The 56,243-nt window shown below is 73.4% G+C and carries 51 protein-coding genes and 1 riboswitch (1 of these 52 running past the window's edge); of the genes, 35 read left to right on the top strand and 16 right to left on the bottom strand.

Features of this window, described 5'->3' with window-relative positions:
- Positions 1 to 1,484, bottom strand: the 5' portion of a protein-coding gene (locus ACZ7BZ_RS35140; RefSeq protein WP_470361889.1) for an AMP-dependent synthetase/ligase. 310 nt of this gene lie to the left of the window's left edge; the window shows 1,484 of its 1,794 coding nt (coding positions 1-1,484); the start codon lies at positions 1,482 to 1,484; the stop codon falls past the left edge of the window.
- 345 nt (positions 1,485 to 1,829) lie between these two features.
- Between ACZ7BZ_RS35140 and ACZ7BZ_RS35135 the strand changes: the two genes are divergently transcribed.
- The 5 genes from ACZ7BZ_RS35135 (at position 1,830) to ACZ7BZ_RS35115 (ending at position 6,033) form a co-directional block, all read left to right on the top strand.
- Positions 1,830 to 2,264: an SRPBCC family protein gene (locus tag ACZ7BZ_RS35135; RefSeq protein ID WP_380458862.1), complete on the top strand. Its 435-nt coding sequence runs from the start codon at positions 1,830 to 1,832 to the stop codon at positions 2,262 to 2,264.
- 33 nt (positions 2,265 to 2,297) lie between these two features.
- Entirely contained in the window at positions 2,298 to 3,470 is a 1,173-nt protein-coding gene (locus tag ACZ7BZ_RS35130; RefSeq protein ID WP_470361888.1) for an ArsA family ATPase, read from the top strand.
- Between the two features lie 93 nt (positions 3,471 to 3,563).
- On the top strand, positions 3,564 to 3,968 hold the full coding sequence (locus ACZ7BZ_RS35125; RefSeq protein ID WP_470361887.1) for a DUF5304 family protein: 405 nt from the start codon (positions 3,564 to 3,566) through the stop codon (positions 3,966 to 3,968).
- Positions 3,969 to 4,160: 192 nt separating this feature from the next.
- Positions 4,161 to 5,102: an ROK family glucokinase gene (locus ACZ7BZ_RS35120; RefSeq protein WP_465747395.1), complete on the top strand. Its 942-nt coding sequence runs from the start codon at positions 4,161 to 4,163 to the stop codon at positions 5,100 to 5,102.
- A gap of 148 nt (positions 5,103 to 5,250) precedes the next feature.
- Positions 5,251 to 6,033, top strand: coding sequence for an endonuclease/exonuclease/phosphatase family protein (locus ACZ7BZ_RS35115; RefSeq protein ID WP_470361886.1), 783 nt, complete (start codon positions 5,251 to 5,253; stop codon positions 6,031 to 6,033).
- On the opposite strand, the gene ACZ7BZ_RS35110 is transcribed toward ACZ7BZ_RS35115, so the two are convergent.
- Complete coding sequence (locus ACZ7BZ_RS35110; protein ID WP_470361885.1) at positions 6,030 to 6,881, bottom strand: hypothetical protein; 852 nt, start codon at positions 6,879 to 6,881, stop codon at positions 6,030 to 6,032. The genes ACZ7BZ_RS35115 and ACZ7BZ_RS35110 overlap by 4 nt on opposite strands.
- Positions 6,874 to 7,668 carry an alpha/beta hydrolase gene (locus ACZ7BZ_RS35105; RefSeq protein ID WP_380458850.1) on the bottom strand — a complete coding sequence of 265 codons (795 nt, stop codon included), beginning with the start codon at positions 7,666 to 7,668 and terminating at the stop codon, positions 6,874 to 6,876. Before ACZ7BZ_RS35105 ends, ACZ7BZ_RS35110 begins: the two co-directional genes overlap by 8 nt.
- A gap of 175 nt (positions 7,669 to 7,843) precedes the next feature.
- On the opposite strand from ACZ7BZ_RS35105, the gene ACZ7BZ_RS35100 reads away from it, so the two are divergent.
- Genes ACZ7BZ_RS35100 through ACZ7BZ_RS35090 form a run of 3 tightly spaced genes read left to right on the top strand, consistent with a single transcriptional unit; the run spans position 7,844 to position 10,657 of the window.
- A complete protein-coding gene (locus ACZ7BZ_RS35100; protein ID WP_470361884.1) occupies positions 7,844 to 8,686 on the top strand; it encodes a lysophospholipid acyltransferase family protein in 843 nt (280 codons plus the stop codon).
- Positions 8,687 to 8,720: 34 nt separating this feature from the next.
- Entirely contained in the window at positions 8,721 to 9,947 is a 1,227-nt protein-coding gene (gene macS / locus ACZ7BZ_RS35095; RefSeq protein ID WP_470361883.1) for a MacS family sensor histidine kinase, read from the top strand.
- Complete coding sequence (locus tag ACZ7BZ_RS35090; protein ID WP_465747407.1) at positions 9,947 to 10,657, top strand: response regulator; 711 nt, start codon at positions 9,947 to 9,949, stop codon at positions 10,655 to 10,657. The genes macS and ACZ7BZ_RS35090 overlap by 1 nt, the downstream gene beginning before the upstream one ends.
- A 42-nt stretch (positions 10,658 to 10,699) precedes the next feature.
- Here ACZ7BZ_RS35090 and ACZ7BZ_RS35085 read toward each other — a convergent pair whose 3' ends face one another.
- Positions 10,700 to 12,640, bottom strand: a complete 1,941-nt coding sequence (locus ACZ7BZ_RS35085) for an anthranilate synthase family protein (RefSeq protein ID WP_470361882.1) — start codon at positions 12,638 to 12,640, stop codon at positions 10,700 to 10,702.
- Between the two features lie 303 nt (positions 12,641 to 12,943).
- On the opposite strand from ACZ7BZ_RS35085, the gene ACZ7BZ_RS35080 reads away from it, so the two are divergent.
- Positions 12,944 to 14,293, top strand: coding sequence for a class II 3-deoxy-7-phosphoheptulonate synthase (locus ACZ7BZ_RS35080; RefSeq protein WP_470361881.1), 1,350 nt, complete (start codon positions 12,944 to 12,946; stop codon positions 14,291 to 14,293).
- A gap of 223 nt (positions 14,294 to 14,516) precedes the next feature.
- Positions 14,517 to 14,804: a (2Fe-2S)-binding protein gene (locus ACZ7BZ_RS35075; RefSeq protein WP_470361880.1), complete on the top strand. Its 288-nt coding sequence runs from the start codon at positions 14,517 to 14,519 to the stop codon at positions 14,802 to 14,804.
- 16 nt (positions 14,805 to 14,820) lie between these two features.
- On the opposite strand, the gene bfr is transcribed toward ACZ7BZ_RS35075, so the two are convergent.
- Entirely contained in the window at positions 14,821 to 15,300 is a 480-nt protein-coding gene (bfr, locus tag ACZ7BZ_RS35070; protein WP_380458838.1) for a bacterioferritin, read from the bottom strand.
- 230 nt (positions 15,301 to 15,530) lie between these two features.
- Here bfr and ACZ7BZ_RS35065 point away from each other — a divergent pair, with 230 nt between their 5' ends.
- Complete coding sequence (locus tag ACZ7BZ_RS35065; RefSeq protein ID WP_380458836.1) at positions 15,531 to 16,160, top strand: molybdopterin-dependent oxidoreductase; 630 nt, start codon at positions 15,531 to 15,533, stop codon at positions 16,158 to 16,160.
- 13 nt (positions 16,161 to 16,173) lie between these two features.
- Here the strand turns inward: ACZ7BZ_RS35065 and pknB are convergent, their stop codons facing one another.
- From pknB to thiO, 4 genes are all read right to left on the bottom strand, one after another.
- Entirely contained in the window at positions 16,174 to 17,952 is a 1,779-nt protein-coding gene (gene pknB, locus ACZ7BZ_RS35060) for a Stk1 family PASTA domain-containing Ser/Thr kinase (protein ID WP_470361879.1), read from the bottom strand.
- Positions 17,953 to 18,040: 88 nt separating this feature from the next.
- A complete protein-coding gene (locus tag ACZ7BZ_RS35055) occupies positions 18,041 to 18,838 on the bottom strand; it encodes a thiazole synthase (RefSeq protein ID WP_380458834.1) in 798 nt (265 codons plus the stop codon).
- Positions 18,839 to 18,841: 3 nt separating this feature from the next.
- Positions 18,842 to 19,051 carry a sulfur carrier protein ThiS gene (gene thiS / locus ACZ7BZ_RS35050; protein WP_465747419.1) on the bottom strand — a complete coding sequence of 70 codons (210 nt, stop codon included), beginning with the start codon at positions 19,049 to 19,051 and terminating at the stop codon, positions 18,842 to 18,844.
- Positions 19,048 to 20,223 (bottom strand): glycine oxidase ThiO, encoded by a 1,176-nt coding sequence (gene thiO, locus ACZ7BZ_RS35045; protein WP_470361878.1) that lies wholly within the window; start codon positions 20,221 to 20,223, stop codon positions 19,048 to 19,050. The genes thiS and thiO overlap by 4 nt, the downstream gene beginning before the upstream one ends.
- A 3-nt stretch (positions 20,224 to 20,226) precedes the next feature.
- Positions 20,227 to 20,339: riboswitch (TPP riboswitch) on the bottom strand.
- A gap of 91 nt (positions 20,340 to 20,430) precedes the next feature.
- Here thiO and ACZ7BZ_RS35040 point away from each other — a divergent pair.
- From ACZ7BZ_RS35040 to thiE, 3 genes are read left to right on the top strand one after another with little or no spacing between them, the layout of a single operon-like run.
- Positions 20,431 to 21,630, top strand: coding sequence for an NAD(P)/FAD-dependent oxidoreductase (locus tag ACZ7BZ_RS35040; protein WP_470361877.1), 1,200 nt, complete (start codon positions 20,431 to 20,433; stop codon positions 21,628 to 21,630).
- A 42-nt stretch (positions 21,631 to 21,672) separates the two neighbouring features.
- Positions 21,673 to 22,038, top strand: a complete 366-nt coding sequence (locus ACZ7BZ_RS35035; protein WP_375893249.1) for an Rv2175c family DNA-binding protein — start codon at positions 21,673 to 21,675, stop codon at positions 22,036 to 22,038.
- The gene (gene thiE, locus ACZ7BZ_RS35030; RefSeq protein ID WP_380458827.1) at positions 22,038 to 22,691 is read left to right on the top strand and encodes a thiamine phosphate synthase; all 654 of its coding nucleotides are present in this window, start codon (positions 22,038 to 22,040) and stop codon (positions 22,689 to 22,691) included. Before ACZ7BZ_RS35035 ends, thiE begins: the two co-directional genes overlap by 1 nt.
- A 21-nt stretch (positions 22,692 to 22,712) precedes the next feature.
- On the opposite strand, the gene ACZ7BZ_RS35025 is transcribed toward thiE, so the two are convergent.
- Positions 22,713 to 23,819, bottom strand: coding sequence for a polyprenyl synthetase family protein (locus ACZ7BZ_RS35025; protein WP_470361876.1), 1,107 nt, complete (start codon positions 23,817 to 23,819; stop codon positions 22,713 to 22,715).
- 185 nt (positions 23,820 to 24,004) lie between these two features.
- Between ACZ7BZ_RS35025 and metF the strand changes: the two genes are divergently transcribed.
- Together metF and ACZ7BZ_RS35015 are read left to right on the top strand one after the other, a co-directional pair.
- Positions 24,005 to 24,919, top strand: a complete 915-nt coding sequence (gene metF / locus ACZ7BZ_RS35020; RefSeq protein ID WP_470361875.1) for a methylenetetrahydrofolate reductase [NAD(P)H] — start codon at positions 24,005 to 24,007, stop codon at positions 24,917 to 24,919.
- Between the two features lie 165 nt (positions 24,920 to 25,084).
- On the top strand, positions 25,085 to 25,972 hold the full coding sequence (locus ACZ7BZ_RS35015; RefSeq protein ID WP_470361874.1) for a hypothetical protein: 888 nt from the start codon (positions 25,085 to 25,087) through the stop codon (positions 25,970 to 25,972).
- Positions 25,973 to 25,988: 16 nt separating this feature from the next.
- Here the strand turns inward: ACZ7BZ_RS35015 and ACZ7BZ_RS35010 are convergent, their stop codons facing one another.
- Positions 25,989 to 27,482: a phytoene desaturase family protein gene (locus tag ACZ7BZ_RS35010; RefSeq protein WP_470361873.1), complete on the bottom strand. Its 1,494-nt coding sequence runs from the start codon at positions 27,480 to 27,482 to the stop codon at positions 25,989 to 25,991.
- Between the two features lie 11 nt (positions 27,483 to 27,493).
- On the bottom strand, positions 27,494 to 28,108 hold the full coding sequence (locus tag ACZ7BZ_RS35005) for a DUF4126 domain-containing protein (RefSeq protein WP_470361872.1): 615 nt from the start codon (positions 28,106 to 28,108) through the stop codon (positions 27,494 to 27,496).
- Positions 28,109 to 28,690: 582 nt separating this feature from the next.
- On the opposite strand from ACZ7BZ_RS35005, the gene ACZ7BZ_RS35000 reads away from it, so the two are divergent.
- From ACZ7BZ_RS35000 to ACZ7BZ_RS34990, 3 genes are all read left to right on the top strand, one after another.
- Complete coding sequence (locus ACZ7BZ_RS35000) at positions 28,691 to 29,236, top strand: SAV_6107 family HEPN domain-containing protein (RefSeq protein WP_470361871.1); 546 nt, start codon at positions 28,691 to 28,693, stop codon at positions 29,234 to 29,236.
- 205 nt (positions 29,237 to 29,441) lie between these two features.
- Entirely contained in the window at positions 29,442 to 30,194 is a 753-nt protein-coding gene (locus tag ACZ7BZ_RS34995; protein WP_470361870.1) for a methyltransferase domain-containing protein, read from the top strand.
- Positions 30,195 to 30,604: 410 nt separating this feature from the next.
- Positions 30,605 to 30,994, top strand: a complete 390-nt coding sequence (locus ACZ7BZ_RS34990; protein ID WP_380458813.1) for a DUF3040 domain-containing protein — start codon at positions 30,605 to 30,607, stop codon at positions 30,992 to 30,994.
- 90 nt (positions 30,995 to 31,084) lie between these two features.
- Here ACZ7BZ_RS34990 and ACZ7BZ_RS34985 read toward each other — a convergent pair whose 3' ends face one another.
- From ACZ7BZ_RS34985 to ACZ7BZ_RS34970, 4 genes are all read right to left on the bottom strand, one after another.
- Positions 31,085 to 33,523, bottom strand: coding sequence for a transglutaminase TgpA family protein (locus ACZ7BZ_RS34985; protein WP_470361869.1), 2,439 nt, complete (start codon positions 33,521 to 33,523; stop codon positions 31,085 to 31,087).
- On the bottom strand, positions 33,520 to 34,842 hold the full coding sequence (locus ACZ7BZ_RS34980; RefSeq protein ID WP_470361868.1) for a DUF58 domain-containing protein: 1,323 nt from the start codon (positions 34,840 to 34,842) through the stop codon (positions 33,520 to 33,522). Before ACZ7BZ_RS34980 ends, ACZ7BZ_RS34985 begins: the two co-directional genes overlap by 4 nt.
- A gap of 1 nt (position 34,843) precedes the next feature.
- Positions 34,844 to 35,800: an AAA family ATPase gene (locus tag ACZ7BZ_RS34975; protein WP_380462126.1), complete on the bottom strand. Its 957-nt coding sequence runs from the start codon at positions 35,798 to 35,800 to the stop codon at positions 34,844 to 34,846.
- Positions 35,801 to 36,148: 348 nt separating this feature from the next.
- Complete coding sequence (locus ACZ7BZ_RS34970; RefSeq protein ID WP_380462112.1) at positions 36,149 to 36,691, bottom strand: beta-class carbonic anhydrase; 543 nt, start codon at positions 36,689 to 36,691, stop codon at positions 36,149 to 36,151.
- 576 nt (positions 36,692 to 37,267) lie between these two features.
- Here ACZ7BZ_RS34970 and rsmH point away from each other — a divergent pair.
- The 16 genes from rsmH (at position 37,268) to ACZ7BZ_RS34890 (ending at position 55,956) form a co-directional block, all read left to right on the top strand.
- Positions 37,268 to 38,242: a 16S rRNA (cytosine(1402)-N(4))-methyltransferase RsmH gene (gene rsmH, locus ACZ7BZ_RS34965; RefSeq protein WP_470361867.1), complete on the top strand. Its 975-nt coding sequence runs from the start codon at positions 37,268 to 37,270 to the stop codon at positions 38,240 to 38,242.
- Positions 38,243 to 38,374: 132 nt separating this feature from the next.
- Positions 38,375 to 38,902 (top strand): cell division protein FtsL, encoded by a 528-nt coding sequence (gene ftsL / locus ACZ7BZ_RS34960; protein WP_470361866.1) that lies wholly within the window; start codon positions 38,375 to 38,377, stop codon positions 38,900 to 38,902.
- The gene (locus ACZ7BZ_RS34955; RefSeq protein WP_470361865.1) at positions 38,899 to 41,148 is read left to right on the top strand and encodes a peptidoglycan D,D-transpeptidase FtsI family protein; all 2,250 of its coding nucleotides are present in this window, start codon (positions 38,899 to 38,901) and stop codon (positions 41,146 to 41,148) included. Before ftsL ends, ACZ7BZ_RS34955 begins: the two co-directional genes overlap by 4 nt.
- 6 nt (positions 41,149 to 41,154) lie before the next feature.
- Positions 41,155 to 42,807 (top strand): UDP-N-acetylmuramoyl-L-alanyl-D-glutamate--2,6-diaminopimelate ligase, encoded by a 1,653-nt coding sequence (locus ACZ7BZ_RS34950; RefSeq protein ID WP_470361864.1) that lies wholly within the window; start codon positions 41,155 to 41,157, stop codon positions 42,805 to 42,807.
- Positions 42,804 to 44,207 (top strand): UDP-N-acetylmuramoyl-tripeptide--D-alanyl-D-alanine ligase, encoded by a 1,404-nt coding sequence (locus ACZ7BZ_RS34945; RefSeq protein WP_470361863.1) that lies wholly within the window; start codon positions 42,804 to 42,806, stop codon positions 44,205 to 44,207. Before ACZ7BZ_RS34950 ends, ACZ7BZ_RS34945 begins: the two co-directional genes overlap by 4 nt.
- Complete coding sequence (gene mraY / locus ACZ7BZ_RS34940) at positions 44,207 to 45,268, top strand: phospho-N-acetylmuramoyl-pentapeptide-transferase (protein ID WP_188309292.1); 1,062 nt, start codon at positions 44,207 to 44,209, stop codon at positions 45,266 to 45,268. The genes ACZ7BZ_RS34945 and mraY overlap by 1 nt, the downstream gene beginning before the upstream one ends.
- Positions 45,265 to 46,707, top strand: coding sequence for a UDP-N-acetylmuramoyl-L-alanine--D-glutamate ligase (gene murD, locus ACZ7BZ_RS34935; protein WP_470361862.1), 1,443 nt, complete (start codon positions 45,265 to 45,267; stop codon positions 46,705 to 46,707). Before mraY ends, murD begins: the two co-directional genes overlap by 4 nt.
- 154 nt (positions 46,708 to 46,861) lie before the next feature.
- Positions 46,862 to 48,232: a putative lipid II flippase FtsW gene (ftsW, locus tag ACZ7BZ_RS34930; protein WP_470361861.1), complete on the top strand. Its 1,371-nt coding sequence runs from the start codon at positions 46,862 to 46,864 to the stop codon at positions 48,230 to 48,232.
- Between the two features lie 6 nt (positions 48,233 to 48,238).
- Positions 48,239 to 49,345: an undecaprenyldiphospho-muramoylpentapeptide beta-N-acetylglucosaminyltransferase gene (murG, locus tag ACZ7BZ_RS34925; protein WP_380462120.1), complete on the top strand. Its 1,107-nt coding sequence runs from the start codon at positions 48,239 to 48,241 to the stop codon at positions 49,343 to 49,345.
- Complete coding sequence (locus ACZ7BZ_RS34920) at positions 49,338 to 50,111, top strand: cell division protein FtsQ/DivIB (protein WP_380462121.1); 774 nt, start codon at positions 49,338 to 49,340, stop codon at positions 50,109 to 50,111. Before murG ends, ACZ7BZ_RS34920 begins: the two co-directional genes overlap by 8 nt.
- Before the next feature lie 362 nt (positions 50,112 to 50,473).
- Positions 50,474 to 51,706: a cell division protein FtsZ gene (gene ftsZ, locus ACZ7BZ_RS34915; protein WP_380462122.1), complete on the top strand. Its 1,233-nt coding sequence runs from the start codon at positions 50,474 to 50,476 to the stop codon at positions 51,704 to 51,706.
- On the top strand, positions 51,703 to 52,434 hold the full coding sequence (gene pgeF, locus ACZ7BZ_RS34910) for a peptidoglycan editing factor PgeF (protein ID WP_470361860.1): 732 nt from the start codon (positions 51,703 to 51,705) through the stop codon (positions 52,432 to 52,434). Before ftsZ ends, pgeF begins: the two co-directional genes overlap by 4 nt.
- A complete protein-coding gene (locus ACZ7BZ_RS34905; RefSeq protein WP_470361859.1) occupies positions 52,434 to 53,222 on the top strand; it encodes a YggS family pyridoxal phosphate-dependent enzyme in 789 nt (262 codons plus the stop codon). The genes pgeF and ACZ7BZ_RS34905 overlap by 1 nt, the downstream gene beginning before the upstream one ends.
- A gap of 297 nt (positions 53,223 to 53,519) precedes the next feature.
- A complete protein-coding gene (locus tag ACZ7BZ_RS34900) occupies positions 53,520 to 54,128 on the top strand; it encodes a cell division protein SepF (protein WP_030282899.1) in 609 nt (202 codons plus the stop codon).
- 98 nt (positions 54,129 to 54,226) lie between these two features.
- Positions 54,227 to 54,508 (top strand): YggT family protein, encoded by a 282-nt coding sequence (locus ACZ7BZ_RS34895; RefSeq protein WP_030282903.1) that lies wholly within the window; start codon positions 54,227 to 54,229, stop codon positions 54,506 to 54,508.
- Positions 54,509 to 54,567: 59 nt separating this feature from the next.
- Positions 54,568 to 55,956: a DivIVA domain-containing protein gene (locus ACZ7BZ_RS34890; protein WP_470361858.1), complete on the top strand. Its 1,389-nt coding sequence runs from the start codon at positions 54,568 to 54,570 to the stop codon at positions 55,954 to 55,956.
- Positions 55,957 to 56,243: the final 287 nt, after the last annotated feature.

Here is a 56,243-nt window from a genome sequence, read left to right as displayed (position 1 = left end):
CGGTCGCCGACCACCATGACCTCGCCGACCAGGGCGTGGGCCCGGATCCGGTCCTCGATCACGGCCGGGGCGACGTTCTTGCCGCCCGCGGTGACGATGATCTCCTTCTTGCGGCCGGTGATGGTCAGGTAGCCCTCGGAGTCCAGCGAGCCGAGGTCGCCGGTGGCGATCCAGCCGTCCTTGAGGGTGTCGGCGGTGGCCTGCGGGTTGTTCCAGTAGCCGGTGAAGACGTGCGGGCCCTTGAAGTAGACCTCGCCGTCCTCGGCGATCCGGACGGAGGAGCCCGGGACGGGCTGGCCGACCGTACCGATCTTCGGCTTGTCCCACGGGTTGAAGGCGGTGGCCGCACAGGTCTCCGTCAGGCCGTAGCCCTCCAGGACGGTGAAGCCGATGCCCCGGTAGAAGTGGCCGAGGCGCTCGCCGAGCGGGGCGCCGCCGGAGATCGCGTGGGTGGCCCGGCCGCCGAGGGCGGCGCGCAGCTTGCTGTAGACCAGCTTGTCGAAGACAGCGTGCTTGAGCCGCAGGACCAGGCCCGCGCCCCCGGCGTCCAGCGCCCGGCTGTAGGCGATCGCGGTCTCCGCGGCCTTGTCGAAGATCTTGCCCTTGCCGTCGGCCTGGGCCTTGGCGCGGGCGGTGTTGTAGACCTTCTCGAACACTCTGGGCACGCCCAGGATCAGGGTCGGCCTGAAGGAGGCCAGCTCGGCGGTGACGTCCCTGATGTCCGAGACGTGGCCGAGCTTGATCGGGGCCATAGCCGGGGCGATCTCGGCGATCCGGGCGAGCACGTGGGCCAGCGGCAGGAAGAGCAGTACGGAGCTTTCGCCGGTGCGGAACAGCGGGGCCAGGCGCTCGACCACGTTGCCGCACTCGGCGAGGAAGTTGCCGTGGGTCAGCTGGCAGCCCTTGGGGCGGCCGGTGGTGCCCGAGGTGTAGACGATGGTGGCGACGTCGTCGGGGCCGGCGATCGAGCGGCGCTGCCGGACCGTCGCGTCCGGAACGTCCCGGCCGGCCTCGGCCAGCGCGGCGAGCGCGCCGCCGTCGATCTGCCAGGTGTGCTTCAGCTCCGGCAGCCGGTCACGGACGTCGGCGACCACCTTGACGTGCTGGTCGGTCTCGGTGAGGACGGCGACCGCGCCCGAGTCGCCGAGGATCCACTCGACCTGCTCGGCGGAGGAGGTCTCGTAGACCGGCACGGTGATCGCGCCGGCCGTCCAGATCGCGAAGTCCAGCAGCGTCCACTCGTACCGCGTGCGGGACATGACGCCCACCCGGTCGCCGGGCTCGATGCCCGCGGCGATCAGGCCCTTCGCGGCGGCGTGCACCTCGGCGAGGAACTGGACCGAGGTCAGCTCCTGCCAGTGGCCGTCCACCTTCCGGCTGAGCACCGCGACGTCCGGGTGCTCCTCGGCGTTCCGGTGCACAGGGTCGGAGAGGTTACCGCCGCTCGGTACCTGATAGAGGGCCGGAAGGCTGAAGTCGAGCAAGACTGCTCCTCGTTCGCGACGCTGCGGGACGGCAGGACGTTACTGCCCGGTAGGCAGCTTCGACCAGGGGGGTCGGCCCCGGTGTTCGAAGTGTCACACCCGGCCGGATCCGACCAGGCCGTGACCGGGTCGTTCGACTGGCACCCTACGGCAGCCCGCTGGTACCGGCCGGTAGCATGCCCCGCCGCCCGCCCGCCGCCCGCCGCCGCAGGCCCCGCCCGCCGACGCCGGTGCCCGCGCGGCCGAGTCGATCTCCGGTCGCGATAGCCTGCTCCGGGCGGATCGGGTCGAGCGCGCCCCGACCGGACCGGCAGGCGGCAGAGGGACGAGGCGGAGGGCCATTCCATGGCGGAGCACACCAGGTCGAGCATCACCATCGACGCGACCCCGGCCACGGTCATGGCCGTGATCGCCGACTTCGCCGCCTACCCGGCCTGGACCGGCGAGGTCAAGGAGATCGAGGTCCTGGAACCCGGCGAGGACGGCCGCGCCGCCCAGGTCCGGCTGCTGCTCGACGCCGGCGCCATCCGCGACGAGCACACCCTCGCCTACACCTGGGACGGCGACCGCGAGGTCAGCTGGACCCTCGTCCGCAGCCAGATGCTCCGCTCGCTGGACGGCTCCTACACCCTCGCCCCGCTGGCCGGCGGCCGTACCGAGGTCACCTACCAGCTCGCCGTGGACGTCAAGATCCCGATGCTCGGCATGATCAAGCGCAAGGCCGAGAAGGTCATCATCGACCGGGCGCTGGCCGGTCTGAAGAAGCGCGTCGAGGGCTGACGGTACTGGCACGGCGGAACGGGGGATGACGGCATGACGGCGACGCGCACCATCCTGGTCAGCGGCGACGCGGGCGCGCCCGCCGTGGCCGCCGCCACCGCCCTGCACGCCGCCCGGCGCGGCCACCGCACCTGGCTGCTGGCCGCCGACGACCCCCACCGCGCCCTGGACTCCGCGCTCGGCACCCGCCTGGAGCCGGTACCGCTCGGCTACGCGCCGGGCCTGACGGTCTCCCGGATCGACGAGCAGGCCGCCTTCCGCTACGCCGTCGGCGAGCTCACCGGCCGGCTCAAGCCCGCCCTCGACCTGCTCGGCGCCGAACAGCTCGACCCCGAGGAGCTGACCGCCCTCCCCGGCATCGCCCGGCTCGCCCTGCTGCGCGCCCTGCCCGCCGCCGACCAGGACGTCCTGGTGGTGCTCGCCCCGCCACCCGCCGAACTGATCTCCACCCTCGCCCTGCCCGAGCAGCTCGCCCGCTACCTGGAGCGGATCCTCCCCGAGCAGCGGCAGGCCGCCCGGGCGCTGCGCCCGCTGCTGGCCGGGCTGGCCGGCGTCCCGATGCCCGCCGAGTGGCTGTACGAGGGGCGCACCAGGGCCGCCGCGGTCCTGGCCGAGTCCCGCGCCGCGATCGGCGACCCGGGCACCAGCGTGCGCCTGGTCGTCCCGGCCGACGGTCACCCGTACGAGGAACTGCGTCGGATCCGGGCCGGGCTCGCGCTGTACGGGCATCGGCCGGACGCCGTCGTGGTGCACGGCGCGCTGCCGCCCGCCGCCCTCGCCTCGCCCGACCCCTGGCTGGCCGGGCTGGCCCGCCGCCGCCAGGAGGAGCTGGACCGGCTCATCGCCGAAACCGACGCCCCGGTGCTGGTCACCGGCCTGGCCGAGGGCACCCTGGAAGCCGTAGCCGACCGGCTGTACGGGGACGGGCCCGGTCCCGAGCGGCTCGAAGCGCAGCCCTGGACGGTCGAGGACCGGCTCGCCGAGGAGGGCCTGCTGGTCTGGCACCTCGACCTGCCCGGCGCCGACCGCGCCGGACTGGACCTGGTCCGCCGGGGCGACGACCTGGTGGTCGGCCTCGGCGCCCACCGCCGGGTGCTGCCGCTGCCGTCCGCGCTGCGCCGCTGCACGGTCGCCGGGGCGGGGCTGCACGAGGGCGTGCTCTCGGTGCGGTTCGCGCCCGACCCTTCGCTCTGGCCGCAGGGCTGACGGCCTTTCCGGCCTTTCCGGGTGGTACGGCCGGTCGGGTAGCGTCGGGCCGAAGGGCCGCGCGGTGCGGCCACGGCTGAGGAGGCGCCCGCGATGACCAGCACCGACGACCGTACCGAGCCCGGCACCGAGCAGGGGGGCGGACCGTCCCACCCGTTCGGGCCGGAGCTGGGCCCGCTGGTGGACGAGGTGCGCCGGCTCGCCACCGCCGTCGGCGAGAAGGCGCAGGAGACCAGCGCCACCACCCTGATCACCCTCTCCGGGCTGGCCGACCGCCTGCGCACCCAACAGCCGGAGGTCTACGCCCACCTCGCCGCGGCCGGCTCCGGGCTGGCCGCCGCCGGCGCCGAGTTGCTGGCCGCCTACCGTTCCGCGGTGGCCGGGCACGAGCGGCGCTGGACCTCGGGGGAGGGGGCGCCGGTGGAGAAGATCGACCTCGACGCACCCGGCCGGGCCGGGGGCTCCGGCGAGGCTGACGGGCCGTCCGCCAAGCAGTGAATCCGTAACCTCCGCAGCGTGATCGGACTGCTCTCGTACGTCACGAAGATGGAGATTAGATACGACTTTTGAAGCATTGCGGCCCGGCTGTCCCAAAATTGTCTTCGGATAATGTATGCGAGGCTGTGTACGGGGGCTGGGTTGGGCGGTACCGTTCCGTCCAGCGGGAACGAGTGAATAGCTGAGGGACACATGGCTCTGACCATCGGCGTCGATGTCGGCGGAACCAAGATCGCGGCAGGCGTGGTCGACGAAGCGGGTGCGATCCTGGCTCGGACCCGGGTCCCCACCCCGGCCGACCCCCAGTGGGCGGTCGACGCCATCGCGCAGGCCGTGCGCGAGCTCAAGGAGCAGCACCCCGGCGTCACCGCCGTCGGCGTCGGCGCCCCCGGCTTCGTCGACAGCAACCGCTCCACGGTGATCTTCGCGCCCAACATCGACTGGGAGAACGAGCCGCTGCGCGGCCGGATCGAGGAACTCACCGGTCTGACCACGGTCGTCGAGAACGACGCCAACTGCGCCGCCTGGGCCGAGTTCCGCTTCGGCGCGGCCGCCGACCACCAGGACATGGTGCTGATCACCGTCGGCACCGGCATCGGCGGCGGCATCGTGCTCGACGGGCGGCTGCACCGCGGCCGCTTCGGCGTCGCCGGCGAGATCGGCCACCTCAACATGGTCCCGGACGGACTGCAGTGCGGCTGCGGCGGCAAGGGCTGCTGGGAGCAGTACGGCTCCGGGCGCGCGCTGCGCCGCTACGGCCGGGAGAAGGCCGCGGCCGACCCGGTGCGCGGCCGGCGGATGCTGGAGCTCAACGACGGCGTCGCCGAGACCATCCGCGGCATCCACATCACCGAGGCGGCCGAGGCGGGCGACCCGCTCGCCCTGGAGTGCTACGCCGAACTGGCGGACTGGCTGGGCCGCGGCATGGCCGACCTCGCCGCGCTGTTCGACCCGGGCGTGTTCGTCCTCGGCGGCGGCGTCTCCGACTCCGGCCGACTGCTGCTCGACCCGGTCGCCAAGGCCTTCGAGCACTACCTGACCGGCGGGGTGCACCGCCCCCGCGCCGAGGTCGTGCTCGCCTCCATGGGCTCCGCAGCCGGCATCGTCGGCGCGGCGGACCTCGCCCGCACCTGAAGGTGACACCCCCTGCGCCGGTCCTGCGGCCCAGGGGGAGCTGAAGACCCGCCGGCGGCGGTGTGACCGGGCCCCGACCAATCCCGGCCGCGCCGTCGCCGTCGCATTAGCGTCCTCCTTGGTGACACCGCGAAGGGGAGGACCACGGATGACCGCCGCGCCCATCGAACCGCCGCCCGCAGGCCCGCGCCGACTGCGCCTGCTCAGCTACAACATCCGCTCGCTGCGCGACGACCGGCGGGCGCTCGCACGGGTGATCCGGGCCTGCGCGCCCGACCTCGTCTGCATCCAGGAGTCGCCGCGCTACTGGCGCCCCGAGGGCCAGGCCGCCTGGCTGGCCCGGTCCACCGGGACGGTCGTCCTGTCCGGGGGCGGCCGGACCGCCGCCGGACCGCTGCTGCTCGGCCGGCCCGGCGCGGTGGAGGTGCTGGGCGTGCACGACCGGCTGCTGCCCAAGACCCGCGGCTTGCACGCGCGCGGCTTCGCCACCGCCCTGCTGCGGCTGCCCGGCGCCGCGCCGTTCACCGTCACCAGCTGCCACCTCAGCCTGGACCCGGCGGAGCGGTACGGGCAGTTCGAGCTGCTGCTCGACCAGCTGACGATCGCCGAAGAGGGCATCGTGGCAGGGGACTTCAACGAACACCCGGACGGGCCGGGCTGGCAGCTGCTGGCCTCGCGGATGTGGGACGGGTACCCGACCGCGCCCTGGGGCGGCGAGTTCACCTCCGTACCGGAGAACCCCTACCAGCGGATCGACGCCGTGTTCGCCACGCCCGGGATCACCGTCCTCGGCTGCGGGGTGCCGCACGGGCTGCCTGGCGTCACCGAGGGCGACCTGCGGGCCGCGACCGACCACCTGCCGGTGCTGGCCGTGCTGGAGCTGCCGGACACCCCGGAGCGCGTCTGGCAAGACCCGCCGGGCAGGCCCTAGACGACGGCGCCGTGGTCCGGGTCCTCGGGCTCGTCCTCGTCGCGGTCCTTCATCCGGGCGACCAGGGTGACGAAGCCGCCGAGGAAGGCGGTGACCCCGACCCAGGCGGGCCAGCCGGAGATCTCCCGCCACACCACGGCGTCGATCAGCAGCAGGGCCGGGCCGCCGAGCACCGCGAGCCAGGCGAACTTGGCGGTGGTGTCGGCGGGCGGCAGCGGCGGGGGCTCAGGCGGGACGTAGTGGCCCTCGTCGGGGTCCTCGGTCAGCTCGAAGTCACGCGGGCCCGGGCCCGCGGCCGGGAGCACGGGGCCGGCCGCGCGTGGGCGGGGCTGCGGGGCGAGGTCGGCGAGGTCGTCCGGACCGCTCCGGCCGGCCCCGGGGCCGCTGCCGTCCTTGAAGCCGCCCTTGAGCTCGTTCTGCGCCCGGAGGTTCTCGACGTCCGGCCAGTTGGGGTTGGTGAGGTCGACCGGGTCGTCGAACTGGGCGACCAGGGCGGCGAAGATCGCGTCCTGCTCGGCCTGGCTGCGTTCGGGGGTGCTGCGGCGCGGGCGGGGCTCCACGGGGGCCGGGGCGTCCGCCGCGGGGGCGGTCTCGGTGGCCGGCGCGGTCGGCGCGGCGCCGTCGGGCCCCGGGCCGGAGGCCGTCGGGCCGCTCTGGACGGTGCCGTCCCCGTGGACGGTGGCGTTCCCGGGGACGGTCGGTGTCCCCTCGGCGGCGTCCCCCCGGGCGGTGGCGTCCGGCGCCGTCCCGTCCGTCCGTGCCCCGTCGGTCCGCGCGCCGTCCTCACGGGGCTTGTCGTCCCCGCTGCCCGCAGTGCTGCTCTCGTGCACTTCCGGCCCTTCAGCCATGGTGATCGTCGGATTCGGCCCTGTCGGCGCCCGCCGCGTGCGCGGGAGCCAGCCGTCGGATGAAGTCCAGGCTCGCCGCGAATATTTCCGCCGCGTCGTGGTCCAGCGTCGCGACGTGGAAGCTGCGCTGGCACAGCCGCTCCGTCACGTCGGTCGAGGATATCCGGGCCAGCACCAGTTCCGAGTTGGCCGGCGAGACCACGTGGTCCTGCGGGCTGTGGAACAGCAGCACGGGCTGGGTCACCTCGGGCAGCCGTCGCTGGACCTCCTGCCACAGCCGCCCCAGCGACCAGGCGGCGTGCAGCGGCGTCCGGTCGTAGCCGACCTCGTGGGCGCCCGGCTTCCGGATGTCGTTCGCGATCCCGGGGATGCTCGGGACGAGGTGCCGGAGCACCGGGAGCAGCACCCCCGCGGGGTTGTCCGAGCGCACCGACGGGTTGACCAGCACCAGCCCGGACACCGTCGGGCCGTGCAGCGCGGCCAGTCGCAGTGCCAGCGCGCCGCCCATCGACAGCGCGCAGACGAAGACCTGCTCGCACTCCTCGGCGAGGGTCAGCAGTTCGCGTTCGACCTCCGCGTACCAGTCCTCCCAGCGGGTGACCTGCATGTCCTGCCAACGCGTGCCGTGCCCCGGCAGCAACGGGAGCGAGACGGTGAACCCGGCCGCCGCCAGCTCGTCGGCCCACGGGCGCAGCGACTGCGGCGACCCGGTGAAGCCGTGGCACAGCAGCACCCCGACCGGGCCGCCGTGGTGGCGGTACGGTTCGGCACCGGGCAGCAGCGACATGGCGGACTCCTTCGCGGGCGGGTGGCGCTGGGGGAGGGACGCTGGGAGGGGAGCTGCGGGAATCCGCATCGTCCCACGCCCCGCGCCGGGCCGTACACCCCCTACGGCGGGGCCGGGCACAGCCGACGGTCGCGGGGCATTAGGATCGACCGGTCCGCATAACAGGAGGCCCGGGTTGTTCTACCGACTGATGAAGATGATCGTCGCGCCACTGCTTCGGATCTTCTTCCGGCCGTGGATCGAGGGTGAGGAGAACATCCCCACCGAAGGTGCGGCGATCATCGCGAGCAACCACCTTTCCTTCTCGGACTCGTTCTTCTTCCCCGCGCTGATCAAGCGTCGGGTGACCTTCATCGCGAAGGCCGAGTACTTCAACACCCCCGGCCTCAAGGGCCGGTTGACCGCCGCCTTCTTCAAGGGCGTCGGCCAGCTGCCGGTGGACCGCTCGGGCGTGCGCGGTGCCGGCGAGGCCGCGATCCGCAGCGCCATCGCGGTGCTGGACCGCGGCGAGCTGTTCGGCGTCTACCCGGAGGGCACCCGCTCGCCCGACGGCAAGCTGTACCGCGGCAAGGTCGGCGGCCTGGCGCGGGTCGCGCTGGCCACCGGCGCCCCGGTCATCCCGGTGGCCATGATCGACACCGAGAAGGTGCAGCCGCCCGGCCAGGTGGTCCCGAACTTCGGCATCCGCCCCGGCATCCGGATCGGCCGCCCGCTGGACTTCTCCCGCTACCACGGGATGGAGAACGACCGCTTCATCCTCCGTTCGGTGACGGACGAGGTGATGTACGAGATCATGCGGCTCTCCGGCCAGGAGTACGTGGACATCTACGCGACCGCCGCCAAGCGGCAGATCGCCGACGAGAAGAAGAAGGCCGACGCCGAGCGCCGGGCCGCCGCCAAGGCGGAGAAGGCCGAGGCGGAGAAGGCGGCCGAGGCGGAGAAGGCCGACCAGGCCGCGTCGCAGGACGAACAGGACAAGCGGGACCAGCAGGAGCAGAAGGACACCGGGTCGGCCTGACCGACCCGGTCGGGTCCAGGGGAGGGGCCGAGGCATGGCGGAGGGCGCGAGAACGGCCGACACGGCGGTGGGCGGCGCGGTGGCGGCCGGCGGCATGTCCGTCGAGCTCCCGCTGTGGAAGGCCATCTCCTACTTCCGGATGCTGGCGCTCTGCTACGCCCTGCTCCGGTACTTCAACTCGTACCTGCACTTCCTGCACCCGGTCGCGGGCTGGATCTACTTCGGCGCGCTGATCCTCTGGACGCTCGCCAGCACCCGGGCCTTCTCCAACCCGCAGCGCTGCACCTGGTACGTCCTCGGCTTCGACCTGTCGCTGGCCGTGACCGGCATCGTGATGAGCGGGATGACCGACGCCCCGGCCCGGATCAGCCACGGCGCGCCGACCCTGCCGACCATCTGGGCCGCCGGCACGGTGCTCGGTTTCGCCGCCAAGGGCGGCTGGCGCCCGGCGGCGGCGTCCGGCGCGGTGATCGGGGCCGCCAACATCCTCGGCCACGGCGGCCCGACCGGCGACAACGTGCACAACATCGTGCTGCTGCTGGTGGCCGGCTGCGCGATCGGGTACGTGATCGAGCTGGCCCGCGCGAGCGAGGCCACCCTGACCCGGGCGCTGCAGGTCGAGGCCGCCACCCGGGAGCGCGAGCGGCTCTCCCGGGACATCCACGACGGCGTGCTCCAGGTGCTGGCGCTGGTCCAGCGCCGGGGCGCGGAGCTGGGCGGCGGCAGCGGGAACGGTACGGACTTCGCCGAGCTGGGCCGGCTGGCCGGTGAGCAGGAGCGGGCGCTGCGGGCGCTGATGACCGGCGGTCCGCTGCCGGCCCAGCGGCTGCCGGAGGCCGACCGCGCCGAGGAGCCCGACCCCGCCGGGCCGCAGGACCTCACCGCCCTGCTGCGCCCGTACGCCGGCGAGCGGATCACGCTCTCCGCCCCCGGCACCCCGGTGCCGCTGCCCGGTCCGGCGGCCCGCGAACTGGCCGCGGCGGTCGGCGCGGCCGTGGACAACGTCCGCCGGCACGCCGGGGAGTCGGCCCGGGCCTGGATCCTGGTGGAGGACGAGCCGGAGGCCGTCACGGTCAGCATCCGCGACGACGGTCCGGGCTTCGCCCCGGGCCGGCTCGGCGAGGCGGAGCGGGCCGGGCGGCTGGGCGTCTCCCAGTCGATCCGCGGCCGGGTGCTGGACCTCGGCGGCACGGCCGAGCTGTACTCGGCGCCCGGGGAGGGCGTCGAGGTCGAACTGCGCGTTCCGAGGAAGGCCGCCTGATGACCGACCAGCCGATGACCGACCAGCCGATGACCGATCAGTCGGAGACCGACCGGCCGGTGCGGGTGATGGTGGTGGACGATCACCCGATGTGGCGGGACGCCGTCTCCCGCGACCTGGCCGAGGCGGGCCTGGACGTGGTGGCCACGGCGGGCGACGGCGAGGAGGCGGTGCGCCGCGCCCGGGCCTGCACCCCGCAGGTGGTCGTGCTGGACCTCAACTTGCCCGGCCTGTCCGGCGCCGAGGTGTGCCGCCAGGTGGTCGCGGCCGACCCGGCGGTGCGGGTGCTGGTGCTGTCGGCCAGCGGCGAGCACCAGGACGTGCTGGAGGCGGTGAAGTCCGGCGCGACCGGGTACCTGGTGAAGTCGGCCGGGCGGGAGGAACTGCTGGACGCGGTGCGCCGTACGGCCGTCGGCGACGCGGTGTTCACTCCGGGCCTGGCCGGGCTGGTGCTCGGCGAGTTCCGCCGACTGGCCGCCGAGCCGGCCCCGGCGTCGGCGCCGGCCGTTCCGCAGCTGACCACCCGGGAGACCGAGGTGCTGCGGCTGGTGGCCAAGGGCCTGTCGTACCGGCAGATCGCCGACCGGCTGGTGCTGTCGCACCGGACGGTGCAGAACCACGTGCAGAACACCCTGGGCAAGCTGCAGTTGCACAACCGGGTGGAGCTGGTCCGGTACGCGATCGAGCAGGGGCTGGACGAGGAGCTGTGAGCCGGTCCCGGGCGGCAGCGCCCGGGACCGGTCCGACCGCACTCAGCCCCGGACGGCCGTCGCCTCCCGCAGCAGGGCCGCGACGATGTCCACGCCGTCCCGGGTGAGCACCGACTCGGGGTGGAACTGCAGGCCCGCGAAGCCGGGGCCGCGCAGCGCGTGGACGTCGCCGGTGGCGGCGTCCCGGGCGACCTCGACGCCCGCGGCGGCGAGCCGGGCCACGTCGGCGTCCGAGCAGCGGGCGGTGAAGGTGTTGTAGAAACCGACCGTGCGCTTGCGGCCGAACAGGTCGATGCTCTCCTGGGCGCCCTGGTACGGGACGGCCTTGCGGCCCAGGGCGAGCCCGAGTTCGGCGGCGAGCAGCTGGTGGCTGAGGCAGACGGCGAGCAGCGGGGCCGTCCGGGCGCCGGAGCGGACGGAGGCCAGCGCGTCCGCGACGACCGGGCGCAGCACCGCCATCTTGGGGTCGTCGGCGAGCGCCGGGTCGCCCGGGCCGGGGCCGAGCACCAGCGGGCCGCGGTGGGCGGCGACCAGCTCGCGCAGGCCGGGCTCGTCGAAGCGGACCACGGTGACCTGGTGGCCGAGCGAGGTCAGCAGGTGGGAGAGCATCGAGGTGAAGGTGTCCTCGCCGTCCACGACCAGGGTCGGCTCGGGCTCGGTGACCGGGGACGGCGCCTGCATCCGCAGCCAGAACGGGGCGAGGTCGGCCCGGCGGGCGTCCAGCGCGGCCTGTACCCGGTGGTCGTCGGCGAGCCGGGGCCCGCCGGGGTGGGGCAGCCGGGCGGGCGCGGGCCGGGCGCCGATCGCGGTGAGGACCCCGGCGGCCTTGGCGTGGGTCTCGGCGACCTCGGACTCCGGGACGGAGTGGCGCACCAGGGTGGCGCCGACCCGGACGACCAGTCGCCCGGTGGCCGGGTCGATGTCGGCGGTGCGGATGCAGATCGGCGAGTCCAGCAGCTGCCCGCCGCTCGCGGAGCGCCCGATCAGGGCGAGCGCGCCGGAGTAGTAGCCGCGCCCGCCGGGCTCGTAGCGGCGGATCACCCGGGTGGCGTTCTGCACCGGGCTGCCGGTGACGGTGGCGGCGAACATCGTCTCGCGCAGCACCTCGCGGACGTCCATCGAGGTGCGTCCGCGCAGCTCGTACTCGGTGTGGGCGAGGTGGGACATCTCCTTGAGCCGGGGGCCGAGCACTTGGCCGCCGAGGTCGCCGACGGTGCACATCATCTTCAGCTCCTCGTCGACCACCATGGTCAGCTCCTCCAGCTCCTTGGGGTCGTGGAGGAACTGGAGGAGCGAGTCGAGGTCGGAGCCGCCGGCCGGGTAGCGGTAGGTGCCGGAGATCGGGTTCATCACGACGGTGCCGCCGCTCTGCCGGACGTGCACCTCGGGGGAGGCGCCGACCAGCACCCTTTCCCCGGTGTGCACCAGGAAGGTCCAGTACGTGCCGCGCTCCTGCTCCAGCAGTCGGCGGAACAGGGTGAGGGCGAGCGCGGGGGAGCAGTCCTCGAGCGTGGCGTGGAAGTCGCGCCGGATCACGAAGTTGGCGCCCTCGCCGTTGCCGATCTCGTCGTCGATCACCCGGCGGACGATCGCCGCGTACGCCTCGTCGTCCACGTCGAACGCACCGCCGGACAGGGTGACCGGCAACTGGGGCAGGGCGGTGGTGAGTTCGGCCAGCGGCAGCGCGTACTGCTCGGTCACCGCGAGGGCCTGCAGCGGGGTGCCGTCGTCGTGCGCCTCGAAGCCGCGCTCGCGGATCTGCCGGTACGGGACCAGTGCGAGCAGGTCGTGGACCGGCCCGGCGGCCGGGATGCCGGCCCGGACCGGGAGGTCGGCGAGGTGCCGGTAGCTGTCGACGGTGCCGAGCAGCACCTCGACGGTGTCCGGGGCGTGCCGGGGGGTGCGGCGGTGCAGCAGGGCGAAGGCAGGGGCGCCGGGAGCGGTGAGGCGGGCGAGCAGCTCGCTGGAGGCGGGGGTGGTCACGAGTACGGCTTCCTTCCGGGGTGGGTGGCGAGGCGGTGCTGGTTCCGCTCCCGGAGGGGCCGTCTGCTCGGACGCACGACGGCCGCCCCGAGGGGCGGCCGTCGTGTTCGTCTAGGAACGCGCGATCTGTGGGCCACCCAGGGGGGAGGCCCACCACCAGGAGTGGGTGTGGGGCGCGTGCATGGGGTGGAGCCTATCGGATGGGGCCGTGCGGGTGAGGCCGGTCACGTGCAATGTCCGGGACGTGTCTCACCCCTCGGGCAATGGTCACGAATCGCTCGCGCCACCCCGTAGCCTTGCCGTGTGACCGCAACGACTGAGACCACGAGGACTGGCCACTCCTGGCAGTCCCTGCCCGCGGCGCAGCAGCCTGAATGGCCGGACCAAGAGGCTCTGCGCAAGACCCTTGCCGAGCTCGCCTCGTATCCGCCGCTCGTCTTCGCCGGTGAGTGCGACCAGCTGCGCGCCCGGCTCGGCGCCGTGGCGCGGGGGGAGGCCTTCCTCCTCCAGGGCGGCGACTGCGCCGAGGCCTTCGACGGCGTGTCCGCGGAGCACATCCGCAACAAGCTGAAGACCCTGCTGCAGATGGCCGCCGTGCTCACGTACGCGGCCTCGGTGCCGGTCGTGAAGGTCGGCCGCATCGCCGGCCAGTACTCCAAGCCGCGCTCGAAGTCGACCGAGACCCGGGACGGCGTGACCCTGCCGGTCTACCGCGGCGACTCGGTGAACGGCTTCGAGTTCACCCCGGAGTCCCGGATCCCGGACCCGGAGCGCCTGAAGCGGATGTACAACGCGTCCGCCGCGACGCTGAACCTGGTGCGCGCCTTCACCACCGGTGGTTACGCCGACCTGCGCCAGGTGCACGCCTGGAACCAGGACTTCGTGCGCAACTCGCCGGCCGGTCAGCGCTACGAGCAGCTCGCCCGGGAGATCGACAACGCCCTGGCGTTCATGAACGCCTGCGGGGTGGCCCCGGAGGAGTTCAGGACCGTCGAGTTCTTCTCCTCGCACGAGGCGCTGATCCTCGACTACGAGACCGCGCTGACCCGCGTGGACTCGCGCACCGGCGAGCTGTACGACGTCTCCGGCCACATGGTGTGGATCGGTGAGCGCACCCGCCAGCTGGACCACGCGCACATCGAGTTCGCCTCCAAGATCCGCAACCCGATCGGGGTCAAGCTCGGCCCGACCACCTCGGTGGACGAGGCGCTCACCCTGATCGAGAAGCTGGACCCGGAGCGCGAGCCCGGCCGGCTGACCTTCATCACCCGGATGGGCGCGGGCAAGGTCCGCGACCACCTGCCCACCCTGGTGGAGAAGGTGACCGCCTCCGGTGCCAAGCCGGTGTGGATCTGCGACCCGATGCACGGCAACACCTTCGAGGCCTCCAGCGGCCACAAGACCCGCCGCTTCGACGACGTCCTGGACGAGGTCAAGGGCTTCTTCGAGGTGCACCGGGCGCTCGGCACCCACCCGGGCGGCATCCACGTGGAGCTGACCGGCGACGACGTCACCGAGTGCGTCGGCGGTGGCGACGAGGTGCTGGTCGACGACCTGCACCAGCGCTACGAGACGGCCTGCGACCCGCGGCTCAACCGCAGCCAGTCGCTGGACCTGGCGTTCCTGGTGGCGGAGATGTACCGCGGCCAGTGATCCGCCGGCCCTGAGCCACCACCGCCCTTCGGCCCGGAGGTGAGCGGGGGAGTGACTGTGACGAAGGCCCCTCCGGTTTCGGGACTCCCGAAGCCGGAGGGGCTTTTTCGTGCCCGGATCGCCGGGTAAGGTGAGGCTTAGTGAACTAAGGCAAGCCTTAGTCAAGATCCACTCCGCGCTTCACCTGCGCTTCACCCCGGGAGAGACCGCTATGTACGTGTGCATGTGCCATGCGGTCACCGAGGACCAGGTGAAGAAGGCGATCGACGGGGGCGCCAACAGCCCGCGGCAGATAGCCAAGGGCTGCAAGGCCGGTACGGACTGCGGCTCCTGCGTCCGCCGGATCCAGGCGCTGCTCGGCGAGCACGGCGCCCGGCCCTGCCCGACCGCCCGGCTGGCCGCCAAGCTCGGACTCGCCGACCCGGAGGTCCAGGGCGAGCCCGGGTCGGCCGCGCCGAAGCCGACGCCGATGGCGCCGATCGCCCCGGTGGTCCCGCTGCGGGTGGCCTGAGTCGGGGCGCCGGGTCTCAGGACTCCGGCTGCTCGATCAGCTGGGCGAGGTAGAGGGCCTCGCCGAGCTTCTCCAGGAGCTCCAGCTGGGTGTCGAGGTAGTCGATGTGGTGCTCCTCGTCGGCCAGGATGGACTCGAAGATGTTCGCCGAGGTGACGTCGTTCTTGGCCCGCATCACCACGATCCCGCGCTTGAGCCGGTCGATCGCCTCGACCTCGACCTGCCGGTCGGCCTCGAACATCTCCTTGACCGTCTGGCCGATCCGGACGTGGAACAGCCGCTGGTAGTTGGGCAACCCGTCCAGGAACAGGATCCGGTCGGTGAGCGTCTCGGCGTGCTTCATCTCGTCGAACGACTCGTGCCGGGTGTACTTGGCGAGCTTCGTCCAGCCGAAGTTCTCCTGCATCTTGGCGTGCAGGAAGTACTGGTTGATCGCGGTGAGTTCGGCCGTGAGTTGCTCATTGAGGAACTCGATGACCTCCGGGTCGCCCTGCATGGTGCTGCCTCCCTGCGTCACGTCCTGCGGTGAGTACTGCGCTGGGCATCCTGGCACCGTATTGGGAGGAAATTCCAGTAAGTTCACACTCACTAGGACATGTGTCGGAATATCCGATTTGGGTGATAGCCGGGGGTATGCGATCGACCATTGGCCCGTACGGGCGGGGCGTGAACGGGAGCCCAAGGGGCGCGCGCCGTGGCCCGTCCGCCGTCTGTCACCATGGAGCCATGGGTCAGTCCGAACGAGAACCGCTTCCGCCGTCTGACCCGAGCCTCCCCCCGGGTCAGCGCGCGCAGCGCGGCTGGCCCGCCCTGCACTACGGGCCGGTGCCCCGCTTCAAGCCGCTGAGCTGGGACCTCCAGGTGTTCGGCGCCACCGCCTCGGCCGAGAAGCACAGCTGGGACCTCACGGCCTTCGACGCCCTGCCGCGCACCACCGTGGTCGCCGACCTGCACTGCGTCACCAAGTTCTCCCTCCTCGGCAACGAGTGGACGGGCGTGCCCGCGGCCCTCCTGCTCGACCTGGTGCCTCCGGCGCCCGGCGTCACCCACGTCATGGTCTGGGCCGAGTACGGCTACAGCGCCAACCTGCGGCTGGCCGACTTCGCCGACCCCCGCACCCTGCTCGCCACCCACCGCAACGGCGAGGCGCTGACCGCCGAGCACGGCTTCCCGGTGCGGCTGGTGGTTCCCCGGCTGTACGCCTGGAAGGGCCCCAAGTGGGTGCGCGCGGTGGAGTACATGCGGGCCGACCGGCGCGGCTTCTGGGAGGAGCGCGGCTACCACAACCTGGCCGACCCGTGGCGCGAGCAGCGCTACTCCTACCAGGAGGAACCGGGCGACGGGCCGCTCCGCTGAGCCCCGGACCCGCTTAGAACAGCGAGAAGTTGACCGTTACCACGGACTTCTGCGGGCGCCGCTCGCCGGCCGCCGGGGACTGGCTGCTCACCTTGCCCATGCCGAGCGTCCAGTCGGTGGAGGCCTTCATGGTGAAGCCCGCCGCCTGCAGCGCCCGCTGGGCGTCGTCCCGGCCCATCCCGCTGACGTCCGGGACCGGCACCATCCCCTTGCTGACCACCAGCGAGACCGCGGCGTTCTCCTGCAGCATCTGCCCGGCGCCCGGCGAGCTGCTGATCACCGAGCCCTCCGGCACGGAGTCGTTGTAGGTCTGGGTCACCCCGCCCCTGGTCAGCTGGGCGCCGGCCAGCGCGGCGGCCGCGTCGTCCGCGCTCTTGCCGGTCAGGTCCGGCACCGCGATCCGCTTGGGGCCCTTGGAGAGGGTGACCGTCACCGCGTCGCTCTTGCGGGTGCGCGCCCCCACCCCGGGATCGGTGGAGATCACCTGCCCGGCCGGGACGGACTCGCTGAACACCTCGACGAACCTGCCGTGCATGCCCGCCCGGTCCAGCACCCGCTGCGCCTCGGACCGGTCCTTGCCGAGCACGCCCGGCACCGAGCCGTACAGCCCCTCGGAGATCCCGTACGTGACACCGCCCACTGCCAGCACCAGGGCGGTCAGCGCGGCCGTCCAGATCATCGGCTTACGCGGGAGGCGGCGCAGCCGGCTCGGCCGGCGGGGCCGGACCGGGGTCGGCTCGTCGTACGGGCGGGGCTCGACCAGTAGCTGCTCCATCAGCTCCGCCGGGACCTCCAGCACGCTGGTGGGCTCCGGCGCCGGGGCGTCGGCGGGCCGGGGGAGCGGCTGGATCACCGAGGTCGGTTCGCTGGTGGGGTAGCGCGGGCCGGTCCGGGTGGAGGCCGGTGGCTCGGCGTCCAGCTCGGTCGGGGTGAGCGTGCGGCGGACCCGCTGGAGAGCGGCGAGCAGCTCCACCGCGTCGTACGGCCGGGCGTCGGCGGCGCGGGCGCAGGCGCCGGCCACTATGGCGTCCAGCGCCGGGGGGACGGTCGGGGCGGTCAGCGAGGGGGCGGGGACGTCCTCGTGCAGGTGCTTGTACATGACCTGGACGGGGTTGTCGCCGGTGTGCGGGCGGCGGCCGGTGAGCATCTCGTAGAGCAGGATGCCGGCCGCGTAGACGTCGACCCGCTGGTCGGTGGGGGCGTCCGGGAGGATCTGCTCGGGGGCCAGGTAGGAGACCGTGCCCATGACGGTGCCCCCGATGGCGGTGCTGGTCGAGGTGGGCGCGCCGTCGGCGGTGCCGAGGACCCGGACCAGGCCGAAGTCGGCGACCTTGACCAGGCCGCTCTCGGTGATCAGCACGTTCTCCGGCTTGACGTCCCGGTGGACCAGCCCGGCCCGGTGGGCGGCGCCGAGGGCGGCGAGCACCGGCTCCAGCACGTCCAGCGCGGCCCGTACGGAGAGCGCGCCGCGGTCGCGCAGCAGGTCGCGCAGGGTGCGGCCGGGGACGTACTCCATGGCGAGGAAAACGTTTCCGCCGTCCGCGCCCTGGTCGAAGACGTTGACCACGTTGGGGTGGGTGAGCTTGGCGATCGCCTTGGCCTCGCGGATGAAGCGGGCGGTGAAGCCCTCGTCCCCGGCCAGCTGGGGGTGCATCACCTTGAGGGCGACCACCCGGTCCAGCCGGGTGTCGGTGCCCTTGTACACGGTGGACATCCCGCCGGTGGCGATGCGCTGCTCGACCCGGTACCGGTTGTCGAGCAGGGCGCCGATCAGCGGGTCGTGCAATGCCATGTCCACCCGGGGGAGTCTAGTGGGGCGGGCGGAGACCGGTCCCGGCGGACACCGCCACCGGGACCGGCTTGTGACATGCGCGACGGGTTCAGAAGGCCGGCCGCTCCCGGGAGTCCAGGTCGGCCCGGCCGGCCATCGCGGAGGAGGCCTCGGCGTGGAAGCGGCGCGGGATGCGGCCGGCCCGGTGGGCGAGCCGACCCGCCTCGGCGGCGTGCCGCATCGCCTCGGCCATCAGCACCGGGTCCTGAGCCCGGGTCACCGCGGAGGCGAGCATCACCGCCGAGCAGCCCAGCTCCATCGCCAGTGCCACGTCGGAGGCCGTCCCGGCGCCGGCGTCCAGGATCACCGGGACGCCGGCGCCCTCCACGATCAGCTGGAAGTTGTGCGGGTTGCGGATGCCCAGGCCGGAGCCGATCGGCGAGCCCAGCGGCATGATCGCCGCACAGCCGACGTCCTCCAGCTTGCGGGCCAGCACCGGGTCGTCATTGGTGTACGGGAGCACCGTGAAGCCGTCGTCGACGAGCGTCTCGGCGGCGTCCAGCAGCTCGATCGGGTCGGGCAGCAGGGTGCGTTCGTCGGCGATCACCTCCAGCTTCACCCAGTCGGTGCCGAGCGCCTCGCGGGCCAGCCGGGCGGTCAGCACGGCCTCGCCGGCGGTGAAGCAGCCGGCCGTGTTGGGCAGCACCCGGATGCCGTTGCGGGTCAGCACGTCCAGGACGGAGCCCTGGGTGGTGGCGTCCACCCGGCGCATGGCCACGGTGGTCAGCTCGGTGCCGGAGGCGAGCAGGGCGCGCTCCAGGACCTCCAGGCTCGGCGCGCCGCCGGTGCCCATGATCAGCCGGGAGGAGAAGGTCGCCCCGGCGATGGTGAGAAGGTCGTCGGCCATGGCTCAGCCTCCCTGGACGGCGGTGAGGATCTCGACCCGGTCGCCGCTGTCCAGCGTCGTCCCGGACCACGAACTGCGCGGCACCACGGCCTCGTTGAGGGCGGCGGCGACACCGGTGTTGGCGGCGCTGACGGTGGCCACCAGCTCGGCGAGGGTGGTCGTGGCGGGCACCTCGCGGGGCTCGCCGTTGACGGTCAGAGCGATCTCGGTCATGCGGAGGCCTTCATCAGGGGGGATGCGGAGGAGAACCGGGTGGGTGTGAACGGCCTTGCCAGCTCTGGGACTTCGCCGGTCGCCAGGTAGTCGGCGAGCAGGTCGGCGGTGACCGGGGCGAGCAGTACGCCGTTGCGGTAGTGGCCGGTGGCGGCGACCAGTCCGGGCAGCGAGGTCGGGCCCAGCAGCGGGGCGTTGTCCGGCGAGCCCGGGCGCAGCCCGGCGGAGGTCTCCACCAGCGGGAGCTCGGTGATGCCTGGGACCAACTCGTGGGCATCACGCAGGAGTTCGTACACCCCGCCAGCGGTCACCGTGGTGTCGTAGCCCTGTTCCTCGGTGGTCGCGCCGATCACCAGCTCGCCGTTCTCCCGCGGCACCAGGTACAGGTGCTGACCGCGCACCACCGCGCGGACGTTGCGGGACAGGAACGGCCGGTAGGCGTCCGGGACGTGCAGCCGGACGATCTGCCCCTTCACCGGGCGCACCGCGGGCAGCACCCCCTCGGGCAACCCGGGCAGCCGGTGGCTGTGCGGGCCGGCGGCGAGGACGACCTGCTCGGCGTGCAGGGTCTCCCCGGAGCCCAGCCGGGCGCCGACCGCGCGGCCGCCCTCCACCAGCAGCTCGACGGCCTCGCCCCGGTGCAGCCGGACCCCGGCCCGCTCACCGGCGGCGACCAGGGCTGTGAGCAGCCGGCGCGGGTCCACCTGGTGGTCGTCCGCGGCGTGCAGTCCGCCGCGCACGCCGGGCGCGAGCATCGGCTCCAGCCGGCGGGCCTCCCGGCCGGTCAGCCAGCTGGAGTCCAGGCCCAGCCGCTGGTGGAAGGCGTGCAGTTCACGCAGTTCCTCGCGGTCGTCGGAGTCCAGCGCGACGGCGATGGTGCCGCACCGCCGGTAGCCGGTGTCGAGGCCGCCGCTGGCCTCGGTGAGCTCGGCGGCGAAGCCCTCGTACCGCTGGTTGGAGGCCGTCCCGAGGCGCAGCAGCGGCTCCTCGCCGTACTGCACCTCGGTGACCGGGGCGAGCATCCCGGCGGCCACCCCGGCCGCGCCCCCGCCGTGGGCGGGATCGACCACGACCACGTCCCGCAGCCCGCGCTGGGCGGCGCGCCAGGCCACGGCGAGGCCGATGATGCCCCCGCCGATCACCAGCACGTCCGCGCGGCTGCCTGCTGGCAAGCGTGACAAAGCTGCTCTTCTCCCTTCGCCGGTATGACCCGGATCAGGTTCGGACGGTCGCGGGCCGTGCCAGCCCGCCTCTCAGCCCGGTACGCCGGGCTCCCGTGTGGTGCGTCCACCTTAACGCCGGGGGTCGGCCCGGCCGAAGGGCCGTACGAAGGGTGGACGGCCCCGGGCGGCAGTGCGGTGCTGAGTACAGTGACGGGCGTGGCAGAGCTGAGCGGAACGGATCAGGTGGTTGTCGTCGTCGGGGCCGGGCTGGCCGGGGCGCAGTGCGCCCTGAAGCTGCGGGAGGGCGGCTGGCGCGGTCGGATCCTGCTGGTGGGCGAGGAGCCGCACGGGCCGTACGACCGGCCGCCGCTCTCCAAGGACGTGCTGCTCGGCAAGGCCGACGCCACCACCCTGGACATCGACTACGACGGGCTCGGCATCGAGCTGCTCACCGGCCGCCGCGCCACCGGCCTCACCCCGGGCGTGCTGCACACCGACGGCGGTGACCTCCGGTACGACTCGCTGGTGATCGCCACCGGCGCCGTCCCGCGCGCCCTGCCCGGCGCCGAGCGCGCCCACCTGCTGCACACCCTGGACGACGCGCTGGCGCTGCGCGCGCTGCTGCGCCCGGGGCTGCGGCTGGTGCTGGTCGGCGCCGGCTGGATCGGCGCCGAGGTGGCCACCTCGGCCCGGCAGGCCGGCTGCGAGGTCACCGTGGTCGAGGCCGGTCCCGCGCCGGTGCCGGGCGCCCTGCCGACCGAGGTCGGTTCGGCGATGGCCGCCTGGTACGCCGAGGCCGGGGTGGAGCTGCGCTGCGGGGTCGGCGTGGCCGCCGTGGAGCCGGGGGCGGTGCTGCTGGCGGACGGCTCCCACCTGCCCGCCGACGAGGTGGTGGTCGGTGTCGGCGCCCGGCCCGCGACCGGCTGGCTGGCCGGCTCGGACGTCGAGCTGGACGCCTCCGGCGCGGTCGTGGTGGACGGGCGGCTGCGCACCGGTCTGCCCGGGGTGTTCGCGGCCGGGGACTGCGTCAGCTACCCGTCGGCCCGCTCCGGCGCCCGGCTGGTCGTCCAGCACTGGGACCACGCGCTGCAGTCCGGCGGGGCGGCGGCCGCCGCCGTGCTCGGGGCGGAGGAGCCGTACGACCCGGTGCCGTACTTCTGGTCCGAGCAGTTCGGGCGGATGGTCCAGTACGCCGGTCGGCACGCCGGGGGCGACGAACTGCTCTGGCGCGGCGGCCCCCAGGACGCCGGCTGGACGGTGCTGTGGCTGCGCGACGGGGTGCCGAGCGCGCTGCTGGCGGTGGACCGGCCGCGCGACCTCACCCAGGGCCGGAAGCTGATCGAGCGCGGCGCGGTGCTGGACCGCGCCCTCGCCGCGGACCCCTCGGTACCGCTGAAGTCGGCGGTCGCGGGGTAGCGGCTGGTGCGCGGCGGGCCGCGGAGGTGGCAGTCTGGTGGCGTGAGTGAGATCGAAAGCAAGATTGAAGCCCTGGTCACCGAGTGGGTGTACCTGCCCGACATCTCGGAGCAGTGGGGGGTCCGGGTCACCGAAGTGCGTGACCTGGTCAAGAACGGCGGCCTGATCGCCGTCCGGCGCGGCCCGAACAAGTCGCTGCAGGTCCCGGCGGCGTTCATCGACGGCCAGGGGCTGGTCAAGCACCTGTCCGGCACCCTGACCGTCCTGCGGGACTGCGGGTACAACGACGTGGAGATCCTGGAGTGGCTCTTCACCGAGGACCCGTCGCTGCCCGGCAGCCCGATCCAGGCGCTGCGGGAGAACCGCGGCACCGAGGTCAAGCGCCGCGCCCAGGCGATGCTGATCTGATGGCTGCGGACACGCTGCGCGCCCGCCTGGCCGACGCCCGGCTCTACCTGTGCACCGACGCCCGGCGCGAGCAGGGCGACCTGGCCGAGTTCCTGGACGCGGCCCTGGCCGGCGGGGTGGACATCGTCCAGCTCCGCGACAAGGGACTGGAGGCCAAGCAGGAGCTGGCGGCCCTGGAGGTCTTCGCCGACGCCTGCCGCCGCCACGGCAAGCTGCTGGCCGTCAACGACCGCGCCGACGTCGCCCACGCGGCCCGGCCGGACGTACTGCACCTCGGCCAGGACGACCTGCCGGTGCCGGCCGCCCGGGCGATCCTCGGCGAGGACGTGCTGATCGGGCGGTCCTGCCACGCCGAGTCCGAGGTGGACGCGGCGGTCGCCGAGCCGGGCGTGGACTACTTCTGCACCGGCCCGGTCTGGCCGACCCCGACCAAGCCGGGCCGGTACGCGCCGGGCCTGGGCCTGGTCTCCTACGCGGCCGGGCGGGCCACCGACCGGCCGTGGTTCGCGATCGGCGGGATCGACCTCGGCAACCTGGACGAGGTGCTGGCCGCCGGCGCCCGCCGGATCGTCGTGGTCCGGGCCATCACCGCGGCCGAGGACCCGCGGGCGGCCGCCGCCGAGCTCGCCCGCCGGGTGCGCCTGGCAGTGTGACCGCCGGGCCGCCGCCGTCCCTCAGTACTTGCGGACGGTGGCGGCCTCGGCCAGCGCCAGCAGCACCGTACGGGCCCGCTCGTCGGCCAGCGGCGCCGCCGCCAGCGCGGCCAGCGACTGCCCCATCAGCTCCTCGATCCGGGCCTCCACCAGCTCGGGCGCGCCGCTGCGGGCGACCAGCCCGCTCAGCTCGGCGACCTCCTCGGCGGCCAGGTCCGGCGCGCCCAGCCGGGCGTCCAGGTGCCGGGCGTCCGCCTGCGGCAGGGCGCGCATCGCGTGGGCGACCAGCAGGGTGCGCTTGCCCTCGCGCAGGTCGTCCCCGGCGGGCTTGCCGGTGACGGCCGGATCCCCGAAGACGCCGAGCAGGTCGTCCCGCAGCTGGAAGGCCTCGCCCAGCGGCAGTCCGAACGCGCCGAGCGCCTCGACCAGCTCCGGCCCGGCCCCGGCCAGCAGTGCGCCGACCTGCAGCGGCCGCTCGATGGTGTACTTCGCCGACTTGTAGTGCAGGACGGTCCGCGCCCGCTCCAGCGCGCCCTCGTCGGCGGAGTCGCCGGCCACCGGCTCCAGCACGTCCAGGTACTGGCCGAGCATGACCTCGGTGCGCATCAGGTCGAACCTCGGCTTGGCGGCCAGCACGGCGGCCGGGTCCAGGCCCGAGCGCAGGAACAGCTCGTCGCACCAGATCAGCAGCAGGTCGCCGAGCAGCACCGCGGCCGAGGCGCCGTACTGCTCGCGGTCGCCGCGCCAGCCGCTCTCCCGGTGCAGCGCCTCGAAGCGGCGGTGCACCGAGGGCAGGCCGCGGCGGGTGTCGCTGCGGTCCATCAGGTCGTCGTGCACCAGGGCGCTGGCCTGCAGCAGCTCCAGGGCGGCCGCGGCGTTGGCGATCCCCTCGCCGGCGGCGGGCCCGCCCGCGGCGCGCCAGCCCCAGTAGCAGAAGGCCGGGCGCAGCCGCTTGCCGCCGTCCAGCAGGAAGTCGCGCAGGGCGTCGGCGGCGGGCACCAGCTGCGGCGAGATCGTGCCGAGCAGTGCGGACTGGCCGTCCATGAACGCGGCGAGGGCCGCGTTGACGCGGGTGCGGACGTCCTCCACGTCCATGGGGTTGGCCGGCCGGTTGCTGGACGAGGTCACGATGAGGCTCCGCTGGTTCGCTGGGGTGCAGCAAGCGTAGCGGGGCAGCGGGGAACGGCCGTGCGAGCGGGGTGCGGCCGGGGTGCGCGGGGCGGGCGGGAGGGAAGCGGAGGCCCGTCCACTACTTGTCCCGAATCGTGGAATCGAGTTGTCCGGCCCCGTCGGGGCCCCGATAACCTGCCAACATGGCACTCGGCATCGCTTCCACGAGACCGGACCGCGCGCTCACGGTCCGCGAACTCCTGGCGGCCGGAAAGCGCTCCTTCTCCTTCGAGTTCATGCCGCCGCGCACCGAGGCCGGTGAGCAGAAGCTCTGGGACGCCATCCGGCGGCTCGAACCGCTGGACCCGAACTTCGTCTGCATGACGTACGGCGCCGGTGGCTCCTCGCGCGAGCGCACCGTCAACATCGTCGGTCGGATCGCCACCGAGACCACGCTCACCCCGGTCGCCCACCTGACCGCGGTGGACCACTCGATCGCCGAACTGCGCAACATCATCGGCCAGTACGCCGACCAGGGCGTGCGCAACGTCCTCGCCGTCCGGGGCGACCCGCCCGGCGACCCGATGGGCGAGTGGGTCCGTCACCCGGACGGCGTCACCTACGCGTACGAGCTGGTGGAGCTGATCAAGGGCATCGGCGACTTCTGCGTCGGCGTGGCGGCCTCGCCGAACATGCACCCGCGCTCGACCGACTGGGACGAGGACATCCGGCACTTCATCGCCAAGGTGCGCTCCGGCGCCGACTACGCGATCACCCAGATGTTCTTCGAGGTGGACGACTACCTGCGGTTCCGCGACCGGGTCACCGCCGCGGGCTGCGAGACGCCGATCATCCCGGAGATCATGCCGGTCACCAACGCCAAGCAGCTGGAGCGCTTCCCCCAGCTCAGCGGCTCGGCCTTCCCGGTCGACCTGGAGGACCGGCTGCGGGCGGTCATCGACGACCCGGCGGCACTGCGCGCGGTCGGCATGGAGCACGCCACCGCGATGGCCGAGCGGCTGCTCGCCGAGGGCGCGCCCGGCCTGCACTTCATCACGCTCAACCACTCGACGGCGACCCTGGAGATCTACCAGAACCTGGGGCTGCACCAGCGCTGACCACAGCTGTTCAGGAGCCCGTCACCCGTCCCCGGTGGCGGGCCCGGTCGTGTGCGGCCGGTGCCGTCGACGGCGGGAACGCGATGCGGTACCCCGGCCGTTGAACCGGTACAGTCGCCGCACACGCGCGGCGCGCGCGGGCACGCGACTGGAGGTAGCGGGCGGATGGGCATCGGATACCTGCTGCTGTACGTCGCGTTGGCGGTGGTGGCGCTCTGGCTGGTCGCCGAGGTGCTGCTGCAGAACCGGGCGCCGGTGCACTGGCGGGCGCTGGCCCTGGCCGGATTCCTCGGCGTGGCCGTCGGGATGAGCCTCGGCTCGGTCCTGGTGATCGGCGCCGGAGCGGGCCTGTTCGCGGTCGGCCAGGTCTTCGTCACCCTCTCGGTCAAGCGCGGCTACCAGAACGGCTGGTCCCTGCGGAAGGCCGACGGCAGCCTGCCCGGCCCGCTCGCCAAGGTGCCGCTGCTCGGCGCCCTGACCGGCGGTGCGGCGGTCGCGGCCGTCGCGGCGGCGGAGCGGAAGCGGGTCGGCGAGGTCAGCGCGGTCGAGGAGACCCCGGTCCCGTCCCCGGACACGGCCCGGGACAGCGCCCCGGCGCCGGTCGCCGAGGAGCTCCCGGAGGTCGAGCAGACCGCCGCCTTCGAGATGCGGGAACTGGCCCAGGACGGCGTCTACGCCCCCTCGTACTACGAGCAGCCGCAGGTCCAGCAGCAGCCGCAGGACCCTTACGCCCCGGCCTACCAGCCCGGCTACGACCAGCAGCAGTGGCAGACCCAGCAGCAGCCCGCCTACGCCTACGACCAGCAGTCCTACGGTGGCTACCCGCAACAGCAGCCGGACCCGTACGGCGGCTACCAGCAGCCCCAGGACCCGTACCAGGGCTACCCGCAGCAGCACCAGCAGGCCTGGGACCCGAACGCCCAGCAGCACCAGCAGCACGACCAGCAGCAGTGGCAGCCCCAGCCGGACCAACACGGCCAGGGCATCCCGCAGCAGCCGGCGTACGACCAGAACTACGGCTACCAGCAGCAGAACACCTGGCACCAGGGCTGACCGGCCGGCCCCGCCCTCACGCCGGGCCGATCAGGTTGGCGGCGATGCAGGCGGACATGCCGACGCGGGAGAGGCCGCCGCCGGGGTGGGCGTTGCCGCCGATCAGGTAGAGCCCGGGCACGGGGGACTCGTTGGCGGCCTTCAGCCACCGGCCCGCGGACCCGGCCAGGACCGGGAGGGCGACCGCGCCGCCGAGGGCGCCGGTCTCCCGGCGGGTGTCCTCCGGGGTGCGCACGACCCGCCACCGGAGCCGCTCGCGCAGGCCCAGGCCGGCCGCGTCGACATGGGCGAGCAGCTGGTCGGCGTAGTGGTCGGCGACGCCGGGGGCGGTCCAGTCGAACTCGCCCTGGGCCGGGACGGTCGCGGTCAGCACCACGCTCTCGTGGGCGTCGTCGGGGCGCAGTGCCGGGTCGTCCGGGCGGAGCACCTGGACGGTGGGGCGCGCGCAGGGCGGCGCCGAGAAGGTCAGGGCGTTCTCCTCGGCGGCCGGGTCCACCGCGTGCACCACCGTCCGGTGCGCGGTGCCCTCCGGACGGCGGCCGCGCAGGGCCAGCAGCACGCTGAACCGGCCGGGCACCCCCCGGGACTCCCAGTGCTCGGCCGGCAGTCCGGGCCACTCGGCGAGGCCGTGGCGGTACAGGGCGCCGGCGTCCATCGCGGAGACCACCAGATCGGCGTCGACCCGGCCGTCCGCCGTCTCCACCCCGCACGCCCGGCCGTCCGCCACGACCACCCGGGTGACCGGGGTGTCGAAGCGGAACTCGACCCCGCGCAGCTCGCAGCGCCGGTACACGGCCTCGGCCAGGGCCCGCAGGCCGCCCCGGACGTACCAGACGCCGAAGGACTGCTCCATGTACGGCAGCACGGTGGCCCCGGCCGGTGCCCGGCCGGGGACGAAGCCGTACCGGAGGGCGGCCTCGGCCAGCAGGGCGGTCAGCCCGGGGTGGCCGCCGAGCTCGCGCGCGGCCACGTCCCGGAGGGTCCACGGCCGGGGGCGGCGCAGCCGGGCCAGTCCGGTGGGCGCCGGGGCCGGGTACGGGTCGGTGCCCAGGAAGGCCCGGTCGTCCGGGAGCGGCTCCTCCAGCAGTGGGCGGCGGGTGGCCTCCCAGACCGTCCGGCCGTGGTTCATCACCGCACTCCAGCGGGCGCCGGAGCCCGCGCCGAAGGCGGCGTCCAGGGCCTGGCTGACCCCGCCGCGCGAGGCGTTGGGCAGGGTGACGGCGGTGCCGTCGGGGAACAGGTGCCGGCTCTCCGGGTCCACCGGCGCCAGCTCCACCAGCTGTTCCAGCGGCTCCTTGCCGGTCTTCAGCGCGAGGTCGCGGTAGACGGCCGGCAGCGGGAGCAGGCCGGGCCCGGTGTCGAAGGCGAAGCCGTCGCGCTCGTACCGGCCGACCATGCCGCCGTACGTGCCGCCCGCCTCGCAGACCGTCACCCGGTGGCCGATGGTCGCCAGCCGGGAGGCCGCCGCGAGCCCGCTCATTCCTGCGCCGATGATGACGATCCGTGCCATGGCACCAGATCCTAGGACCGACCTGCGTACGCTCCGGCCGCGGCCCTGGTGGCCCTGCGTTCGCGGCGGCGGGCCCGGAAGGCGCGGACCTTGCTGACCGCCAGCCGGACCAGCAGCAGGCCGGTCAGCAACAGGGCGGCGGCGATCGAGGCGGCCAGCCAGGGGTGGAAGATCGCCAGGGTGACCAGGCCGGCCACCGAGATGTCCTCCGCAAGGCTGACCACGATGTTGCTGAACGGTTCGGGCGAGGTGTTGACGGCCATCCGCAGCGAGGCCTTCACCAGGTGGGTGACCAGCGCCGTGGTGCCACCCATCGCCCCGGCCGCGACCTCGCTCAGCGAGCCCGGGTCGTTGCTCGCGATCAGCACCCCGACGACGGCGCCGGCGATCGGCCGGATCACGGTGTGCACGGCGTCCCAGACGGTGTCCACGTACGGGATCTTGTCGGCCACCGCCTCCAGCAGGAACAGCACGGCCGCCGCGATCAGCACATCGGTGCGCTCCAGCGCGTGCGGCACCGACTCCGCCCCGGCGAACCGGCCCAGCAGACCGAGCAGCAGCACCACCGCATACGCGTTGATGCCGCTGGCCAGACCGCTGGTGAAGATCAGCGGCAGGACCGTCATCGCGTCCCCCTCCTCGCCATCCCGGGTCTCCCGACCCGGGCCGGGACCGCCCCGGTCCCGCCGTACCGTACCCGGAGCCGGGACGCCACGGGCCACCGCCGTGGTTCCGGGCCCGGCCGGCCGGGCCGACTGAGTACGGGTACTCAGATCCCCGGTTGAGTACGTCAGCGGATGGCCTCCGACCTGCCGGGACGGGAGAGTAGTGGCACCCGGGAGGACGGCGCGTCGGGCGCCGGCCGCCCGGGTGGCGGATCCGTCCGCTCCCCGGCCGGGAGGGCCAGGGGGTGGTGGCTCGGGATCCGCGTCGGGCGCCGGTCACGGGCCCCGCACCGCCGACACGGGGCGGCGGAGCGGGCCGGGGGGAGACCGGTCTCCGAACGGGGGAAACGGGGGAACGGGGGGAGTTCGCACCGCCGCCCGGTGGGGGTTGGGCGGAGCGACGGCAGACGGCGGCGGCGCGGATCGGGGGACCGTGTCCGCCGCCGGTACGCCCGTTCCCGGGGCCTGATTGTCAGTGGCGCCGTTCACGATGGAGGAGCACGGACCACCCGGTCCGCGCGCTGCCTCGGAACGGGGGAGACCATGACCATCAGCCACCCTGAGCCCGTCACCGCCCGCCTCCACCCCGCCGCCCTGCCGCACGCCCCCGGCCCCGCCGGGCGGGACGTGCACCCCGTGTCGCGCCGGACGGCCGCGCCGCCCGCCGCCCTCGACCTGCTCGCCGATGCCCACCGCACGCTGGCCCGCGCCCGCGCGCTGGAGGACCCGCTGGAGCGCTACGCCACCGCCCACCTCGCTGCGCTGCGCACGGTGGCGGCCGTGCTGGCCGTCCGCGGCCGGCCGGAGAAGAACCCGCGCCGGCGCAAGGCCATCCGCAGCGCCTGGGAGGTACTGCCCGAGGTGGCCCCCGAACTGGCCGAATGGGCGCTCTACTACGGGGCCGGCGCCCGCCGCCGGGCCGCTGCCGAGGCCGGGATCCGGGGCGCCGCCTCGGCCCGCGACGCCGACGACCTGATCCGCAACTCCGCCCTGTTCCTGCGCCTGGTCCAGCGGCTGCTCGGCCTGCGCCCGGCCCCGCCCGCCCCGCGGCTGCCGCTCGACACCGACGAGCCCGGGGACAGGCCCTAAGACCGACCGGCACATGGTGGGCGGCGTCGCGGCGCCCGGGTGTCGCCCGGACTGCGTTGTCGTCGGTCGCCGCAGCTCCGCTGCTACTCCCTCCTCCGCCTCGCCAGGCTCGGCCCGGACGCCGCTCCTTGCGCCGCCCACCATGTGCCGGTCGGTCTAAGGTGGAGGCATCCTGATCGATCTGCACGTGCCGAGGAGTCCCGCCTTGTACCCGACGCGTCCCCGCAGCGCCCTGCGTACCGCCGTGGTCTGGGAGGTGGTGCGGGCCGCCCTGGAGAAGCGGGTGGCCGAGTTGGACCAGCCGGTGCTCGACGTGGTCGACACCGGCGGCGGCACCGGTAACTTCGCCGTGCCGGTGGCCAAGCTCGGCCACCGGGTCACCGTGGTCGACCCGAGCCCCGACGCGCTGTTCGCGCTGGAGCGCCGGGCCGCCGAGGCCGGGGTGACGGACCTGGTCCGGGCCGTCCAGGGGGACACCCAGACGCTGCCCGAGCTGGTCGCCCCCGGCACCGTGGACGCGGTGCTCTGCCACGGCGTGCTGGAGGTCGTGGACGACCCGGCCGAGTCGCTCGGCAGCCTGGCCGCGACCCTGCGCAAGGGCGGCCTGGTCAGCCTGCTGGCCGCCAACCGCAACGGCGCCGTGCTGGCCCGTGCGCTGGCCGGCCACTTCAACGAGGCCCGCACGGTGCTCTCCGCCGAAGACGGCCGCTGGGGCGAGCAGGACCCGATGCCGCGCCGGTTCACCGGCGAGGAGCTGGGCCGGCTGGCCGAGGGCGCGGGCCTGCGCGTGGAGTCGGTGCACGGCGTACGGGTCTTCGCCGACCTGGTGCCCGGGGTGCTGGTGGACGCCGAGCCGGGCGCGATGGAGGCGCTGCTGAAGCTGGAGGAGGCCGCCGCCGGGCAGCCCGCCTTCCACGCCGTCGCCACCCAGCTGCACCTGCTGGCCACCCTGGCCTGACCCCCGCTGGACCGCCTGCCCGCCCGCCGTACGGTTCGCGCACCGTCCGGCGGTGGTTCGCCCGCCGGACGCCCTCCCCTCACCGGGGTGGGATCGGGAAGTTCCCCAGGTCCTGACCGATTCCACCGGGTCGGGCACTAGTCCGATCCGTCCGGCGTTGAGCCGGGTGCGGTCCCACCCGGTCCAAGTGGCCCGTACCACGCGGCGCAGACCACTCCGCAACGGGTCCACGGACCGTATGATCTGGGTAAAGCCGGAAAGCATGACAGCCGGATGCGTGGGGCATATGGACGACACGGGCCGGGTCCCCCGCACGGGCGTCCGACCGTGTGCCCAAGGCTGATTGGACTGGCCTCCCCGACCGGGGTGGCGGACCGGTCGCACCCGCGACCGACGAGTAGGAGGACTCCGTGCCGCTCTCGGAGCACGAGCAGCGACTGCTCGACCAGATGGAGCGAGCGCTGTATGCCGAAGATCCCAAATTCGCGTCGGCGCTTGAGGGAACCGGGCTGCGCACCTACACCCGTCGGCGGGTCTACCTGGCCGTCGCCGGCTTCGTGGTGGGGATCGGCCTGCTGATGGGCGGCATGGTCGTTCCGGACCAGATCTGGGTCAGCGTCGTCGGTTTCCTGGTGATGCTCGGGTGTGCGGTGTTCGCGGTCACCGGCTGGCGCCGCGGGCCCGCGAGCCAGGGCGCGGGCCCCCGCCAGGCCGCCGCCCCGCGCCGCAAGGCCGGGATGATGGACCGGGTGGAGCAGCGCTGGCAGCGCCGCCGGGACGAGCAGACCGGCGGCTTCTGAGCCGTACCGGCGCACCGACCGCGCCGAGGAACCCAAGACGGGAGCCGGGGCGGGCAGTCGATGAACTGCCCGCCCCGGCTCCCGTGTGTGTCAGGACTCCGGAGTGGACCGCTTGCCGCGGGTGACCACCCGCCGCACCGGGCCGGAGACCGCCTCGGCGGCCCGGCCGGTCCGGGTGGCGGCGCCCGCCCGGGCCGCCCGCAGCGCCTCGGAGATCCGCCACCACAGCTGCGCCGAGGACGGCGGCAGCAGCAGCGCCCGGACCCGGCCGGCCCGGCGGGTGTGGGCCCACAGGGCACGCCGGGCGGTGCGGACGTCGGCGGCCAGCGGGGCGGTGGTGACCTGCCCGGGAGGGGCGTAGAGCACCCGTTCGGTGGCCAGGGCCAGGCGCCCGGCGGCGGCTGCCGCATCCGCGTCCAGGTCCGCCGTCTCGGTGATCCGGCGGGCGGCCGAGCGCGGCGTGCGTGACTCGTCCGGGGGAATTCCGACGTCCCAGGCGGAGTCGACCAGCTCGTCCCAGGCGGCCAGCACCTGGGCGTCTGTGAGCTCGGCCGGACCGTCCCCGCCCGGCCGGCGGCGCCCGCCGCCGCCGAGCCGACGACGGCGCACGGCCGTCCGCCAGAACATCGGTACGAGCAACAGGGCGATCAGTCCGATCACCACGGCCAGGGTGCCGAGCACCTGCCCGGAGAGCAGCCAGGACTCCTCGGCGGCGGTGCTGACGGCCTTGCCCTTGGGGCCGCAGTCGCCCAGCTGGTGCTGCTTGGCGGTGCAGCCGGAGCTGTTGGTCGGCGCCGGGACGGCCGCCGCGCTGGTCGCGGCGGCGGTCGCCTGCTGGCTGGGAGCCGTGGTCGGGGTGCTGGACCCCTCGGTGTAGTGGGTCGGCACGCCCCGGCTCGGGGTCGGCTCGAACCGCGTCCAGCCGTAGCCGGAGAAGTACAGCTCGGGCCAGGCGTGGTACATCCGGCCGCTGACCGAGTAGACGTTGCCGCCCTTGCTGTCACCGGGGGTGAAGCCGACCGCGACCCGGGCCGGGATCTTCAGCACCCGGGCCATCGCGGCCATGGTGGAGGCGAAGTGCACGCAGAAGCCCCGGTGGTCGCGCAGGAAGACCGCGATGGCGTCGCTGCCGGTGCCGCCGTCGACCGAGGTGTCGTACTTGAACTGCGGGCCGGTGAACCAGTTCACCAGGGCCGTCGCCCGGTCGTAGTCGTTGCGGGCGCCGGCGGTGACCGCCTTGGCCTGCTCGGCCACCACGGACGGCAGGTCGGAGGGGATGGCGGTGTAGTGCTCCCGGATGTCCTGCGGGGCGAGCGGCGCGGTGCGCAGCTCGTCGGCGGTGGGGCGCAGGTCCAGCGCGCTGACGGTGTAGTGCAGGCCGCGGATCGCTTTGTCGTTGGTCGGCAGGACGGTGCGGGTCATCGGGTCGAGCTTCCAGTCACCGCGCTTGGGGACCTGGACGGAGGCGGCCGGGTACGGCATCGGCAGCCAGCTCTTCTCCAGCTTGTCGCTGACCTGGAAGTCGCCCTGGATCCGGGGGACGTCGGTGACCCGCAGGCCCTCGGGGGCGGGCATGGTGGCCGGCAGGTCGCTGACCACCGTGCTGCTGAGCTTCCAGTTGGTGCCGTCGAACTGGTCCAGCGAGCCGGTGCGCAGATAGATCTGGTCGGCGAGGTCGCTGTCCAGGGTGTAGGTGAGCAGCTCGGTGTCGGACGGCTTGGTGATCGCCGCCTCCAGGCTGACCAGCGGGTCGAGGCTGGTGGTCACGCTCCCGGCGGTGCCCTTGCCGGACGACCCGCCGGAGCCGGAGTCGAACAGCCCGAGGTCCCAGCGCGGCAGGAAGACCGGCAGCAGCAGCGCCAGGGCCAGCGCCAGCACGCCGACCTGCTGGCCGCCGAGGCTGACCTGGGTGGAGGTCACCGTGCCCCGCGCGCCGCCGCGGAAGACCCGGCCCCAGCGGGAGACCCGGTCCTGGCCCTCGGCGAACAGCAGCACGAGGTAGCCGGCCGCGGCGCAGCCGAACCAGACCCAGCTGCTGTGCTCCCCGGCCAGGCCGTTGCCGATCGAATAGAGCGCCAGCAGCGGCAGCCCGGCCAGTGCCGAGCGCCGGTACGTCACCGCGACGGCGTCCACCAGCACGGCGATCAGGCCGACCGAGGAGACCAGGATCAGCCGCAGGCCGGCGGTCGGCGGCGCCGGGATGGCGTACTGGGTGACGTCGTCGAGGCCGGCCGAGAAGACCCGGCTCAGCACCCGCATCGCGGACGGGCCGGGCAGCACGCCGGCGGTCATCCCGGAGCCGGCGAAGCCGATCAGCATCAGCAGGAGCAGCACCAGCACCTGGGCCACCGGCACCGTCCAGCGGAACAGCGGGGACCGGCGCAGGCCCGCGCCGACCGCCGAGATCACCGCGATCACCAGGAAGGCGTCGGTGAGCCAGCTGCGGGTGGTCAGCAGCGGCAGCATGCACAGCGAGGCGAGGGCGGTGGCCAGCGCCGAGTAGACGGTCAGTTTGGCCCGGGGGGTCACGCGCCGGCCTCTTCTCGGTAGGGGGCGGTGGTCTTGGCGCCGTCGGCGGCCCGCCACAGGTCCGGCACGGAGTCGCCGGCCCGGGCCGGCAGGACCGTCCAGCCCGCCTGGCGCAGCTCCCGGACCCGCTCGCGGAACTCCTCCCCGCCGGTGTCCGGGGCGAGCATCCGCAGACCGGCCCAGGTGCCGGTGTCGAGCAGGAAGGCGACGGCCCCGCCGGTACGGCCGCGCAGCCGGGCCAGCCGGGCGGTCTGCGCCTTGTCCAGGTCGCCGAGGACGGCGACCAGCAGGCCCTCGCCGCCGGCCCGCAGCGGCTCCTCGGCGCGGGAGAGCCCGGCGCCGTCGGACAGGTCGGCGACCGCGAGGGCGTCCAGGATCAGCCCGGAGGTGTCGGCGGCGACGTTGTGCCCGCCGTTGCCGGGCCCGGGCACCCAGTGGCCGGTGTCGGTGAGCAACCGGGTCTGGTAGCCGCGCTCCAGCAGGTGCACGGCGACGGAGGCGGCGCAGCTGACCGCCCATTCGAAGGAGGACGCGGGGCCCATGCCCCGGTGGCCCACCTCGCGGGTGTCCAGCAGGACGGTGGCGCGGGCCTTCTGCGGCTGCTCCTCGCGGCGCACCATCAGCTCGCCGTACCGGGCGGTGGAACGCCAGTGCACCCGGCGCAGGTCGTCGCCGGGCCGGTACTCGCGCAGGATCACGTCGTCGTCGCCGGCCAGCGCCAGCGTGCGGGTGTGGCTCTCGCCCTGGCCGATCCACTCGCCGGTGAGCCGCACCTGCGGCAGCGCCTGCACCTGGGGGACGACGGTGAGCACGTCGGAGGCGGTGAAGGCGCGGTTGACCTCGCACATCCCGAACGGGTCGGACAGCCGCAGCTGCAGCGGCCCGAGCGGGTAGCGGCCGCGCAGGTCGGAGCGGACCCGGTAGGACACCTCGCGGTAGCCGCGCGGCTCGACCCGGTCCAGTACGAAGCGCGGGCGCGGCCCGAGCACGTACGGGACCTGGTCCTCCAGGAGCAGCAGCCCGCTGGGCACCCGGGAGACGTTGTCCACCCGCAGGTGGACCCGGGCCTCCTGGCCGGCGATCGCCCGGTGCGGGCTGAGCCGGCGTCCGCTGGCCACCCGGTAGCGGGTGTTGGCGACCACCGCGGCGGCGGCCAGCGGCAGTGCGGCGAGCAGCACGCCGACCCGCAGCAGCGCGTCCTGGTCGAGCAGGTAGGAGCAGACCACCGCGGTCAGACCGGCGGCGAGGAAGGAGCGGCCCCGGGTGGTGAGGCCGCGCAGGCCGGCCCGCAGTCCGCCCGTCGGGTCGGATGAGGCCACCTCAGCCCCTCCGGACGGCCGGGCCGCCCTGCGGACGCGGCAGCGGCAGCCGGGCGACCAGGTCGGTCACGATCTGCTCGGCGGTGCGGCGGCCGAGCTGGGTCTCGGCGGTCGGCATCAGGCGGTGCGCCAGGACCGGCACGGCCAGGCGCTGGATGTCGTCCGGGGTGACGTAGTCGCGCCCGTCCAGCGCGGCGGCGGCGCGGGCGGCCCGGACCAGGTGCAGGGTGGCGCGCGGCGAGGCGCCCAGCCGCAGCTCGGGGCTGGTGCGGGTGGCGCCGACCAGGTCGACGGCGTAGCGGCGGACCGGATCGGCGATGTGCACGGTGCGGACCAGCTCGACCAGCTTGAGGATGTCCGCGGCGTGCGCGACGGCCTGGAGGTCGTCCAGCGGGTTGGCGCCGGAGTGCACGTCGAGCATCGCGAACTCGGCCTCGGGGCTGGGGTAGCCGATCGAGATCCGGGCCATGAAGCGGTCCCGCTGGGCCTCCGGGAGGGGGTAGGTGCCCTCCATCTCGACCGGGTTCTGGGTGGCCACCACCATGAACGGCGAGGGCAGCTCGTAGCTGGTGCCGTCGATGGTGACCTGACGCTCCTCCATGGACTCCAGCAGTGCGGACTGGGTCTTGGGCGAGGCGCGGTTGATCTCGTCGCCGACCACGATCTGGGCGAAGATCGCGCCCGGGCGGAACTCGAAGTCGTGCCGCTGCTGGTCGTAGATGTTGGTGCCGGTGACGTCCGAGGGCAGCAGGTCCGGGGTGAACTGGATGCGGCGCACGGTGCAGTCGACGGACTTGGCGAGCGCCTTGGCCAGCATGGTCTTGCCGACGCCGGGCACGTCCTCCAGCAGCAGGTGGCCCTCGGCGAGCAGGACGGTCAGGGCGATCCGGATGGCCTCCGGCTTGCCCTCGATCACGCTCTCGATGTTGGTGCGGACCCGGTCCACGACCGCGGCCAGCTCCGGGAGCCCGACCGGACGGTACCCGTTCGCCCGCTGCTCGCCCCCCGCAGGACTGCCGAGACCGGCCTGATCGTTGTAGCTCGTCACCCGTTTACGCTCCCTGGCACGCTGCGCCCGCCCCACCCGAGGCCGGACCCCACCCCATGCTTGACGCGGCCGTCCCGGGGGCGGTTCCGAAGGAGGAGCCGGCGCCGGTGGGCGGCCTGCGGCCCGGCCGCCCCAGGTGGTTCGGGGTCCGACCGGCAGGCGCATTCTCCCCCGTTCGGCGGCCAGAAGTCACCATTCGGCCGCCCCCGAATGCGTGGGCGGGGAGCGGGCGGGCCTCCGGGCGGGCGGGCGCCCGCGCTACCGGATCTCGCGCAGCAGCCCGGTGTGGACGTCGAAGACGAAGCCGCGGACGTCGTCGGTGTGCAGCAGGAACGGGGACGTGCGCACCCGCTGCATGGACTGGCGGACGTCGCTGTCCAGGTCGACGAAGGCTTCCACCGCCCACTGCGGGCGCTGGCCGACCTCCAGCTCCAGCTCGCGGCGGAAGTCCTCGGTGAGGCCGAGCAGGCCGCAGCCGGTGTGGTGGATCAGGGCGATCGAGCGCGTGCCCAGGGCACGCTGACTGATCGTCAGGGACCGGATGGTGTCGTCGGTGACGACGCCGCCGGCGTTGCGGATGACGTGTGCGTCGCCCAGTTCGAGGCCGAGCGCCGCGAACAGGTCGAGCCGGGCGTCCATGCAGGCCACCACGGCGATCTTCTGGACCGGGCGGGCGTCCATGCCGCCGTCCCGGAAAGTCACCGCGTACTCGCGGTTGGAGGTGACGAAGCGGTCGATGATGGTGGGTCCGGCGGAGTCGGCAGCGGCGTTCGGCCTGGGCCGGTCGGGAGTCACTGTCATGGGGGCGACGTTAGTGCGATCCGGGGCTCCGCGGTGGGGTGGAGAGCTACAGAACGCACCGCTGTGATCGAGCGCATAGCGACAACGGGAGGGTTTGTCCGGGCTGGTCCCGGAGTCGTCCCGGCGCGGGTTCCGGAGCCGGGCCCGGGGTGGGTTCGCACCCGGTCGCCCGGTGGGGGCGCGCGGCGCTCGCCGGAGGCCCCCGGCCGGTGCCCCCGCCGAGCTGCCCGGACGGCCGCGACCTGCGGTGATCCGTACCGCCGCCCGGGTGGTGCGCCGGAGCGGACCATTGACTGGAGGGGTCCGCGCGATAGAGTTGCGCCGCGTTGGAGCACACCCGCCGCAGCCCGTCAACCGGGCCGTTCCGGCCGGTGCGCGGCCCGGTCGATGCGGCCCGTGGCCTCCACCCGCTCCGTGTTCACCTGGCGCACCTTCCCCGGCGCCGGGCGTCCACGACCTTCCCCCAGAGCGGGCGGGGACCACGGGCCGCGTCGTCGCGCCGGCAGGCGGTGGGCGAGAATGGTCGGAGCTCCCGGTCGTCGGGCTGCTCCGCACCGAGGAAGGGCGCCACCGCGCATGACCACCAACGAACCGGGTCCCAAGCACGTTCCGGTGATGCTGCAGCGGTGCATGGACGCGCTGGCCCCGGCGATCTCGCGCCCCGGCGCCGTGGTGGTGGACGCCACCCTCGGCCTCGGCGGGCACAGCGAGGCGCTGCTGACCCAGTTCCCCGAGGTGCGGCTGATCGCGGTGGACCGCGACCCGCAGGCGTTGAAGCTGTCCGGCGAGCGGTTGGCCCCCTTCGGCGACCGGGCCACCCTGGTGCACGCGGTGTACGACGAGATCCCCGAGGTGCTGGAGCGCCTGGGCATCGACGAGGTGGACGGCATCCTGTTCGACCTCGGCGTCTCCTCGATGCAGCTGGACGAGGCCGACCGCGGCTTCGCCTACGCCCAGGACGCGCCGCTGGACATGCGGATGGACCAGACCCGGGGGATCAGCGCGGCGGAGGTGCTGAACACCTACGGCCACGGCGACCTGGCCCGGATCCTCAAGGTGTACGGCGAGGAGCGGTTCGCCGGGAAGATCGCCTCGGTCATCCTGCGGGAGCGGGAGAAGGAACCGTTCACCAACAGCGCGCGTCTGGTCGAGTTGGTGCGCAACGCCATCCCGGCGGCGACCCGCCGGACCGGGGGCAACCCCGCCAAGCGGACGTTCCAGGCGCTGCGGATCGAGGTCAACGGCGAGCTGGAGGTCCTGGAGCGGGCGATCCCGGGGGCGCTGGACGTCCTCGCGCTCGGCGGCCGGATGGTCGTGATGTCGTACCAGTCGCTGGAGGACCGGCTGGTGAAGCAGTGCTTCGCCGCCGGCTCGACCAGCACCGCCCCGCCGGGGCTCCCGTTCATCCCGGAGGAGCACCAGCCCTGGCTCAAACTGATCACCCGCGGTGCCGAGCTGGCGACCGAGGCGGAGATCGAGGAGAACCGGCGCGCCGCGCCTGTACGGCTGCGGGTGGCGGAGAGGATCAGGGACCGAAGCAAGCGGGGCTGAGGAACGGCTCCGGCGGGGTCCGAAGGGCGGAGGAGAGCGGTGGGGCCGGTGGCCGGTGAGGTCCGGGCGGGGCGGGGAGGACTGCCCGGGCAGGGCAGGGCGCGGATCACGGTCCGGCCGGGGCGGCGCCCCGTGCGGGGGCGCACCCCGTTCGCGGTGCTCGTGGTGGTGCTGCTGGCGGCGGGGCTGCTCGGGCTGCTGGCGCTGAACACGGCGCTCAACGAGGGCTCCTTCGAGCTGTCCCGGCTGCAGAAGCAGACCACCAAGGCGACCGACGAGCAGCAGAGCCTCCAGCACGAGATCGACCAGAGCTCGGCCCCGGACGCCCTGGCCAAGCGGGCCGCCGAGCTGGGCCTGGTCCCGGCCGGCGGGATGGCCTTCCTGGACGTGCCGAACGGCGGCAAGGTGATCGGCACGCCCGGCCCGGCGCAGGACAGCCCGCCGGTGAAGAAGTCAACGGTCGAGCCGTGGCCGATGAAGGCGTCCCCGGCCCCGGCGCAGCAGAGCGCCGCGCCGAGCACCTCGCCCGGTGCCCAGCCGCCGGCGCAGCCGAGCCCCCAGGCGCCGCCGCCGAGCCCGGCGGCCTCGGCCGGTGACTCGGTGATCCAGCTCAACCCGGTGACGTCCTCGCCGGCCCAGCACGGGGGTGGTACCCGATGACGACGCCTCGTCAGCCGTCAGGCTCCGGTTCGGGCTCCGGTCGGCGCCAGCCGCCGCGGGCCGGGACGGCCCGGCCCGCCACCGGGCGCGGCCAGCCCGCGAAGGGGCAGCCGGCCAACGGCCAGAGCGTCCGCGGCCAGTCCGGGAAGGTCCAGCCCGCCAAGCCCCAGCCGCCGAAGGCGCAGCCGGCGAAGGGCTCGACCGCGCGCGGCCAGTCGGCCAAGGCGCAGCCCGCCAAGGCCGCCGCCGCCCGTACCCCGCGGGCACCGCAGCAGCGCCGTCCGGAGGGCCGTCCGCCGGCCCGCAGCCAGGCGGCGGTGCGGCCGCGTCCGAAGTCCCGGCTGCCCCAGCGCGCCAGGGCGCTGCGGCTGGCGGAGCCGAAGCGCCGGCTGCGGGTGATCACCGTGGCGCTGTCGCTGGTGTTCTCGGTGTTCGCCGGGCGCCTGGTGCAGCTCCAGTTGGTGGACGCCGACGCGCTGGCCGCCGACGCCAACACCAACCGCTACCTGAACATCCCGATCACCGCCGAGCGCGGCTCGATAACGTCCTCCGACGGCGTCGCGCTGGCCGCCACCGTGGACGCGTACGACATCACCGCCGACCCGGCGATGTTCACCCCCGAGGCCACCGGCATCCCGGACGCGCCGGAGCAGGCGGCCGCCCTGCTGTCTCCGATCGTCGGCGTCGCCAAGGAGAAGATCGCCGCCGACCTGCACACCCCCAAGACCCGCTACAAGCGGCTCGCCGCGCAGCAGACCCCGGCCGCCAAGAACCAGATCAGCGACCTCAAGGCGGGCCTGGAGAAGAAGGCCGGCTCGCGTACCTGCCAGGCCCAGAAGAAGCTGCTCGGCAAGCCCGCCGACCAGGGCGGGCGCACCCGGATGGACAACGAGTGCGTCAACCCGCTGGCCGGGGTGTTCAACCGGGAGACCCAGAAGCGGATCTACCCGGCCGAGGGCCTGGCCGCCAACCTGGTCGGCTTCGTCAACGGCGAGGGCGAGGGCGCCGGCGGGCTGGAGCTGCAGTACCAGAAGCAACTGGTCGGCAAGGACGGCCACAGCAGCTACGCCCAGTCGGGCGGGCGGCTGGTGCCCACCGCCGGGGGCTCGATGGACCCGGCGGTGCCCGGCAGCGACATCAAGCTGACCATCAACCGCGACGTCCAGTGGGCCGCCCAGCGGGCGATCACCGACCAGGTGGCCAACTCCGGCGCGGAGAAGGGCTACGTCGTGGTCCAGGACGTGAAGACCGGCCAGGTCATCGCGATGGCCAGCGCGCCCGGCTTCAACCCGAACGACCTGAGCCTCGCCAAGCAGGCCCAGATGGGCAACCCGGCCCTGGTCGACGCCTACGAGCCGGGCAGCACCGCCAAGCTGATGAGCCTGGCCGCCGTCCTCGACTCCGGCAAGGCCAACTGGGACACCAGGGTCACCGTGCCCAACCGGCTGGTCCGGGCCGGGCAGCAGTTCAAGGACGACGTCGAGCACGGCGACTGGTACCTGACCCTGGCCGGGGTGCTCGCCAAGTCCTCCAACATCGGCACCATCGAGGCGGTCGAGACCCTCGGCGACGGCGACCAGCAGAAGGCCAACCAGATCCTGGACGGCTACATGCGCAAGTTCGGCGTGGCCCGGCCGACCGGCCTGAACTTCCCCGGGGAGACCCCGGGGATGCTCAAGAAGCCGGAGGACCTGGTCGCCTCGGAGAAGTACAACATCGCCTTCGGCCAGGGCCCGCTGCAGATGAACGCGCTGCAGGCCACCTCGGTGTACTCGACCATCGCCAACGGCGGGGTGCGGGTGGCGCCGAGCATCGTCCAGGGCATCACCGGGCCGGACGGCAAGTACACCGCGACCCCGCCGGGCGAGCAGAGCCGGGTGGTCAGCGAGCAGACCGCCAAGACCCTCACCTCGATGCTGGAGTCGGTCGTCGACGACGAGCAGGGCACCGGCGGCAAGGCCGCCATCCCCGGTTACCGGGTCGCCGGCAAGACCGGCACCGCCAACCGGGGCGCCGCCGACGGCAAGGGCTATGACGGCTACACCGCCTCCTTCATCGGCTTCGCCCCCGCCGACGCCCCCCGCTACACCGTGTCCTGTACCCTCCAGGGCCCGGTCAACGGGCACTTCGGCGGCCAGCTGTGCGGCCCGGTGTTCAAGCAGGTGATGGAGTTCACCCTGAAGACCATGCAGGTCCCGCCGAGCGGAAGCCAGGCGCCGAACCTGCCCGTCGAGTGGAAGCCGTGAACGAGGATGAGCAACCAGCGGGCCAGTGCGGACGGCGGCGCGGCGGAGGCCCGGTTTGGCCCTGGGCACCCTTCGGCGGATAGCCTTCCCGCCGTGCCGAAACCCGATCAAACCACCGTGAGTCCGCCCCGCCCGACCGGGACCGCCGCCCTGCCGCTCGCCGAGCTGGCCGCCCGGCTGGGCCTGCCGCCCGTCGAGGGCGGTGCAGTCACCGGCGTCACCCACGACTCCCGCGCGGTGCGCCCGGGTGATGTGTACGTGGCCTTCCCGGGCGCCAACCACCACGGCGCGGCCTTCGCCGCCAAGGCCGTGGACGCCGGTGCGGTGGCCGTGCTGACCGACCCGGCGGGCGCCGAGCTGGCCGCCCCCACCGGGCTGCCGCTGCTGGTCGTGGACCGGCCGCGGGGCCGGATGGGCGAGCTGGCCGCGATCGTCTACGGCCACCCGTCCGAGCGGCTGCTGATGATCGGGCTGACCGGCACCAACGGCAAGACCACCACCTCGTACCTGGTCGAGGGCGGGCTGCGCGGCGCCGGGCGCAGCCCGGGCGTGATCGGCACCGTCGAGATGCGGGTCGGGGACGAGCGGATCAAGAGCGAGCGCACCACCCCCGAGGCCACCGACCTGCACGCGATCCTCGGCGTGATGGCCGAGCGCGGCGCGGACGCGGTGACCATGGAGGTCTCCAGCCACGCCCTCGTCTTCGGCCGTACCGACGGGGTGACGTACGACGTCGCGCTGTTCAACAATCTCACCCCCGAGCACCTCGACTTCCACCCGGACATGGAGGACTACTTCCAGGCGAAGGCCCGGCTGTTCCAGGCCGGCAAGTCCCGCCACGGGGTGGTCAACCTGGACGACGAGTACGGGCGCCGGCTCGCCGCCGAGGCCGAGATCCCGGTGACCTCCTTCTCCGCGACCGGTGACGCCGGGGCGGACTGGCGGGCCGTGGACGTTCAGCTCGGACCGGCCGGCTCCACCTTCCGGGTGGTCGGTCCGGACGGCGCCGAGGCCGACGCCTCCGTCCCGCTGCCCGGCCCGTTCAACGTGGCCAACGCGCTGGCCGCGATCACCGTGCTGGTCGCCGCCGGGCTGCCGCTGGAGCGGGCGGTGGCCGGAGTGGCCGCCGTTCCCGGCGTGCCGGGCCGACTGGAGCGGGTGGACGGCGGGCAGCCGTTCGTCGCCGTGGTCGACTACGCCCACAAGCCGGACGCCCTGCACGCCGTCCTCGCCTCGCTGCGCGAGGTCACCAAGGGCCGGCTGCACGTCGTCGTCGGCTGCGGTGGCGACCGCGACCCGCACAAGCGCGGCCCGATGGGCGCCATCGCCGCCCGGCTCGCCGACACCGCCCTGCTGACCAGTGACAACCCGCGCAGCGAGGACCCGCTGGCGATCCTCGCCAGCATGCTGACCGGCGCCGCCGCGGTGCCCGAGGCCGAGCGCGGGGCCGTCCTGGTCGTCCCCGACCGGGCGGAGGCGATCCGACTCGCGGTCGCCCGCGCCCGGGCGGGGGACACCGTGTTGGTGGCCGGCAAGGGCCACGAGCTCGGCCAGTACGTACGAGACGAGATCCGCCCCTTCGACGACCGGGAGGTGCTGCGCGAGTCCATCGCGCGGACCACGGCCGAGCAGGGCGACCGAGGAGTAGAGCAGCAGTGATCGCACTGACCCTCGCCGAGGTGGCGACCGCCGTCGGAGGCACCCTGGACGGCGCCGACCCGGACACCCTGGTCACCGGCCCGGTCGAGGTCGACTCGCGGAAGGTCCGCCCCGGCGGCCTGTTCGCGGCCTTCGTCGGCGAGCACGTGGACGGCCACGACTACGCGACCACGGCGGTCGAGGCCGGCGCCGTCGCGGTGCTGGCCTCCCGCCCGGTCGGCGTGCCCGCCGTCCTGGTCGACAGTGTGGTGGAGGCGCTCGGCCGGCTGGCCCGGACCGTGGTCGCCCGGGCCGAGGGCACCACGGTGGTCGCGCTGACCGGCTCGGCCGGCAAGACCAGCACCAAGGACCTGATCGCCCAGCTGCTCCAGCGCCACGGCGAGACCGTCTTCCCGCCCGGCTCGCTGAACAACGAGATCGGCCACCCGATGACCGCGCTGCGGGTCGAGGACGGCACCCGGCACCTGGTGATGGAGATGGGCGCCCGGCACAAGGGCGACATCGAGTACCTCACCTCGATCACCCCGCCGCGGATCGGCCTGGTGCTCAACGTCGGCACCGCTCACGTCGGCGAGTTCGGCTCCCAGGAGGCGATCGCCGAGGCCAAGGGCGAGCTGGTGGAGGCGCTGCCCGCCGAGGGCGCCGCGATCCTCAACGCGGACGACCGGCTGGTGCGCGCGATGGCCTCCCGCACCAAGGCCAAGGTCGTCCTGTTCGGGGAGTCCCCGGACGCCGACGTCCGGGCGACCGACGTTCGCCTGGACGCCACCGGGCGGCCGTCGTTCACGCTCACCACCCCGGCCGGTTCCGCTCCCGTGCAGCTGCGCCTGTACGGTGAGCACCACGTCTCGAACGCCCTCGCCGCCGCCGCGGTGGCGACGGAGCTCGGGATGACCGTCGACGACACCGCGGCAGCTCTGGGCGAGGCGGGTGCGCTGTCCCGCTGGCGCATGGAGGTCGTCGACCGGGCCGATGGTGTCACCGTCGTCAACGACGCCTACAACGCGAACCCCGACTCGATGCGGGCCGCGCTGCGGGCGCTGGTCTCGATGGGCGGCCGCGGTCCGGAGCGCCGCCGTACCTGGGCGGTGCTCGGCGAGATGCGGGAGCTCGGCGAGGACAGCCTGGCCGAGCACGACGCCATCGGACGGCTCGCCGTCCGGCTGGACGTCACCAAGCTGGTGGCGGTCGGCGGACGCGAGGCGGCCTGCATGGAACTCGGCGCGAGGAACGAAGGTTCGTGGGGTGAGGAGTCGGTGCTGGTGTCCGACGCGGACGCGGCGGTCGAGCTGCTGCGCAGTCAGCTGCGGCCGGGGGATGTGGTCCTGGTGAAGGCGTCCCGTTCGGTGGGGCTGGAGAAGGTGGCCGAGGCCCTCCTGACGGACGGTGTTGCCCGATGATGAAGCAGATCCTCTTCTCCGGGATGATCGGCCTGATCCTCTCGCTGGTCGGCACGCCCGCCCTGATCAAGCTGCTCGCCCGAGGGGGCTACGGCCAGTACATCCGTGACGACGGTCCCAAGGCGCACCACAGCAAGAAGGGCACGCCCACGATGGGCGGCATCGCCTTCATCCTGGCGACCCTGATCGCGTACTTCGGCACCAAGGCGATAACGGGCGAGAGCCCGACCGCCTCCGGGCTGTTGGTGCTCTTCCTGACCACCGGCCTCGGCCTGGTCGGCTTCCTGGACGACTACATCAAGGTCGTCAAGCGCCGCTCGCTCGGCCTGCGGGCCAAGGCGAAGCTGGCCGGCCAGTCGATCGTCGGCCTGGTGTTCGCCATCCTGGCGCTGCAGTTCCACGACGACCGCGGGCTCAGCCCGGCCTCCCAGTCGCTGTCCTTCGTGCGCGACTTCAAGTGGTCGATCGGCCCGGTGCTGTTCGTCATCTTCGCGTACTTCATGATCGCGGCGACCTCCAACGGCGTGAACCTGACGGACGGTCTGGACGGCCTGGCCACCGGCGCCTCGGTGATGGCCTTCGGCGCGTACACCTTCATCGGCGTCTGGGAGTACGGGCAGAGCTGCGCCTACTTCCTCTCCGCCACCAACGCCTGCTACGACGTCCGGGACCCACTGGACCTCGCCGTCGTGGCCGCCGCCCTGATGGGCTCCTGCTTCGGCTTCCTCTGGTGGAACACCTCGCCCGCCAAGATCTTCATGGGTGACACCGGCTCGCTCGCCCTCGGCGGTGCCCTGGCCGGTCTGGCGATCTGCTCGCGCACCGAGCTGCTGCTGATCCTGCTCGGCGGCCTCTTCATGATCATCACCCTGTCGGTGATCATCCAGGTCGGCTCCTTCCGGATGACCGGCAAGCGCGTCTTCAAGATGGCGCCACTACAGCACCACTTCGAACTCAAGGGCTGGAGCGAAGTCCTGGTCGTGGTCCGCTTCTGGATCATCCAGGGCCTGTGCGTGGCCGTCGGCCTCGGCCTCTTCTACGCGGGATACCGGACCGGATGACGAACCCTGACTTCTCTGACCTGCCCGTCGTCGTCGCCGGACTCGGCGTCTCGGGCATCAGCGCAGCGCGCGTCCTGAACGGGCTCGGCGCGAGCGTCACCGTGGTCGACGGCGGTGGCGGTGTGGGCCTGCGGGCCCGCGCCGCCGAGCTGGAGGCGATCGGCGTCGCGGTACGCCTGGGCGACGGCGCGAGCCTGCCCGAGGGCACCGAACTGATCGTCACCTCGCCCGGCTGGGCCCCCGACAGCGCGCTGTTCGCCGCTGCCGAGGCGGCCGGGGTACCCGTCTGGGGCGACGTCGAGCTGGCCTGGCGGCTGCGCAAGCCGCTGCCGGGCACCGGTGAGCCCGCCCCCTGGCTGGCCGTCACCGGCACCAACGGCAAGACCACCACCGTCCAGATGCTCGCCTCGATTCTCACCGCGGCCGGCAAGCGCACCGCCGCCGTCGGCAACGTCGGGGTCTCGGTGCTGGACGCGGTGCTCGCCGAGGAGCCGTACGACGTGCTCGCCGTCGAGCTCTCCAGCTACCAGCTGCACTGGGCGCCCTCGCTGCGCCCGTACTCGGCGGCCGTGCTCAACCTGGCCCCGGACCACCTCGACTGGCACGGCTCGATGGAGGCGTACGCCGCCGACAAGGGCCGGATCTACGAGGGCAACGTGGTGGCCTGCGTGTACAACCTGGCCGACCCGGCCACCGAGGCGCTGGTCCGCGAGGCCGACGTCGAGGAGGGCTGCCGGGCGGTCGGCTTCGGGCTCGGCGCGCCCGGCCTGTCGAACTTCGGCGTCGTGGACGGCCTGCTGGTCGACCGCGCCTTCGTCGCGGACCGGGCCAAGAACGCGGCCGAGCTGGGCTCCGTCGAGGACGTCAACCCGCCGGCCCCGCACAACATCGCCAACGCGCTCGCCGCGGCGGCGCTGGCCCGGGCGTACGGGGTCGAGCCGAAGGCCGTCCGGGAGGGCCTGCGGGCCTTCCGCCCGGACGCCCACCGGATCGCCGAGGTCGGTACCGTCCGCGAGGTCACGTACATCGACGACTCCAAGGCCACCAACACCCACGCCGCCGCGGCCTCGCTGGCCGCCTACCGGCCGATCGTCTGGGTCGCCGGGGGACTGGCCAAGGGCGCGACCTTCGACGACCTCGTCCAGGGCGCGGCCGAGCGGCTGCGCGCGGTCGTGCTGATCGGGCAGGACCGGGCGCTGATCCGCGAGGCACTGGAGCGACACGCTCCGGATGTGCCGGTGATCGAGGCGGCCGAGGGCCAGACTGGCGCGGTGGCGATGACCGAGATCGTTCGAACGGCCGCATCGCTCGCCCGATCGGGTGACACGGTGCTGCTGGCCCCGGCCTGCGCCTCGATGGACATGTTCACCAACTACGGCGAGCGCGGCGACCTGTTCGCGGCGGCCGTCCGGGAGCTGGCGGACCCCGCGGGGGAGTAGTCGGGCCCCTCGGGCGAGTGAGCCGAAGGGCCGCGCCGTCGGGTTCGGAGCGGCCCGGAGGCGAACGAGCCGTGGGAACGGGAGCGACGACCGTCGGTGTCGGGTTCGGAGCGGCCCGGAGGCGATCGAGCCACAAGAGTGGGAGCGGGGAGCGGTGGCGGGGCAGGGCAGGGCGGATTCCGGTGCGACCGAACAGGACGCCGCCGAGCCGTGGCGAGTGATCTCCGCCACCACGACCAAGTACAAGTCGGCCGGTCCGCTGGGACGGTTGCAGGCCTTCCGGGCCCGGGTCCGGTACTGGCTGGACCGGCCGCTCACACCGTACCTGCTGATCGTCGGCACCACTCTGCTGCTGGTCGTGCTGGGCCTGATGATGGTCTTCTCGGCCTCGCAGATCCTGGCGCTGAACCAGCACCACACCGCGCAGTACTACTTCCTCAAGCAGCTGATCGCCGGCATCCTCGGCCTGGTCCTGCTGGCCGGCTTCGCCTCCGTCCCGGTGGCGGTGCTGCGGGTGATCGTCTACCCGGTGATGTTCGCGGTGATCGGCGCGCTCGCGCTGGTCGCGGTGCCCGGCATCGGGGTGCGGATCAACGGCAACCAGAACTGGCTGGACTTCGGGTTCTTCCAGTTCCAGCCCTCCGAGTTCGCCAAGCTCGCGCTGGTGCTCTGGGGCGCCGACCTGCTCGCCCGCAAGCAGAAGGCCGGCACCCTCACCTCCTGGAAGCACCTGCTGGTGCCGCTGGTGCCGGGCGCCCTGCTGCTGCTCGCGCTGATCATGATCGGCGGTGACATGGGCACCTCGATGATCCTGGTGGCCATGGTGTTCGCGCTGCTCTGGATGGTCGGCGCACCGCTGCGGCTGTTCGTGGCCACCCTCGGCGTGGCGGTCGTGGTCTGCACCGCCCTGGTGATCACCGTCCCGCACCGGGCCGAGCGCCTGGGCTGCATCGGCGTCACCAAGCTCGACCCGGAGGGTGCCTGCTTCCAGGCCCTGCACGGGGTGTACTCGTTCGCCCTCGGCGGCGGCTTCGGCACCGGCCTCGGCGCCGGCGTGGAGAAGTGGGGCCAGCTGCCCGAGGCGCACACCGACTTCATCTTCGCCGCGACCGGCGAGGAACTCGGTCTTGTGGGGACGCTGTCGGTGATCGGTCTCTTCGCGGCACTAGGCTACGCGGGTATCCGTGTGGCCATCGGTACGAAGGATCCCTTCGTCAGGTACGCCGCGGGAGCCGCCACCACCTGGATCATGGCGCAGGCCATGATCAACCTGGGGTCGGCGCTGGGACTGCTGCCCATCGCGGGCGTCCCGCTCCCGCTGTTCTCCTACGGCGGTTCCGCCATGCTGTCGGCCATGTCCGCGATCGGAGTGCTGCTGTGCCTGGCGCGCAGCTCCTCGGGCGCGAAGGCGGCCCTGGCCGCCCGGAGCAAGAACTCCCGGATCAGGAAGCGACTGGCCCGGGTGCTGCCACGACGACGAACCACAGCGCGCCCGGCCCCCGGGCCGGCACGCAGGGAGCGGTGAATTTCGGTGCATGTCGTACTCGCCGGCGGGGGGACCGCCGGTCACATCGAGCCGGCCATGGCCCTCGCGGACGCACTCCGCAGGCACGACCCGTCCATCGGGATCACCGCCCTGGGCACCGAGAAGGGCCTGGAGACCCGGCTGGTACCCGAGCGCGGCTACCAGCTGGAGCTCATCCCGGCCGTCCCGCTGCCCCGCAAGCCCACCCCCGAACTGATCACCGTCCCCGGCCGGCTGCGCGGCACCGTGCGGGCCGCCCAGGAGATCATCGAGCGGGTCAACGCGGATGCCGTGGTCGGCTTCGGCGGTTACGTCGCGATGCCCGCCTACCTGGCCGCCAAGCGGGCCGGCGTGCCGATCGTGGTGCACGAGGCCAATGCCCGCCCGGGCCTGGCCAACAAGATCGGCGCCCGCTACACCGACTTCGTCGCGGTCTCCACCCCGGACAGCAAGCTGCGCGACTCCCGGTACATCGGGATCCCGCTGCGCCGGACCATCGCCACCCTGGACCGCAACGCCACCCGGCCGGAGGCCCGCCAGCACTTCGGCCTCGACCAGCGGCTGCCCACCCTGCTGGTCTCCGGCGGCTCCCAGGGCGCGCGCCGGCTCAACGAGACGGTCACCGCGATCGCCCCGCGGCTGCAGCAGTACGGCGTGCAGATCCTGCACGCGGTCGGCCCGAAGAACGAGCTGCCGCAGGTCGCGGACGTCCCCGGGATGCCGCCGTACCGCCCGGTGCCGTACATCGACCGGATGGACCTCGCCTACGCCGCGGCCGACCTGATGCTCTGCCGGGCCGGCGCCATGACCGTCGCCGAGCTGGCCGCCGTCGGCCTGCCCGCCGCCTTCGTGCCGCTGCCGATCGGCAACGGCGAGCAGCGGCTGAACGCCCAGCCGATGGTCAAGGCCGGCGGCGGCCTGCTGGTGGACGACGCCGAGCTGACCCCGGACTGGGTGCTGCAGAACGTGCTGCCGGTGCTCACCGACCCGCAGCGGCTGTGGGACATGAGCCGGGCCGCCGCCGAGTTCGGCCGCCGGGACGCCGACGACCTGCTGGTCGGGATGGTGTACGAGGCGATCCAGGCCCACCGGGGCGGTCGCCGACGTGGCTGACGGCCGGCTCGCCGACCCTCTGGACGAGGAGCTGGAGGAGGAGTCCGCTCCCCGCCTCCGGCTCTCCCGGCGGGGCATCGCGGTGCTGAGCGTGCTCGGCGCCGCGGTGCTGGGCGGGCTGGCCTGGATGGTGTTCTTCTCCTCGGTGCTGGACGTGCGCGACGTCGCCGTCCAGGGCGCGACGGACGACAAGCTGACGTCGGACCAGGTCCGCCAGGCGGTCGGCGGACTGGCCGACGGTCCGCTGGCCCGGGTCGACCTGGACGGCGTCCGGCACCGGGTGGAGGCGATCCCCCGGGTGGCGAAGGCCGAGGTGTGGCGGGGCTGGCCGCACACCCTGCAGGTCAAGGTGGTCCAGCGGACGGCGGCCGCCGCCGTCAAGGGGGATGACGGACAGTTCACCCAGGTGGATGCCTCCGGCGTGAGCTTCGCCACCGAGGCGGCACCCCCGCAGGGCGTTCCGGTGGTGGAACTGCGGCTCAGTCAGTCCGCGAAGGACGTGGACGGGGTGATCTCCCGGGGCCAGCTGGTGCAGGGTGCGGTGGCGGTGGCCGCCGGGCTCCCGCCGGAGATCGCCAAGCGGGCCGGATCCGTCCTGGTGCACTCCTACGACGACATCGAACTGCAGCTCAGCGGGGGTGCGACGGTGCGTTGGGGGAGTCCGGAGGAGACCGATCGGAAGGCCCGGGTGCTGTTGGCGCTGATGAAGCAGAAGGGCACCACCTTCGACGTGACGGCGCCTGAGGCGCCGGCGGTGTCCGGCTGATCCGCTAGATTCTGTGCCCGAGGGAGGGGTTGACGCCTCGAAGTGTCGGCCCGACCCTTGGTGGTCACCCCGGTTTCCATTGCCGGCCGATGATCACATAGGCTCAAAAGAAAAAGGGAAGCTCGGCGTGTTCGTTGAAACGCGTGCCCAGAGCCACCTAGTGTCCTGTGTCACCAGACTCTGTCCATTGGTGATGTGACGGAGGCACAGGACTAACCCTAAAGGTCAAGTTTAGGGTTGGGGTCGGCGGTCGGCATTTCGGACATTCAGTCAGAAACCAGGCTCCCTACCCATCGACATCCGTCGGTACGGCCCCCGTCGGGCCGGGCCGACCCGGAAATTCGAGGCGAGAGGCCTTCGACGTGGCAGCACCGCAGAACTACCTCGCAGTCATCAAGGTCGTCGGAATCGGCGGCGGTGGTGTCAACGCCATCAACCGGATGATCGAGGTCGGTCTCAAGGGCGTCGAGTTCATCGCGATCAACACCGATGCGCAGGCCCTCCTCATGAGCGACGCCGACGTCAAGCTCGATGTGGGCCGTGAACTCACCCGGGGCCTCGGCGCCGGCGCCAACCCCGAGGTCGGCCGCAAGGCCGCCGAGGACCACCGCGAGGAGATCGAGGAGGTCCTCAAGGGGGCCGACATGGTCTTCGTGACCGCAGGCGAGGGCGGTGGCACGGGCACGGGCGGCGCGCCCGTCGTCGCCAACATCGCCCGCTCGCTGGGCGCCCTGACCATCGGCGTGGTCACCCGTCCCTTCACCTTCGAGGGCCGGCGCCGGGCCAACCAGGCCGAGGACGGCATCGCCTCCCTGCGCGAAGAGGTCGACACCCTCATCGTGATCCCCAACGACCGCCTGCTGTCCATCTCGGACCGCCAGGTCAGCGTCCTCGACGCGTTCCGCTCGGCGGACCAGGTCCTGCTCTCCGGTGTCCAGGGCATCACCGACCTGATCACCACCCCGGGTCTGATCAACCTCGACTTCGCCGACGTCAAGTCCGTCATGTCGGACGCCGGTTCGGCGCTCATGGGCATCGGTTCGGCCCGCGGCGAGGACCGTGCCAAGGCGGCCGCCGTGATGGCGATCTCCTCGCCGCTGCTGGAGGCCTCGATCGACGGCGCCCGCGGCGTGCTGCTGTCCATCTCGGGCGGCTCCGACCTCGGTCTGTTCGAGATCAACGAGTCGGCCCAGCTGGTCAGCGAGGCGGCCCACCCCGAGGCCAACATCATCTTCGGTGCGGTCATCGACGACGCGCTCGGCGACGAGGTGCGGGTCACCGTCATCGCGGCCGGCTTCGACGGCGGCCAGCCGCCGGCGATCGTCCGCGACCCCGTGGTGAAGTCCACCACCCCCGCCGCCCCGGCCACCCCGCCGGCCGCCCCGGAGCGTCCGTCCGGCCGTCCGTCCTACGGGAGCATCGGCTCGGTGACGTCCCGTTCGGACGGGGAGGCCCCGGCCGCCCCGTCGCGTTCGGCCGAGACCCCGGCCACCACGACCGCCGCCGCCCCGGTGCCGCCGCAGGTGCAGCCGGTCCGGCAGCCGTTCGTGGAGAGCCCGGCCGAGGAGCTCGACGTCCCGGATTTCCTTAAGTGATCGATCACGCCGTACGCGCGGGTGCTCACTTCGCCTTCACCGACAGGTGGGGCGGGGTGAGCACTTCGCCGTACGGGGAGCTCAACCTCGGCGGTGCGGTGGGGGACGACCCCGGGGCCGTCCGGGAGAACCGGACCGTCGCGGCCCGGGAGCTGGGGCTGGACCCGGCCGACGTGGTCTGGATGAACCAGGTGCACGGTGCCGAGGTGGCCGTGGTGACCGAGCGCCAGCCGCTCGGGGCCGCCCCGACGGTGGACGCGGTGGTCACCGACCGGCCGCTCGCCCTCGCGGTGCTGACCGCGGACTGCACCCCGGTGCTGCTGGCCGACCCGGTGGCGGGGGTGGTGGGCGCGGCCCACGCGGGCCGGCCCGGACTCGCGGCCGGAGTGGTGCCCGCGGTCGTCCGGGCGATGGTCGCCCTGGGGGCCGAGCCGACGCGGATCACCGCCGCCACCGGTCCCGCGGTCTGCGGCCGCTGCTACGAGGTGCCGGCCCGACTGCGCGCCGAGGTCGCCGAGGTCGTCCCGGCGGCTTTCGCCGAGACCTCGTGGGGGACTCCGGCGCTGGACGTGCCGGAGGGCGTCGCGGCCCAGCTGGCCGCGGCCGGAGTCACCGAACTGGTGCGCTCACCGGTCTGCACCCTCGAATCCGCCGATCACTTCTCCTATCGCCGCGAGCAGCGCACCGGCCGACTCGCGAGCTACGTCTGGTTGGGCTCTGATCACTGATGACGAACGACATCTACGGACCGTTCCCGGGGAGCGCGGAGTTCCTCCAGGTGCTGACCGAGGGCCAGCGGGCCCGGTACGAGGAGCTCGGGACCAACCTGGACGTGGTGGAGCGCCGGATCGTGGACGCCTGTGCGGCCGCCGGGCGCCCGCGCGAGGACGTCACCCTGATCGTCGTCACCAAGACCTACCCGGCCGAGGACACCGCGCTGCTGGCCGGACTGGGTGTGACGGATGTCGCGGAGAACCGCGACCAGGACGCCGCGCCCAAGGCGGAACAGTGCAGAAACCTTCCTCTTGACTGGCACTTCGTCGGGCAGCTGCAGACCAACAAGGTCCGCTCGGTGGTCCGGTACGCGAACCACGTGCACTCGGTCGACCGGCTGCGGCTGGTCGAATCGCTCTCCGCCGCCGTGCTCAAGTCCGAGCGCCCGGAGCTGGGTTGCCTGGTGCAGGTGGCGCTCGACAAGGAGCACGGGGAGGGCGGGCACCGGGCCGGAGTCGCCCCCGAGGACGTCGCGGAACTCACCGACGCGATCGCCGACACGCCCGGCCTGCGCCTGGACGGTGTGATGACGGTCGCTCCGCTGGCCGGTCCGCTGGCCGGTGACCCGGCTCGCGCCTTCGACCGGCTGGCGGAAATCGCAACCGCCGTACGGGCGGCCCATCCGGCTGCCACCATGGTCTCCGCAGGCATGAGCGGCGACCTTGAGCAGGCGATTGCCGCCGGAGCGACACATGTACGCGTCGGAACGGCGGTACTCGGAGTGAGGTCACCCCTCGGGTAACGTCACCGGGTAGTAGATCAGACTGCAGGACAAAATAGGACAGAAGCTAGCAGCTTTCCGAAGCGCTAGCCAACCGTGGATCGCAGCTCCGCGGCCCCCACTCCACGTACTCTGACAGGTTGTCGACCTGATGCGCCGTCGTGGGGGATCGCGGAATCCGCAGGCGGGGCCCTTGGTCGCCCGGCCGTCGGGACGGTCCTCAGGAGCGAGCGAAGCGAGCGACCACCGGAAGGTGCGCGTTTCGCGAAGCAACCACCGAGCGTGAGCGAGGTGGTCATGAGCGGAGGAGACAGGAGCATGGCCGGCGCAATGCGCAAGATGGCGGTCTACCTCGGCCTCGTGGAGGACGAGACGTACGACGGCCAGGGGTACGACCCCGACGACGACTACGACGCGGACCCCGAGCCGATCCGCACCGGGCAGCGGACCGAGGACATCCCCCGGCCGGCCGCCGCCCCCGCGCCCGCCCCGGTCTCCTCGATCACCCCGCAGCCGGTTCCGGCGGCGGTGCCGATCCGGCAGGAGACCCCGAGGATGGCCCCCGTGTCGTCCATCACACCCGAACGACGCCACAACCTGGAGAAGAGCGCCCCGGTGATCATGCCCAAGGTAGTGAACGAACGAGAGCCCTACCGCATCACCACGCTGCACCCCCGGACCTACAACGAGGCCCGTACCATCGGGGAACAGTTCCGCGGCGGGACCCCCGTGATCATGAATCTGACCGAGATGGACGACACGGACGCGAAGCGGCTCGTAGACTTCGCCGCTGGACTCGTCTTCGGTCTGCACGGCAGTATCGAGCGCGTGACACAGAAGGTGTTCCTGCTGTCGCCTGCTAACGTCGATGTCACGGCGGAGGACAAGGCTCGGATCGCCGAGGGTGGGTTCTTCAACCAGAGCTGACCCGGCCACGACTTTACGTGTGGATCTGATCAACAGTGGTTGGCGACAGGTGATGAGCGGCAGGCCCTAGGGCCCGTGACCGGGGAGAGGGAAACGCGATGGACATCGTGTGGGCGGTGCTCTACTACGCCCTGACCGTCTTCCTGGTGTTCCTGCTCGTACGACTGGTCATGGACTGGGTCTTCCAGTTCGCGCGTTCGTGGCGGCCCGGCAAGGCCATGGTCCTGGTCCTGGAGGCCACGTACACTGTCACGGATCCGCCGCTCAAGCTTCTTCGGCGGTTCATTCCGCCGTTGCGTTTCGGGGGCGTGGCGCTCGACCTGTCCTTCTTCGTACTGATGATCATTGTGTATGTCCTGATCTCGCTTGTGCACCCCTAGTCGTAGGTGAGCGATGCGACAGGATGCCGGTGTGCCGACGATCACGTTGAGGTGAAGAGATGCCATTGACCCCCGAGGACGTTCGGAACAAGCAGTTCACGACCGTCCGCCTGCGTGAAGGCTATGACGAGGACGAGGTCGATGCCTTCCTCGACGAGGTCGAGGCGGAGCTGACCCGCCTCCTCCGGGAGAACGAGGACCTGCGGGCCAAGCTGGCCGCCGCGACTCGCGCCGCCGCGCAGAACCAGGCCAACATGCGGAAGGAACCGCCGCAGGACGCCCAGCGTCCGGCCGCGCCCGTCCCGGCCGCCATATCCGGCCCGCCGGTCCCCGGCCAGCAGGGCCCGGGTGGCCCGCAGCAGATGGGCCCCGGCGGCCCGCAGCAGATGGGTCCGGGCGGTCCCCAGCAGATGGGTCCGGGTGGCCCGCAGCAGCAGATGGGCCCCGGTGGTCCGCAGCAGCAGATGGGCAACCAGCCGCTCGGCCTGCCCTCCGGCGCGCCGCAGCTCCCGGCCGGCCCGGGCGGCCAGATGGGCCCCGGTGGCCAGCAGCAGATGGGCCAGACCATGGGCGGCCAGCAGCAGCTGGTCCAGCCGATGGGCGGTCAGATGCTGCAGCCCATGGGCGGGCCCGGTGGCCCGCAGCAGATGGGCAACCCGATGGGCCAGGGCATGGGCCAGCAGCAGCAGATGCAGCCGATGGGTGGCCCCATGGGCGGCCAGCAGCAGCAGATGGGCGGCCCGCTCGGCGGCCCGATGCAGCAGCAGGGCCCCGGTGGCGACAGCGCCGCCCGCGTGCTGGCGCTCGCTCAGCAGACCGCCGACCAGGCGATCTCCGAGGCCCGTTCCGAGGCCAACAAGATCGTCGGTGAGGCGCGCAGCCGGGCCGAGGGCCTGGAGCGCGACGCCCGTGCCAAGGCCGACGCCCTGGAGCGGGACGCGCAGGAGAAGCACCGCGTCGCGATGGGGTCGCTGGAGTCCGCGCGGGCCACGCTGGAGCGCAAGGTCGAGGACCTGCGGGCGTTCGAGCGTGAGTACCGTACGCGCCTGAAGTCCTACCTGGAGACCCAGCTGCGCCAGCTGGAGTCGCAGGCGGACGACTCGCTCGCGCCGCCGCGGATCCCCGCCACCGCGTCGCTGCCCCCGGCGGCCTCGTCGATGGCGCCGGCCGGTGCCGGGTCGATGGGCTCTGCGCCGTCGTTCGGTGGGAACCAGCCGTCGTTCGGGGGCAGCTCGCCGTCCTTCGGGGGGCAGAGCTCCTTCGGTGGGAACGCGCCGGCGCCGAGCTTCGGCGGGCAGGGCGGCGGTGGCAACAGCGGTGCGCCGCAGATGCAGCCGGCCGGGATGACCCAGCCGATGGCGGCCGTCCGGCCGCAGCCGCCGCAGCCGATGCAGCAGGCTCCTGCGCCGATGCGGGGCTTTCTGATCGACGAGGATGGCGACAACTGAGGTTGTAGCAGGGTTTTTTGAGGGCGTCTCCTTTCTGGCCTTTGGGTTGGGGAGGGGGCGCTCTCTTTGTTTGGGGTGGGGTGGGGGGCGCTGCGCGGGGCTGGGGGGTGGGGGTGGGCTTTCGGGAGGGTGGGTGGTGCCGGGGGCGGTTCCGGGGGTGGGGGGCGCTGCGCGGGGCTGGGGGGTGTGGGGGGCTTTCGGGAGGGTGGGTGTGCCGGGGGCGGTTCCGGGGGTGGGTGCTCCGGGGGCTGGGTGATTTCCCGCCCCCCCCCCCCGTCCGTGCGGTG

Source organism: Kitasatospora sp. NPDC036934 (assembly GCF_055608425.1).
This window is presented reverse-complemented; position numbering and strand designations above follow the sequence as displayed.

Bases quoted from the DNA above. Each gene is read 5' to 3' on its own strand.
- ACZ7BZ_RS35135 (WP_380458862.1), top strand. From the start codon at position 1,830: ATGGCGGAGCACACCAGGTCGAGCATCACCATCGACGCGACCCCGGCC.
- ACZ7BZ_RS35130 (WP_470361888.1), top strand. From the start codon at position 2,298: ATGACGGCGACGCGCACCATCCTGGTCAGCGGCGACGCGGGCGCGCCC.
- ACZ7BZ_RS35125 (WP_470361887.1), top strand. From the start codon at position 3,564: ATGACCAGCACCGACGACCGTACCGAGCCCGGCACCGAGCAGGGGGGC.
- ACZ7BZ_RS35120 (WP_465747395.1), top strand. From the start codon at position 4,161: ATGGCTCTGACCATCGGCGTCGATGTCGGCGGAACCAAGATCGCGGCA.
- ACZ7BZ_RS35115 (WP_470361886.1), top strand. From the start codon at position 5,251: ATGACCGCCGCGCCCATCGAACCGCCGCCCGCAGGCCCGCGCCGACTG.
- ACZ7BZ_RS35110 (WP_470361885.1), bottom strand. From the start codon at position 6,881: ATGGCTGAAGGGCCGGAAGTGCACGAGAGCAGCACTGCGGGCAGCGGG.
- ACZ7BZ_RS35105 (WP_380458850.1), bottom strand. From the start codon at position 7,668: ATGTCGCTGCTGCCCGGTGCCGAACCGTACCGCCACCACGGCGGCCCG.
- macS (WP_470361883.1), top strand. From the start codon at position 8,721: ATGGCGGAGGGCGCGAGAACGGCCGACACGGCGGTGGGCGGCGCGGTG.
- ACZ7BZ_RS35090 (WP_465747407.1), top strand. From the start codon at position 9,947: ATGACCGACCAGCCGATGACCGACCAGCCGATGACCGATCAGTCGGAG.
- ACZ7BZ_RS35075 (WP_470361880.1), top strand. From the start codon at position 14,517: ATGTGCCATGCGGTCACCGAGGACCAGGTGAAGAAGGCGATCGACGGG.
- bfr (WP_380458838.1), bottom strand. From the start codon at position 15,300: ATGCAGGGCGACCCGGAGGTCATCGAGTTCCTCAATGAGCAACTCACG.
- ACZ7BZ_RS35065 (WP_380458836.1), top strand. From the start codon at position 15,531: ATGGGTCAGTCCGAACGAGAACCGCTTCCGCCGTCTGACCCGAGCCTC.
- pknB (WP_470361879.1), bottom strand. From the start codon at position 17,952: ATGGCATTGCACGACCCGCTGATCGGCGCCCTGCTCGACAACCGGTAC.
- ACZ7BZ_RS35055 (WP_380458834.1), bottom strand. From the start codon at position 18,838: ATGGCCGACGACCTTCTCACCATCGCCGGGGCGACCTTCTCCTCCCGG.
- thiS (WP_465747419.1), bottom strand. From the start codon at position 19,051: ATGACCGAGATCGCTCTGACCGTCAACGGCGAGCCCCGCGAGGTGCCC.
- thiE (WP_380458827.1), top strand. From the start codon at position 22,038: ATGGCTGCGGACACGCTGCGCGCCCGCCTGGCCGACGCCCGGCTCTAC.
- metF (WP_470361875.1), top strand. From the start codon at position 24,005: ATGGCACTCGGCATCGCTTCCACGAGACCGGACCGCGCGCTCACGGTC.
- ACZ7BZ_RS35015 (WP_470361874.1), top strand. From the start codon at position 25,085: ATGGGCATCGGATACCTGCTGCTGTACGTCGCGTTGGCGGTGGTGGCG.
- ACZ7BZ_RS35010 (WP_470361873.1), bottom strand. From the start codon at position 27,482: ATGGCACGGATCGTCATCATCGGCGCAGGAATGAGCGGGCTCGCGGCG.
- ACZ7BZ_RS35005 (WP_470361872.1), bottom strand. From the start codon at position 28,108: ATGACGGTCCTGCCGCTGATCTTCACCAGCGGTCTGGCCAGCGGCATC.
- ACZ7BZ_RS35000 (WP_470361871.1), top strand. From the start codon at position 28,691: ATGACCATCAGCCACCCTGAGCCCGTCACCGCCCGCCTCCACCCCGCC.
- ACZ7BZ_RS34970 (WP_380462112.1), bottom strand. From the start codon at position 36,691: ATGACAGTGACTCCCGACCGGCCCAGGCCGAACGCCGCTGCCGACTCC.
- rsmH (WP_470361867.1), top strand. From the start codon at position 37,268: ATGACCACCAACGAACCGGGTCCCAAGCACGTTCCGGTGATGCTGCAG.
- ACZ7BZ_RS34955 (WP_470361865.1), top strand. From the start codon at position 38,899: ATGACGACGCCTCGTCAGCCGTCAGGCTCCGGTTCGGGCTCCGGTCGG.
- ACZ7BZ_RS34950 (WP_470361864.1), top strand. From the start codon at position 41,155: ATGAGCAACCAGCGGGCCAGTGCGGACGGCGGCGCGGCGGAGGCCCGG.
- mraY (WP_188309292.1), top strand. From the start codon at position 44,207: ATGAAGCAGATCCTCTTCTCCGGGATGATCGGCCTGATCCTCTCGCTG.
- murD (WP_470361862.1), top strand. From the start codon at position 45,265: ATGACGAACCCTGACTTCTCTGACCTGCCCGTCGTCGTCGCCGGACTC.
- ACZ7BZ_RS34905 (WP_470361859.1), top strand. From the start codon at position 52,434: ATGACGAACGACATCTACGGACCGTTCCCGGGGAGCGCGGAGTTCCTC.
- ACZ7BZ_RS34900 (WP_030282899.1), top strand. From the start codon at position 53,520: ATGGCCGGCGCAATGCGCAAGATGGCGGTCTACCTCGGCCTCGTGGAG.
- ACZ7BZ_RS34895 (WP_030282903.1), top strand. From the start codon at position 54,227: ATGGACATCGTGTGGGCGGTGCTCTACTACGCCCTGACCGTCTTCCTG.
- ACZ7BZ_RS34890 (WP_470361858.1), top strand. From the start codon at position 54,568: ATGCCATTGACCCCCGAGGACGTTCGGAACAAGCAGTTCACGACCGTC.